This window comes from Planococcus sp. ISL-109, from assembly GCF_018613655.1.
GTDB lineage: Bacteria > Bacillota > Bacilli > Bacillales_A > Planococcaceae > Planococcus.
On record NZ_JAGGPW010000015.1, the window covers coordinates 57672 to 113842 of the forward strand.

The following is a 56171-nucleotide window of genomic DNA, read 5'->3' on the forward strand; positions in this document are numbered from 1 at the left end:
ATGGCTGATGAACCTTGTCGCCTGCAATAATTGCGGTGTGAATATCAGCGCCAAAAGAGCCGTCCCGATATTGAACAGCACATGCGTCAGACCTGCCCGTTTCGCGGCAGTGCCCGCTCCGATAGCAGCAAGAATGGCGGTGAGTGTGGTCCCGATATTTTGCCCGATGACCAAATAAGCCGCTTGTTCGAATTCAATCACGCCGGAAAATAGCGCCGTCAAGGTCGTCGCCACTGCGGCACTCGATGATTGCATAATAATCGTCATGATAGCACCGATAAAAACGAGAAGAAAAATATTGGTTAACCCTGCGAAAGAAACGGCGTGCTGCAATTCTGCCATCCCTTCCTGCAAGACGCCGAGTCCAAGAAACAGAAGCCCGAAACCGGCAAGAACTGAACCGTAAGCAGCGATGCGCTCCGGTAAAAATGTTTTCAACAATACGCCGAACCCGACAATCGGCAGCGCCCATCCTTGCAGATCCACTTTAAATCCGATGAGCGAGACAAGCCACCCAGTACTCGTACTACCGATATTCGCTCCCATAATGACGCCGACGGATTGCGCGAAACTGAGCAATCCGGCACTGACAAAACCGATTGTCAATAGCGTAACCGCGGTGGACGATTGGATGATAGCGGTAATAAACGCCCCGGAGAAAATAGCGCGCCCCGTGCCTCCCGCGAAGCGGTTCATCCAACCTTTAATGAATTCGCCGGTCAACTCTTTCAAGGATCCGGTCATAGTTTGCATGCCTAAAAGGAACAAGCCGATTCCACCAAGTATCGCCAAAAGCATCGCCATCCCGTCCACCTCCTTTTTTACAGTGTAAACGAAAAAGTGGCGTTTTATCGAAAAAAATTCAAACTATTCTTTACCTTGATGCGATTCACGCATTCAGTTTTTCACAGAATGAAACCAATAAAAAAAGCCTTCTGCGTGAAGGCTTTTTCCGTTACTTCAAATCATGGGCGAATTTGATTTCCTCGCCGCCCCGGTAGCTGATCTCCAATTCAAAATCTTCCACTTCCGATGCGTCGATTGATAATGCTTTGAGCACTTCCGCTTTCATGTCGTCGATTGACCGGTCCATCGTGATGGAAATCTGGCCAAGCAGTTGTTCCATTTCCTCTACAGCTTGACCGTTTTCGCTTTCAGAGCCGTCGCGGCGCTCGATTTCCGCTTCCCGCTCATCGCTTTCGTACTCATAGCTCGCTTCTCCGCCTCCGACAAACTCAAGATCCACCGAGAACTCGTCCACTTCTCCCGAGGTTGCGCCATTTTCTGTGTCATGATCGATTTCGATTTCTTCACCCGAATCGAATTTCACGTCCAGTTCGAATTCACGGGCGCCTGCTTGTTCTGCCCCGACTGCCTCCAGCACTTCTCGCTTGATTTCTTCAAGCGGACGGTCTGTTGAAAACCGGACTGCTTGGAACAACCGTGCAAACTCATCATGAGCTGCTTGGCCGGAGAGATTCTCGTCGCCGTCACGTTCAATGCCCGCTTTGCCGTCATCATCGTAATCGAACTCCCAATCGCGGTCATCTGTAAATTCTAAATCCAGATCGAATTCGCGGATAACACCCGTTTGGGCGCTTGATTCTGAAGCCGAGCTGTCATTTTCAACCGTTTCTTCTGAATCCGCATCGTCGGCTGAATCGTCTTCTACTGTATCATCATCACCGTTCACCGCATCAGTCGTCACTTGCTGCTCGGCACCGCTTTCTGTCGCAGTCCCTGTCGTTTCTGTAGCTTCGTCTCCAGCACCGCATGCTGACAGAAATAATACTGCAGCCATTCCCAATGTCATTTTCTTCATTGTCTAACACCCTTTCACGTTTTCTGTTCTAGTATTATCGTACCCGCACAAGCTGAACACAAGCTGAGAAGAACATTAGAATTCGATGAGAACAAAAATTCACTAGAGCTATGGGCTCCAGTGAATTTTTCACAAAACGGCTGTTTCTTGATTGCGCCAAAACCAAATGACTACCGGCACCAGCAATAATGATAACACCCCACCGGCCAGCGACAGAAACGCAAAACTGGTCCCGGTAACGACCAACCCAGACATGCCGCCGCCCGTCGCTCCGGCAAGTGCGATCAATACGTCCACCGTCCCTTGCGTCTTCGCCCGCGCTTTCGGCTTTGTCGAATCGACAATCAAAGCGGTGCCGCTGATTAAACCAAAATTCCATCCAAGCCCCAGCAGCGCCAGCGCAATGATCAACACGAAGAGCGAATCACCAGGTGCAAATGCCGAGACAAGACCGGCCGCAAGCAAAGTCACCCCTGCCGCGACGACCATGGCGACGCGCCCGACTTTATCGACTAAGACGCCGGTAACAAGAGAAGGCAGATACATCGCCGCCACATGGATGCCGATAACCATGCCTATTGCATTCAAGCTATGGCCGTGATGCCCCATGTGAACCGGCGTCATCGTCATGATTGCAACCATGACGATTTGAGTGATGACCATGACGGTCGCACCGAGAAAAACACCCCGGCTATTGATTGCAGGTCCTGACGCTTCTTCTTGCCCCGCTGCTGTTTGATCAAGCTGGAGCTTTTCGCTGATCAAGCGGGAAACCATGAGGGGATCTGGACGCAATAATGCAAACAATACAATCCCCGCCACCACATATGCTACACCCGCCAAGATGAACGGTCCGGCAAGTGCCGGCACCCCGATCGATTCTGCGAAACTGCCCATGACACCGACCAAATTCGGCCCAGCAAATGCGCCGAACGTCGTCGCCACCATCGCGACGCTGATAGCTGTACCGCGCTGTTTGGCCGACGCGAGATCAGTTCCTGCGTAACGTGCCTGCAGATTGGTCGCAGTTCCTGCTCCGTAAATGAGCAACGACACAAACAACAGAAAGACATTGCCTGATATCGCAGCAAAAACGACGCCGAACGAGCCGATACCGCCCGCCAAAAAGCCGGAAGCTAAGCCTGTGCGGCGGCCGAAGCGCTGGGATAAACGCCCGACGACAAGCGCAGCTCCTGCTGACCCGAGCGTAAAGAGAAAGACCGGAAGTCCAGCATAGCTGTCCGTTCCGAGCATATCGCGCGCGAGCAATGCGCCTACCGTGATCCCGGCAGCTAAACCTGCCCCGCCGAATATTTGCGATAACATGACAATCCATAAAGTCCGTTTATATAATCCCTGTAATTTTTCTGGGGACTCGATATAGCTTTCAAGCGCTTCACCTGCCGCTTGCCCTCTTTCGCTAGCCATCATTCGGCCTCCATTCGTGATTATATTAGCAGATTCATTATAGCGTGTTTCGTTTCACTTTGGAGACGGAAATTTCAACATAAAAAAAAGAACCCCTGTCGGCTCTCTTTCATCAAACAGCTTGTTCGCTGCTGTCTTCATATTCGCGGCGCCACTTTCTGAGCGCACGGCGTTTTCTTGAATCACGCGCTGTAAAACAGTTCGCGCGGCTCAATAACTCCATGCGCTCCGCTTCATGGACCGGATCGACTTGCCCGAGATGCGTCGCCAGAAAATAATCCAAAAAACGGATTGCTTCGAGATGCTCTGTTGAGGAAGCTGGTGTTAATCTGTTCAAATTCCGTTTCATGCGCTGCATGTCGGTTGCTTCCGGTTCGTGGACAACTGAAAACCGTTTGTAGTAGGCCATCATATCAAAGTATAAACCTCGCGTTTCTTTTCGAAGATTGCTTCGGGTGTTAAGCGTGAGCATGATAATCCCCCCTCTTGTCGTTTCGTACGGATGTGCAAGTGTCCCGCATATATGCCGGTGCTAAGCAGTTATAGTTTTGTACCCTGTTTAGCGTTTTGCTACACCTGAAAAGGGAAAGTCCGAAAAGAAAAAACACCCGGCATGAAGCCGGATGTTGGAATATCTTATACGAGCAGGAACCATAACAGCATCGTGAAGATGATCGTCGTGACTCCTTGAAGTAAAGTCGCCACTGTCTGCGCTTTATATGCATCCGTAATGGTCATACCGCTGAATTCTTTGACGACCCAGAAAAAACTATCATTGACATGGCTGACCGTCATCGCGCCAGCGCCGATTGCCATGACGACGAGCGCCAGTGGAACCGCGCCTTCAATGCCCAGAGTCGGAAGCAGTGGCGCAATCAATGTCGACGTGATGACCAGTGCGGCTGTCGATGAGCCTTGTGCCGTTTTCAGTGCTGCGGCAATGAGGAACGGAATGAGCAGGAACAATGAACCGGTCGCAAAATCGCCGAAGTCCATCGCTGTAATCAGTTCCGCCACTCCAGAATTGGCGATGACGCGCCCAAACGCACCACCAGCACCTGTAATGAGAAGAATCGGCGCTGCTGCGACCAGCCCTTCACCGATCCAGCCCGACAAAGTTTTTTCGCTATAGTCCGGAAGCAACAGCAAGGCAGCCAATACACCTGCAAGCAGAGCCACGGTCGGCGCCCCTAAAAAGGCCAGGAAGCTGGCGACACTTCCTCCGTCTCCGGCAAGATTGGCGATCGAACCGGCAGCGATCAAAACAATCGGCAGCAAAATTGGAAGGAACGCATTGAAAGTGGAAGGCATTTTGCCAAACGACGCGACGATTTCTTCATAATCCAGTCCGCCTTCTTCGGTATCTTCAGGCACTTGGATTTTCGATGCAAACTTAACTGCCCACAAGTATCCGACCGCGACAGCCGGAACCGCTACGACAAAACCGATTAAAATGATGGTGCCTAAATACGCTTCCGCGCCGATGTTTCCGGCAGCGGCGATCGGGCCTGGCGTTGGCGGCACTAAAGTGTGCGTCGCGTATAAGCCGGTCGCAAGTGCTACCGACATGGAAGCGATCGCCACTTTCGCGCGTTTTGCCAGCGCTTTTTTCAAGCTCGACAAAATGACAAATCCGGAATCACAAAAAACCGGGATCGATACGATAAAGCCGATGATCGACATCGCCAGCTGCGGGCGCTTTTCACCGATAAACCTTAGCACGACTTCCGCCATCCGGTAAGCCGCACCGGATTTTTCTAGGATGACACCGATGATCGTCCCGAATACAATGACCAGGCCAATGCCGGCCATCAAGCCGCCAAAGCCCTCATTGACGCTGGCGACGACATCTGCAAGCGGCATGCCGGATGCGATGCCGATAAAGAACGCACCGAACAACAGCGAGAGAAACGGATGGACTTTTAATATGGCCGTCAATAAGACGACGAGGACAACACTTAACGCAATAATGAAAAATAACATACACTTACACCCCTTTAGTTTATTTTCTGATAAGCAGCAATAACTTGTTTCGTTTTCTGGCGAAGATATTTTTCAGGATGCAAGAACGACTGCTTTTGGCTAACGGACTCCCCGACAACCGCATGCACTTCTGTAAAATGTTCCTCTAGCGCGTACCGGCTATCCGAGGCGATCATGCCCGAAACGAGAAGCACAGGCTTTTTGTATCGCGCCGCAAGCTCCGCTACTCCATAAGGCGTTTTACCGGACAAAGTCTGCAAATCCGATTTCCCTTCCCCTGTTAAAACCAAATCGCAGTTTTCCACATGTTCCAAAAATCCGGAAGCTTCCAGCACAACATCGATTCCGCGGCGCATCTGTGCCGGGAAAAACGCCAAAAACGCGCCTCCCGCACCGCCTGCCGCTCCTGCCCCCGGATAATCGTGCAGCGCGATACCGGCAACTCTTTCGACTGCATCAGCATAATGGCGCAGGTTATCATCCAAACGCTCGACCATTTCTTCCGTCGCCCCTTTTTGCGGACCGAAGACATTCGATGCGCCATTTGGGCCGACCAGTGGATTGTCCACATCGCTCGCGATCAAGAACCGGCATTCTTGGATGCGCGCGTCAAACTCTGACGCATCAATCTCCGCCAGTCGGCGCAGATCGCCGCCTCCCGGTTTCACCGGCGCGCCTTGTGCATCCAAAAACTTCATGCCGAGCGCGCGCAGCATGCCGGTGCCCCCGTCATTCGTCGCACTGCCGCCGAGGCCGATGATGAATTCACGCATTCCGGCATCAAGCGCATGACGGATCAATTCGCCCGTTCCTTCTGTCGAAGCGATTTCCGGGTTGCGGTCAATCGATCGAATGAGCGGAAGCCCTGAAGCTTCTGCAATTTCAATGACGCACGTCTTTCCGTCGCCGAGAATTCCGTAGCCGGCTTTAACGGATCTTCCGAGCGGTCCGGTAACTTGTTGGTGAGTGATATGGCCACCCGTAGCTGCGACCAGGTTATTCGTCGTGCCTTCGCCCCCATCAGCGAGCGGCAGCTCCACCACTTGCGCGTCCGGCAACACGTCCAAAATTCCAGACTTCATCGCACGTGCCGCCGCTTGTGCGGAGATGCTGCCTTTGAATGAATCCGGTGCTGCAATGATTTTCATCAAGCTCCCTCCTTTTACGTAAACGCTTACAAAAAATTATAATGCTGCAGGATCGCACTTGCATTATACTGAATGTACATATTCCTACTGAAAATAATCAGAATTTTTATACAAGGAGGCGAAAAGATGATCAGCAAACAAGTGGCCGAAGAAATTGTCGCGCAAACGTCCAAACGCTTGAACCGTAATTTGAACGTCATGGATACGAACGGGCTCATCTTGGCTTCCGGCGAGAAAGAGCGCATCGACCGCATCCACGAAGGCGCTGCCCGCGTCGCGGCTACCGGACACGCACTCGCCATCCAGGATCACGAATCGGAGGCGTTCGGCGGAGCAAAGCCTGGAATCAATTTGCCGATCATGTTCCAAGACGAACTGGTCGGAGTCATCGGCATTACCGGAAACCCCGATGAGCTTGCTGAAATCGCCGAACTCGTCCAATTGACGACCGAGATGATGGTCCATCAATCGCTGATTACTAGCCATACCGAATGGATGCGCAAAACAAATGAGCTCGTTTACGAAGAACTCGCAAGCGGACAGCCGCTTTCTCGTTTCGCAAAAGAACGCCTCGCCTTACTCGGAATGGACAATAAGGCGCCGTACACCGTATTGTTAATCGACCTTGGCGAGATGCCGTCACCGGATATCCGGCTTATCGAGCGGCTCGAGGATTATTTCCAACAAGAACGCGCCTTGCTCGGTTATTCCGGGCTGAACGAATTGTTCGTCTTGTTGACCGGCATCGATGATTTGCGAAAAGACAGCCTTATGCTCGAATTGTTCCGGATTCTACAGCGCCCTGCTGCCCGCATCGGTGTCGGATTGCCGGCACAAACGATTTCAACAATCGTCCGCTCAGCCGCGACAGCTTCGAGTGCTTTGACTTTCGGGCGGACGGCGCATCACTTGGTGTATTATGAAGATGTCGAACTGATCGCGTTATTGAAAAATAATCCGCAAGCTGAACTGGACCGCTTTCATAGCCGCACACTCGATTCGCTATCTGAAGAATTGTGCCGGACGTTGAACGCTTTTTTCGAATCTAATTGCTCCGCTTCAGAAGCTGCAGAACAACTCGGTATCCATCGTCATACGCTCAGTTACCGCCTAAAAAAAATCGAAGAAAAAACAGGGCTGAACCCCGCCAATTTCCAAGAAGCTGTTCATTTATATCTCGCTTTATTATTAAAAAATGTTTAAACATAGCAGAAACGTGGTAACAGTTAAAAAGAAGCAATGTACTGAGCTTCCCCTTCACCCCCGAATTTTTGACGGCCCGAAGCAGGCAACTGTTTTGGGCCCTTTCTTTTGCCATAGAACAGAAACAAGCCCCGCAGCATTATGCTGCGGGGCTTGTTGAATTCAAATAATGCCTTGCCAACGCAATATCACTTCGGCGATAAGTGCAGAACCGAGAAACGTGCCGAGGAAAACCGCGATGGCGACAATAAAGCTGCGGAAGCCGAGTTTGCGGAAATCCGCCCAGTTCGAACCGACTGAGATGCCGGCATACGCAAGGATCGGTGTCGCCAGTGCCAATATGCCAATCTCGCTCGTCCAAGCGACGACATAATCAGATCCCGGAAACCACGGCAAGGAAATGACAATTGCAAGCACGCCGATATAGCCTACTGCCGGCATGCGAAACGGCAAGACCTTCTCCAAAATCAACCCGACAAGACTCACTGCGATCAACACGAGCATGCCCGGCAGCGCTTGCCATGGCAATACATCCATGCCGAACCAATTGCCGATCAATGCAGCGGCACCGAAAATGGCCAATACCCACGTCCATTCCATAATACTCTTAATCATTCGGGCCACCTCCTTTCGCAGCTTTCCGTTCTGTTCTGCGGATCATGATGCTGTACAGTTTCTCCGTTAACGGCAAGCCGATGAAGATGCTGAAGTAAAGTCCGGTAGAGAGCGACAGCAAATTGCTCGCCCCGGCAAATGCCACGATCTGCTCTTCGAGTTCCGGATACGCGCCGATCAAGGAGCCGCTCGCCGCGGCCATCATCGATCCCGACCCGACGCCTGATGCCATCGCGAATGATAAGGGATGAAGCGGCGTCGCTGTTGCGAGTAGTCCTGCGATCAAACCAAGAAAGACCGCCCCGAACACCGTCCCGAAAATATAGATTGCCATGACCCCACGGCCTTCCGGAGAAGAAAAACCGAATTTATTGACGATCAAGCCGACATTCGGCTCACGCGCAATCGAATGTGTCATGCCGATGCTCTCGCGCCGGAATCCGAGCAGGACCGCTAGCGGCAGCGCTATAAAAATCGTCCCTAAGTTGCCAAGCTCCTGCAAAAGAAGTGCAGGCCCTGCCTCAATGATCGCCTCGATTTGCGGGCCGATCGTGACACCGATTTTTGCAATGAGCAAAGTAACCCCTAAAATGATCAGCGGTTCTGCGTGCTTGGCGTTCTTTTCAGAAATGACCGGTGTGAAATATAGGATAAGCCCAAGAAAGAATGCATATAACATCGGCAACAATAAAATAACGCCTGGACCTACTGTAATGCTGAACAGGCCGATTGCTTCTGTAATGGCCACCAAGATAAAAGCGACCGCATGCAAGCGCCAATCCTTGATGACATGTTTCAACTCTGTTTTTTCCATCTGTTCTCCCCCGCCTTCTTCGGAAATGACAGCAATCAAATGCAATATTGCTAATCCATAAACCCAGTCTACTCTTTTTCGCGGACGATTCAATAGATTATTTCAATTTCGTTCGTTTTTTCCGATTGAAATCTCATCAATAACATAAGTGGGAAATACTTCAAATCGAATAAAAAAAGCCGAATGGGCATTGTGTGCGATTGCTTCTTCCCGGCGGTTGAGCATGTATACCCCGCTTTTTTTGTTTAGCCATTTTGTCCGCAAATCTATTAGTGCATGCCCATTTTGGGTAAACTAAAAGAAAAGCACCACCCACTTGGCATGAAGGAGGTCCATAACTTGTCACGGCAATCCTATCGGAAAGAAAAAAACCAGCTCATCTATACCCAGCAGCATTTGGCGAACGAGCGCACGTATCTTGCCTGGATACGCACGGCAATCTCCATTGTCGGCGTCGGCTTTCTCGCGACGAGCCTGCATTTCACGATGGGCGTCGTCCGCAATCAGTTCGTCGATTTGTTTACGATCCTGCTGGGCATCTTTGCCTGCATCTTCGGACTCGTCATCATCTTCACAGCTACGCGGACGTACCGGGAAAAGCGCCAGCAAATCATCCAGGAAACCTTCTACTCATCGAATCTCCGCATCAGCATGATTTCAACGATGCTGTCGATCCTGATTATTATGGTCATCATTTATTTCTTCATCATTATGTAATAGATACTGTTCCACTTCATACAGGCTATATCTCATAGGTAATTGAAAAAAAGATAGTGATTTCCTCACAGCTATAGTATTCTAAATATAATTACACAAAGAATATGACAAGCGGATATGTCCATGCTTGTTGCCTGAAAGGAATCGATTCGGATGAACCGGAAACTGTGTTTGTTTTTTGGTGCAGCTGCCCTTAGCCTATTGACCGCCTGTACACCGGTGGAATCCGAGGCGGAAACTTTGCCGCCCGCGGAATTTACAGCACGCAGCACGATAGCCGCCATCACCCCCGAGCGCATCATTCGAAAGCAGCAGGCCACTTTATCGGCAGTCGGGGACGTGCTCATCCACGGTACTGTTTACGATGACGCCAGAACGGATACCGGCTATGATTTTTATCCGATGTTCCAGCCGGTCGAAGGCTATCTTTCGGAAGCGGATATCACCTTTGCGAATTCCGAAAGCATCATCGGAGGCTCAGAAATCGGGGTTTCGACCTACCCTTCCTTCAACAGTCCGTTCGAAGTCGGTGATGCGATGAAACAAGTCGGTATCGATACCGTTTCGATGGCGAACAACCATACACTCGACCGCGGTGTCCGCGCGATTGAAAACGCATACGCCCACTGGAAATCACTCGACATCATTACGTCCGGCTCTTACCTGTCTGAAGAGCAGCGCTTGGCGGTATCGACGATTGAACGCAACGGCATCACGTTTTCCTTCCTGTCCTATACGTACGCAACGAACGGCGTCCCGACACCGAGCGGCCGCCCGTATCTCGTCAACCGGATTGACCGCGAACAGATCAAAAATGATTTGGCACGGGCAAAAGCACAGTCCGACGTCGCGGTCATCAGCTTGCATTTCGGCAACGAATACGAAGAAATGCCTTCAACCGAACAAATCGAACTGGCCCATTTTGCGGCAGAAAACGGTGCGGACATCATTCTCGGCCACCACACACATGTCCTGCAGCCTCCTGCCTGGATTGAGACGAGCGACGGGCGCCGTAGCTTCGTGTTTTATTCACTCGGCAATTTCCTGTCCGGCCAGCAAGGCTTCGAGCGGCAAATCGGCGGCATTGTCCACCTTGAGGCGGAGCTCACCGAAACCGTGGAAGGATCCACTGTCACGATTGCCCAGCCGCGCTTTACACCGACTTTCACTTATAGTGCCGGCTACCGGGATTTTAAAGTCGTGTTGTTAAAAGACGTCAACGAGAAATGGAACGACAATACGAAAACCCATCTGAAGACGTGGATGCCTGAACTGGAATTCCACGAATAAGGGAGAGTTGACGATGCATGACTGGAAAAAAGATGAGCAGAAATTATACGTCCCGCCTGTATCACCCCACGTGATTCATGTACCGAAGCAGTTGTATTTTGTGATTGACGGTGGAGCAACCCAAGAACCGAACGATGTCACAGAGCGGATCCATACGCTCATAGCTTTGTCTGATGCGGTCAAGCATATGCCGGACTCGGGCTATTCGCCGCCTGGGTTCACCGATTACACCATTTACCCGTTAGAGCGGCTCATCCATTCAGACGCAGAGGCACCCGGTTCTGCCTGCAACTGTTCTTTGATGATTCGCCAACCCGATTTTATCGACAACGAAACGATCGACCGCGCATTTACGCTGGTCCATCGCGAACAAAACTTGCCCCATCTCCCGGAAGTCGCTTTTGAAGAATTTGAAGATGCGCTTTCCGTTCAGATGCGCATGCAAAACGAGCGCACCGAGCGGCAAGCGGGACTAGAAGCAATCGACCGCTTTTTGCTGGAGAATGACTGGAAGCGGCGAACGGGCGTTCACAGGGAAATCTATTGCGGCTCGAGCCTTCAAGCGAGCGATGAAATTATTTACCGGGTGTTTGTGGAAGAAGTTCAGTAAAAAAACCGTCCCGAAACGCATCAGCGTTTCGGGACGGTTTTCTTTGTTACATCGGATTTTTCTTATAATTATCGTCTCGCCGGAAATTCCCGACGACTTCCATCGTTTCGGTGATGCTGACGAAAGCATTCGGATCGATTTCCTTGATTAAAGGACGGACAAACGCCAGTTCATAGCGTGTGATGACGCTATGCAGCACTTTCACTTTCGTGCCAGAATATGCGCCTTCCCCATCGACGACCGTAATGCCGCGATACAAATTCGCCAAAAGTTTTTTCTTTACTTCATCGCCATTTGCCGTAACGACCATCAAGCTCAATTTAATGTGGCGTGTGTGGATCCGGTCCACAACGATTCCCGTAATGTAAATCGATGCCATCGTATACATCGCCAGTTCCCACGAGAAAATGAATCCCGAGATAAAAACGACGCCACTGTTCAGCACAAAGACCAAAAAGCCAAGCGGAATATCGCGCTTCATCGTCAACAACAAACCGACGACATCAAAGCCCCCGGTTGAACCGTAAAAGCGGATAATGATGCCGACCGCCGCCCCGATGATGACACCACCGAAAACAGAGGACAATAAAGCATCTGCTGTCACTTGGACAATCGGGATATAAAGCATCGAAATGGACGTGACGGCTACCGAGAAGATACTGTTGGCGATAAAGGTTTTGCCGAGCTTCATCCAACCGATAATTAAAATCGGCAAGTTCAATAAAATCAGCCAAACCCCTGAGTTGATCGGCGTAAGCAAGCCGAAAATCATCGCGATTCCGGTAATGCCGCCTGACAGGATTTCATGAGGCAGTAGAAACATATTAAAAGCAACACCCATAATAATAGAAGCGACAAAAATCGCTACGAGGCGGTAAAGTTTGTCCATTTGAAAGTTCTCCATTCGTTTTAACTTCTCACGCATTGTTTCATGTGTAAAGATAACAAAACAAGGCAGCGCTTTACATTATAGGGGATGCCTACCTTAGAAAGCAAGAAGCTCTGACTGACTTTTTCACTTTCACCCATTCACGGAATATTCCCCGCTTTCCAACGAAATTCTCAAGCAAAGTTTGTATGCTGAAAACATTAAGACTAAAATGGAAGAAGACAGCGCACGGCAAGGAGAGATAAAATGGATCCGTTAGATATCATCGATAATATGGATAAGGTAATGCCGGTTTTTCAACCGATCGTCAGCGCCGTAAGTCACGAGGTCATTGGCTATGAACTCCTCGGCCGCTACGAAGAGCAAGGGGATATCAAATCGCTCGGCAGTTTCTTCAACGATCCGGAAGTCCCGGATGAATTCAAAACAGAAGTCGATCAACGACTATTGGAGATGGCGCTCGACCGGTTGCTCGCAAAAAACAGCAGCTGCTTGTTGTTCATCAACCGCAATGCCCGCCAATTGATGGCCGGAGACGGCGAGGATTTCCTGAAGACCTTGCTGGAGTACCGTAAACGCGGATTTCCGCTCGAGCGCATCGTTCTGGAAATTACAGAACATGACTTTAATGACGATTTCGACACACTCAACCATTTGCTGTTGTATTTCAAAACCTACGGCATCCAAATCGCCGTTGATCATGTCGGCGCCAAAAGCTCGAACATCGACCGCATCCGACAATTGCGGCCGCATATCCTGAAAATTGATATGAGCAACAGCCGCCAACAGCCCGATGCATTCCAGGACATCATTCATTCCTTATCGATGCTCGCCCACCGTATCGGGGCAAAGCTCTTGTATGAGTACATTGAAGACAACCATCAATTGTATTTCGCCTGGAAGCACGGCGGCCATTATTACCAAGGGTATTATTTGGCGCATCCGGATCCCGACTTATTGTCGACTGATTCTTTATCCATCCATATCGGCGAAAAAGTGAAAGACTTCGTCCACCGCGAAAAAGCGATGGTCAGCGGGCGGCTGGCGTATACGGCCCGCTCTGAAGAAAAGCTCAAACGCCTGATGAACAAATGGCATAGCCCGAACGAGGCGGACCGCTTTATCAGTAACTTGCTGGAGCCGTTCGACGGTGAAAGCTTCCGCATCTATATTTGCAATAGCGACGGCGAACAAGTATCGTCCAATTTCCGCAAAACAGCGGGACACTGGCTTTCAGAACCTGATCAAATCGGCTCGCACTGGGCGTTCCGGCCATATTTCCTGGAGAACATGATGCTCATGAAAGCATCGCATAAAGGCCGACTTTCCGATATCTATGCGGATATCGAAACAGGAGAAATGATCCGCACATTTAGCTATCCGCTGTCAGATGAGTGTTTCCTATTTATCGACTTGAGTTATGAATTCATCTCGGAAAATGATTTTCTGCTGTTCCAATAACCTTTACAATTTAAAGAAACCCCAGCAAGCGCCCGAATGGCACTTGCTGGGGTTTCGTCATTCCGCAATCCACTGTTCAAACTCATTGAGTTGGCGATAGCCGATTTCATCACTAGTCGCTCAACTTGTAGTCTCCGAGCAAATCGTGGACACAGGTGGCGATGACTTCTTCGTAATGCAAACGGTTCAATATGCCGATCTGCCCGCGCTCCGGTGGGCCTTCCCCTCATTTTACGGCATTTTCAAACTCTCAGATTTCAGGAAAAAAGTTTAAGCATAGCTTTCGCTACAAAACAAAGCTTTCTTGACTCCCGTAAGGGCATTCAAGAAAGCTTTGTTGAATTTTATTCGTAAGCGATGGATCCGTCTGCTTTTTGCTCGAAGGTGATATTTTCCTGCTCCATAAGCGCGATTAAAATCGCGGCTTTATCGTCCGCCTTTTCTTTTTGGCGGTCGAGGATTTCATCCAATTTCTGATGCGCTTCCTCCATATGATCTTGTTGCAAGATTTCGGTCATTTCTCGCGTCAGCTCAATTTGCGCAAAATGATAGGATTCCAATTCTGCAAGGCGCGGATCATCTGTATCCAATTGCTGCAAAAGTTTTTCCAAATTCGCTATCATTTCTTCAATGTGATTATCGGTCAATGAATTATGGTCATAGAGACGGATGAGCGAATTGCTTGCTTCGTTCAAGGCCTCTTCACTTTTTTCGCTTTGGAAAATATATTGTTGTATTTCATCATGTTCGGCACTAACAGTCGAACTTTCCTCACTCCACGGAGCGACATAACTCGCAAATGAATACACACTCCATAGAAGGAACAACAACAAAACACCGCCCCCGAGTTTCATCCAGAGCTTGCGGCGCTTTCGATTTGGTTTATGGAACTGAGAATTCGACGGTTCAGCACCCATTTCACTGCTTTTTTCCGTCTCGATCCGCTTGGATTCATCCAGCCGATTGCTGTTTGAAAACTGATTGTAATTAGTCATGTTACCCTCCGGACATCTTTTCGTAACACGATTGTAACAAAAAAAGAGGCAAATAACATCATTTTTTTCATTAAACTCTCATATCTCAACAATATTCGACAATTACATGGCAAGGTTCCCGGTTGTCCGGCCGCATTGAAGCCTCGAGTGAATTGTTGGAAAGCGTTTAGCCACTTCATTTTTCCGGGTAAACAAATAATAATACGATTGAAAACCCCTGCCTTCGGATTTTTCTTTTATCCCACTTTAACGGCCATTAAGACTGCCACTTCTAAAAGGGGCAAATACGACTTTTACGGAAAGTCGGTCACATGGGCGTCGCCTCACGATGCGGCGCTCTTAACCTATGTTCCGCTTTTTAGAGTGAACCATTCCGCAGCGCTCGGAAAGAAAGGTGGAGTTCATATGCGCATTTCTTGTATGGGCAGTTTGCTCATTTCAATTATTTTATCGATTGTGCTGACGATTCTGTTGAATTTATTATTTTTCTAGCCACTTTCCTCTCTCGGTTTTCCCGCCTCTTTTCACGGAATATGCGTTGCTGCAAAAGGAGGAGTTTTTGATGACGAGAAAATTTGTGATTTTGCTGATTGTCACGGGGCTGTTGTTTCTCGGGTTCTATTTTGTCATTACGTTCTACAATAGCTTTGTCGGAGGCGTCGAAGCCGATAGCTTCAAAGTTTTTGCGACTGCTATTATTGCCGACCACTTCCACTCCGCCTCCGGGCCTTAAAGTTGTACACAGCCATAACAAAACCCACCGCAAATTACGGTGGGTTTTGTTATGGCTGTGACGGCTCGCCTTTTCGGTAGTCAAACTGCCACTGGACGCCGTATTTGTCTTGAACGACGCCGTATGCATCGCTCCAATAGCTCTCCCCGAATTCATAGATCACTTTTCCGCTTTCCGACAGTTTGTGAAAATCCTCTTTCATCCGCCCCAAATCGCCTGAACGGATGGCGATGTGGAAATTGCTGCCGAACGTTGCCGGTTTTCCAGGCATGGCATCCGACAACAACAAATAACTGTTGTATAGCGGAATCGTTGCTTCCAAAATCAATTCCTTCAAGTCTTCCTCAAGTTTGGAGCCAGGATTGTCCCCGTAATGGATAATCGAGCTATGTTCCACGTCGAACACGCCTTCGTAATAAGACAATACTTCCTGGCAATTGCCATTGAAAACAATTTGCGGATGAATCTCCACATTAATCCCCCCTTACATTGTCCAGTACATTTCAGGTTTTTACAGCCACTTGAAAGCAACCCTTCGATTTATTTCCAAGCAGGCATTTTTTTGATGAAAGAGTAAACAATCGGACCCACAAATACTGCTGCCAAAAAGAGATAAAATGATCCAGAAGCGATTAATACAGTGAAGATGCCGCTGCCTAACGCAGCAATCAAATACAAGATGAACAAAAGGCCAGTCCAAACAATACTAATGCGCAACGCTGCATTTTTCATTCTGACCCTTCTGAGCCACGCCAAGCCTAAAGACAGCAAAAAGGCCGGTATCGCCATCCATAAAAGCGTACGTGCCGCCATTTCGCCGCGCACTTCATCGTTTAATAAAAGATTATCCGAACTTCCTCCAAACACCATCGATACCAAAAGCCCAACCAGCGTAATCAATGCATACAACCCAAGCCCGAATAAGAAATCTTTGACTAGTTCAATCGCCTTCCAATTTTCCAATGTCTTTCCCCCTTTTATTGAGTCAGCACATCTGACAATTTTCATTATGGCTTACCCACAAAAACTTCATATGTTCCGAACAGTTCGCCGCTCACCATCCAATTCCCTGCCAATGATGTGAAATGAATTTATTCCAGCTTGCATAGTGTTCCGGATTTTGATATTTCAATAGCTTAACGATCACTTGTTCACTGATGTTCTACTTTAAGATTTCCCATAAAGGAGATCAACACTTTTCACGAACAAGGTCCTTCAAATTTTGTGCTAATGTGTTTCATGCCCTAAAATAAATAGATAAGTATGATCTTTAAGGAGTGACGAATAGATGAAAGAGGCAATTCGCCCGCTGACCGGCGAAGACTTCCAGGCGCTGCAAGAAATGCAAACCGGCATCGACGACGATTACGTAATCCGTGTGTTCGACCACATCTCCAACGGCCATAACCGATTGTTCGGTTTGTTCCAAGACGGCCATTTAGCAAGTATCGGCGGGTATACGATTTTTGCCGGCAGCTACGTGATGCTCGGCCGCATGCGGAGCGACCTCCGCTTTAGGGGACTCAATTTGTCGACACGCTTAATGGCGCATGTCCGCAATGCTGCTCTTGAACACAAAGGCATCTGCTTTGTCGGCGCCAATACAGAAGAAAGCAATATTCCTGCACAGCGCGTGCTGGAGAATATCGGACTCGCCAAACAATCGGTGCTAGTGGCAGCAACTGCTGCAGATGTGCGCGGACTGGAATCCGGCGCAATACCGTGGCGCAAAGTGGAAAGCTTGGAGGAGAAAATGCGCTGGCTGCAGGCCGTCTATATTCGTCCAGGCCGGATTTTTCCGTTTGAATGTTATTACCCATTCCCGGCAACGGCCGATCTGTTTTCAAAAAATCAGCTGACCCACTGGGATTTCTTCGAGAACCCGGCACAGGACCGGGTAGTGATCGCCAAGCACGATGTAAAAAAATACGACTACCTCCACACACTTTATCCATGGAACGACCTGCTCGAACAACCGGGCCTATGGGAAACTTTACGTGCACCCTTGGAAGCAATTCGCAAAGACTCTCAAGAAGGGGCATTCATCTGGATTGATTTGACTCACGAACAAGTGCACAAACTGCCGGATGGCCATCCATTCGACCTGTCTTCCCCGTGGTTTTTATACGGCACGCAACTCAACTGAGCTTTTTCTCTTTGTGTTGTTGGAGGGCTTGCTTGAAAATGGTTTGATTGGAAACGCCGGGACTCGTTCCTGGCGATTTATTTTCCCTTGGATGTTTCCGCTGGCTCTTTTACAGGTAGTGAATAGAAAGGCCACGGCTCAACGTACTAAAGGAGAACTTACATGAAAACAATCGATTACTGGGTGTGCTTGGCCTTTTCAGCAAACAAATTATACTGATTCAGTTTCTACATGGACACTCCGTTCAGCTGCGTGGACGTATAATCGGCTGCTGTCCATTTCGTCCAGCAATTCATTTTCCAACTGTTTGAGCTTAGCGGGCTTGCGTCCGGTGATGGTAATGCTTGCCCCCATCTACGCAATGGTTTTAGCAGTTTCCCAGCCGATTCCACCCGTTGCGCCCATGATCAGGACGTGCTTACCGGCTAAGCAATCTTTTGCGAAAATACTCAATAGGCACTCCTCCTTTGTGTGCTGTCATTCCCTTTTGCAGACAGCCACAAAACATTGGTTTTAAAAGAAGCGTTGAAATCGTTTATAGTATATACTATAAAAATATGCTTTTGCTCGATTCTTTGTTGCTATGCGTATATGCCTTATCCTACTATGCCACACTGCCATATGAACTAGATGAACAGAGCGACTAATCATCTTCAGGGAGGAACAAGATGAACCAAGAAATGATCAATTTCACTGAAAGCCTGCGCCGAGCTGAAGGCGCACACATTTTTTACCTCACTGAACAAACGGATCTTTACATAGCAAATGCAGTATCTTATATTGCCGATGGCGTCCGACAAGGCGACCGTGTGCTAATGGTTGAAAACCCCAGGATTTATCCCCGCATCCAAAAAGAGCTGCAACAGGTTTTAAGTGCAGACGAATTGGACTTGATCCATTACGTCAACAACTTCGACTTTTATTGGCGGAAGGGAAATTTCCATCCCGAAGCCATTTTGGAATACTTCGAAAAAATCGTTGGATCTTTTACTGCCGACGGCCGTTACTGCCGCACGTGGGGCCATATTGAATGGGGCACCCAAGAAAATATCGAAGAGAAAATCATCATTTATGAATCAGAAATCGACCGCTCCATTCCGAAAGCTCAAGTCATTTCTGTCTGCGCTTACGACTCGCTTCGCGTGTCCGACCAATTGCGCGAGCGGCTCATGCATTGCCACGGCTATTTCATGAAAGACAACAGCATAGCGGCCTTAACATTTTACGATGACTCAAAAGCCCGGAAATAATTTCCAGGCTTTTTTCTTGTGTGTAACTGAGTCTGCTCAATATATGCATACTTCTCAGCCAGTCAGGGAATACTTAAAGCAACTGCTCGCAACTTGCAGGAATGTTTATCTATAATAAGTTGAACTAATAAATTTCCACTGTAGATATTCCGCAAAACCACTCCGAGAAAAGCTTTGCTCAGCTTCCCTTCGCTTATTCATTTCCTGCGGGTGAGCGCCAAAGCCTCCTCAGTCGCTGCGAAAACCGTGTGCTCCCACATCTGCACGGCAGATGCGCCGCACTGTGGGAGCAGTACGGTTTTCTCCGTAGTTTTGCTCCATATCTGTTTGTTTGTTCGCAAATTGTTAGTGTTCAAGTATTAGTGGTAATTCACTGATGTTTCTTTAGTTCAACATATATAGATGGAAGCGGAGGACAAGGCAATGAAAAAAGAAATCAAAGTCGGCGCAGCTGAATTGAAGTGGGATTTGGAAACAGGACAAGTGCTTTTTGATGGAGGCGACGTCGTGTTTTTTTGGGTATCCGCCATGGAAACCTTTTTCGACACCATCCGGGAAATCACCGGGACGGAAGCCACACAATTAGTGCTCGAGACGACAGGCTTCAGGCAAGGCATTGTCGTCGGCGAAGGATTCCGGGATTTGAAAAGCATCGACGCCAACAATATCGTCGAATGGATTTCCAATACGTATGCATCGGCCGGCTGGGGCAAAGTCGCGATTGTCCAGATGGATACTGAACAATACACGTTCACGATGCACATCCAGGATGACTGGGAGTTCAAGATGAATCAGTTGAACCATAAAGGCACCAAAGGGATTTTCGTTCCATCACATTATGCCGGGGTATTAACGGGTTTGTTCGGACGGAACTTCTGGTACCGGACGCTCCGCTACCAAAATGACGAAGAGCCTTACAGCATCGTCGAATATTACCCATCGGATGTAACGGTCCAGCAAAACATCCGTGAACTTGCGAGAAGGCGAGAAGACAAGCAAATTCGCCGGCTTGAAGAAATGGTCGATGAGAAAACGAAAATGCTGCAAACACTTGTGCGCGAGCTTTCCTCCCCGATGATTCCGGTACTCGAAGGCATCATCGTCGTGCCGATGATCGGAAGCTACGATGAGGACCGCACGGAAGATTTGATCACCAACACATTAATTGAGTTGCCGAAACACCAAGCAGAGTTTCTGCTGCTTGATTTGACTGGTTTAAACCGGAACATTTCAGAACATACTGCTCAGTTGATCGATAAACTCGCTGCCGCAGCACGTTTGCTCGGGACGGAAACGATTCTTGTCGGCGTCTCTCCCGAACTTGCCATAATCATCACCAGCACGAGGCAGGACTTATCGAAATTCGAAGCTTTACAAAGTCTGCAGCACGGAATTTATTATGCGCTAGGACGCAGCGGACGAGTGATCAGTGAAAAAAACAAGTGAAGCAATGGGGATTTCCCTATCGTTTCACTTTTTTTTGATTTTCTTTTGTTCAGCATGCCCTTGTTCTTTGCGGAAACGTCCGCCTGTATTCATATAGATCAGCGCAAATCCGGTAAAACCGAGAAACAGCGCGACGCCGATATAGAACATCCAGCTTTTCTCAAGTAGCATGCCCGCAAACCAAAACAGCATGCTGAATGCCAAAGCAAACAATAATTTTCCGACAAACCGAGCCATGGCGGGCCCATCATATTTCGCTTTTTCTTTTTTGGGCATCGTATTATAGCCGGCGATCAAAAATGCGCCTTTTCCCTGCAGCATGTAAAGTCCGAGCAGCACCAATAAAAGTGCCACCCCGCCGATTATAAAAGCCCCTGACTTCATTTCATCCATCCAATCTCCCGCCCTACCATCCAAATTCTTTCTCTTAATTATTTTCATTCGGCAAAGACAGGGAAATCCCTTTTTCCGCACAAGAAAATCCCGCACCCGTCTTACCTGTGCGGGACTCCTTGAAAGCTCATTTCACGCTTTTCGTTAATGTGTCCAATTCTTGAATGAGAATACCATCCCGATGATGACAACAGCAATTCCACCGAAAACAAGCATTGGTAACAACCCGACGATGCCGCTCATCTCAAGGACACCTCCTTTTTCTTTGATCATACGCCCCTATTATTCAAAACACCAGAAAATCGTTAGATTTTTCAGATATTAATTCTTGCACTTGCAGAAAAACAAAACTAAGATGAAAATAAGCACTACTAGTAGGGCAATCCACACAATTAAGCTGATCGGAATCCCTGCATTCATTAGCGCCGGACATTCCTTCTTCAATAAAATAAGGCAGTTCATCGTTTCCCCATTTCTAAAAAGCTGCCGGCATAACCGGCAGCTTGATTACTCAAAACTTATTCAGGACAGCCCGGTAAACTGGCGCCAATACTTTTCGTAACGCTTCTACCGGCGGAACCGGGCTGCGCTGCTGCCACTGTATCCATTCAAGCGCTATCAGGCTCAAGACGAGCCAAATCGTTCCGGCGATATAACCCGCTAATACATCACTAGGGAAATGGGCGCCGAGATATATCCGGCTGATGCCGATCAGCACGATCAGCAAGCCGAGTCCGAAAACTGATACCCATTGCAGCCACGGCTTTTGTTGCGTACGGATGACCAAATACATCAAAAATCCATAGAAAATAAGCGAGCCCATCGAATGGCCACTTGGAAAACTATAGCCGACCGCATCGATTGCTTCATTGATTCCCGGGCGTTCACGGCTAAAGAGATGCTTCAATAATATCGTCAACAGCGATCCGCCGCCAATTGCGACAAAAAAGAACAAGACGCCCCATTTGTCCTGCATCCTTACAGCCAATATCCACAATACGCCGATCGACATCAACACTAGAAACCAGACAGATCCGAGTTCAGTGATGATGAACATGAACATATCCATTCCGCTGCTCCCGATTACTCCCAACAGTTGGATAATGACAGCATCAAAAAGGCCCAGTTCCTGCTCAAGCATCTCGTCCGCCAGTTCTGCAAATAATACAATAAATAATGCCGCAAGCCCAATCCCTATGAGCAATACAATAAAGGCAAAGCCTGACAATTTCGTTTCTCTGTCCATTAAACCGCTCCCACATTTCGTCGATGCTATACGTGTACCCGTCTTTGCACCCAATTATTCCATCTACAGCACCAGTTACAGGATTCAAGAGGACCTATTTAGGGAATATCTCGAATAGCTAGCAATTCATGCAAGAAAATGCCGCTTTCCTTACCTTTTCTCCGGAAGGATGATCACCATGAAACAACTATACCGATTGCTCCTTCTTGCGATTCTCCTGATCCCGCTCGATGCAGGAGGCGGTGTATATGTACCATTTGAAATGGACGGCTATCCAAGCTTTGTGTAGATTGGATCCGACAGCCGACTCACCGAAAAACGCACCGGTCATGTGACCAACTCTGAAGTCCTCGAATTGATGAACTTGATTCGCTAGAAAGGCGGAACAGTCAATGAAGAACGTTTTTTTACCCTTACTTATGCTTTTGCTGCTGATGGGCTGTTCAAGTCCAGCCATTACCGACTCACCTTCCAGCTCTTCTACGGAATCGCGCTTTCCTGACAATCCGAATGAAGAATTGGCATTCGATACGGAAAACTTGGAAGACATCTGGTTTGCCGGCGGCTGTTTCTGGGGCGTCGAAGCCTATATGGCACGCATTTACGGCGTCTATGATGTGACGTCCGGCTATGCTGGGGGAACAACAGAAAATCCTACGTATGAAGAAGTGCTGACAGGCGATACCGGCTATGCCGAAACGGTTCACCTGCGCTACGATCCAGAGCGCGTGACTTTAGAAGAGCTGCTCGACCGTTATTTCCTCATCATCGACCCGACGATTCTGAACCGCCAAGGAAACGACCGCGGCACGCAATATAGGACCGCTATTTTCTATGATGACCCTGCAGCCATAAGTGCCATTCATGGCGTCATTGCCGAGCAGCAAAAAAAATACGATAAACCGATTGTCACCGAAGTGGAGCCGCTCACCCATTATTATTTGGCGGAAACTTACCACCAGGATTACTTGGAGAAAAACCCGGACGGTTATTGCCACGTAGACTTCAGTAGTCTTGAAGAGCAGGAAATCCCACTGGCAATCGACCCGCTCGATTATCCAAAACCGGATGAAGCGGAACTGCGGGCAATGCTGACAGACGAGCAGTACCGCATCACCCAGGAAGACGGCACGGAGCCAGCTTTCGATAATGAGTATGACGCCCATTACGAACCCGGAATTTATGTCGATGTCGTAACGGGCGAGCCGCTGTTCTCCTCTACAGACAAATACGATTCCAAAACCGGCTGGCCGAGTTTCACCAAACCGATCGATCCTGCTGTCGTCACTGAACACGAAGACCGCTCCCTATTTTCAGTTCGGACCGAAGTGAGGAGCCGCGCAGGCGATAGCCATTTAGGACATGTCTTCGCCGACGGGCCGGAAGACGCTGGCGGACTCCGCTATTGCATGAACAGTGCCGCATTGCGTTTCGTTCCAGTAGATGAGTTGGAAGCACAAGGCTACGGCGACCTGTTGGATGCCGTAAAATAAAGAGCATGCGAAAAACCGGAAATCATTCAACTTCGAATGATTTCCGGTTTTTTTGAATATAGATTTTAAGGGGTTATTGGATTTCAGCTTGCTTTTTCAGACGCCGCTCGAGAGTGCTTTCGACGATCACGAAATTTTCGTAACATTTCGGCCGGTAATGCCCTTTGGCGATTCCTTCGATCGTCAACAGGCTGACGCCGTATTTAGTCCCCAAATACGCGGCAGGAAATTCTTCAATATGATAGAAATACAAGATGGTGTAAACGGCTTCATCACTGAGCTTTCTCAACTCGTGGGCTGTTGTCATAGCGCTCACCCTCCTCATCAGGATGCTGCCTGCAATCGGCTTTGTATTCGCGGTACCCTTTGATATATCGCTCATAGCTCCCAGCAAAACTTGCGCTGATCGTTGTCACCTCTTCGTTTTCCCCCATATTGAACACTCCCTTTCAAAATACTTTGCGCTTAATGTGTCTCGACTAAGTATTTTTCAATTTGGTTGAACCCTTTATAGCAATCTTTCCGCACATGTCCATCGAGCAAGTCATCCAGCGATTCGCGGCTAATGCTAAACTGCTGCATCAATTCTGGCGAGCTATAGCCTTTGACTTTCCACAAGTACAGGATCAGGTAAACGTCTTCATCACCCAATTTAATCAGGTCACTCCGATTATCCATTTTAATCTACCGCCTTCCACCTGAGTTCAAAATTTAAGCTGTTTGCTCGAAACAGCCCAGTGCAGCAAACAGCCTTGCCATAAACACTTTCGGCGATTCATGTGAGCGGATCTGCACGCGAAAGCCGTTGTCTTGATGTTCGGCCGTCTGTAAATAATCCGTCGGCAATGGCATAGGGTAGGTAACGAGGGCATCGATAAACAGTGGCAGCTGCTCTGACGTCAGCCAGATGTCCGCTTGGTTAACGGCGCGTCCTTCTCTGTCGTATCCAAGGAAACGAATCGTCCTTGCGATCTTTCCCTCGTCCACACTTAAGCAAGTTTGTTTTAGTACTGACTCTTGCCAAGCGTCCCCCAACTGCTTAACAAACTGTCCGCTTTCATTCATCGCGGTCACTCCCTTTACCTGCGCGTTTAAAAAAAAGCACCGAAAAGACTCCTCAACATTCAGAGGAACTCTCCCGGCGCTGTGCACAGCACTATAGTCTGTCACATTCAACCAATATTTAAGTTCCCAACTGCGTAGAACTCTTGCTTTGCAAGTCTATCGCCCGCCCGGAAATCACCATTCAATTGGCATCTTGCCGTCACTCCCGAAAATGCTAACCCGTTCGGAAATTTCAATTTTGTATAAGATGATGTGATAGTATCAGCCTACAATAGTTAACATTCCCTGTAAACCCTAAATGCCTGAATATTTAAAATAATATTTTCTTATCAATTAACTGTTTATTTTTGATAAAAATAAATTCTTTTAGTATGCCAATCTGACTGGGAGCAATGTAATTTCACACCTACTCAAAAAACTGCCTTGCCCGCTCGAAAAAAACCTAAACAGGCAAAACAGCTTTCAGATCAACAAATTGAACAACAACGAATCGTTATTTATATCCTTATATGGGAATCCGTTTTGCTCCATGCGCTGGACAAGAGGTTCATAATCGGCCGGATCTTTCAACTCGATACCCACAAGGACAGGGCCATGCTCACGGTTATTGCGTTTTGTGTATTCAAAATGGGTGATATCGTCCTGTTCGCCGAGCACATCGTCCATAAATTTCCGCAGAGCGCCTGCACGCTGAGGGAATGTCACGATGAAATAATGCTTCAACCCTTCATAGATCAAGGATTTCTCTTTGATTTCCTGCATCCGCTCAATATCGTTATTGCCGCCGCTGACGACGCAGACGACATTCTTCCCGCGGATTTCATCGCGGTAAAAATCGAGTGCCGCGACTGACAAAGCGCCTGCAGGTTCTGCGACGATGGCGTTTTCATTGTACAGCTCGAGAATTGTCGTACACACTTTCCCTTCTGGAACCGATACAATATCAGCGAGCACCTCCTGGCAGATTGCCATCGACAAATCGCCGACTTGCTTGACTGCTGCACCGTCCACAAAGGTATCAATCGTATCGAGCCGCGTCACTCGCCCTTCCTTCAATGACGCTTTCATGCTTGCTGCGCCCTCAGGTTCCACACCGATCAGTTTTGTCTGTGGGCTGATGCCCTTCAAATACGTTCCAACGCCAGAAGCCAACCCGCCTCCGCCAATCGCACAAAACATGTAATCGACGGGTTCTTGCATATCGTTGAGCACTTCAACCGCGACCGTCCCTTGTCCCGCGATCACCGCGCCGTTATTAAATGGATGCACGAAGGTCTTGCCTTCTGCTGAACAAACGTCCATCGCAGCCGCAAACGCATCGTCAAAACTATCGCCGATTAAAATGACGTCCACATACTCAGCGCCGAAGCGCTTAACCTGCGAAACTTTTTGGCTTGGTGTGGTGAGCGGCATGAAGATCTTCCCTTCGATGCCGAGCGCCTGGCAAGAATACGCCACGCCTTGTGCGTGATTGCCAGCACTCGCACAAACGACACCTTTTGCGCGCTCTTCTTCGGTCATGCTGCGGATGAAATTATACGCACCTCGCAGTTTAAACGACCGGACGACTTGCTGATCTTCCCGTTTCAAATAGACGTTGCAGCCGAAGCGTGCGGATAAAATCGCATTGCGCTGCAAGGGTGTCCGAATGATGACATCCTTCAGCGCCTGATTGGCGACCATAATATCTGCAACCGTCACCTCGTTAGCAACAACTTCTCTTTCCAGCTCTGTGATGTTTTTTGCCATCCCTTTCACCCTCTCGAATTTGATTATTGCACTACTTTAACACATTGAAACGCTTTGTTGTGTAAAAATTTAGACAATTCAATGCCCTTTTCACAAGATTTTTCGGTTTTTCATAATGTATGCGGTTTCATTCTTTAAATGGGGTAGACTGAAGATTAAGAGAAACTTCAATCAGCGGAATTTTCTTCATCTCCACTGATCGTTAGTTGATCCAATCGGACTTTAACGGTCCGTAAGACTCCCACTTCTGCAAGTCGGAGTCTTACGGACCGTTAAAGCGGAACAAATGCTATCAGGGGAGATGATTTTTTGCAGCACATCCACCACAGAATGGCCATCATCACAGGAGGCAATAGCGGCATCGGCTGGGAAGCGGCCAATATGCTCGCCGGCCGGGGATTCTCGATCCTTCTCGCAGTCCGTGATTTGGTCAAAGGCGAAACCGCCAAACGGGAAATCCTCGACTTCCATCCGGAGGCGACGGTTGCTGTATTGAAGCTCGATCTGGCCGATCTCGGGAGCGTCCGCCATTTCGCCGACAATTACAAAAAGCATTTCCATTCACTCGATCTCCTAATCAACAACGCCGGCATCATGATGCCGCCTTATGGCAAAACGAAAGACGGCTTTGAGCTGCAGTTCGGCAGCAACTACCTCGGCCATTTTGCACTGACCGCCCACCTGTTGCCGCTGCTCGCGAAGACGCCGCATTCGCGCATCATCACACTCGGCAGCCTGGCTCATAACCGCGGGGCAATCGACTTTGATAATCTGGACGGCTCGAAAGGCTACCGTGCGAAGAAATTCTACAACCAAAGCAAGCTCGCCAATATGCTGTTTGCGATAGAACTCGACCGGCGACTGAAACAGGGCGGCATCCAAACGATCAGCGTCGCTTGCCATCCGGGCGTATCGGCGACCAATATTTTTAAGATCGGCAAGTACGACGCGCCGCTCGTCATGCGCGATTTCGCGAACCGCTTTCTTCAGCCGCCGGACATGGGTGCACTCGCAACTGTCCACGCAGCAACTGAACCCGGTCTCACAGGCGGCGAGTATATCGGCCCTGCCGGCAAAGGCCGTCGCAAAGGCTACCCGGCACTCGACACTCCTCACCCTTCTGCAGTAGATGAGGCGATTGCGAAGAAATTATGGAGCGTGTCCGAACAATTGACAGGCGTCAGCTTCGACTTTGAAGCAGCAAAAACCGCCAGCCGCCCTGCTGATAAGTAAGCTGCGCAATTATTCTGTAATCCTTTTTGATGAAAAATCCGATTATTGGTACACTTAGCAATGAAAGGCCAAAAGAGTCAAAATTTCTTATTCTAAGGAGCTGAGACAATGAATACCAAACAGTTTGAGGTAATCAAAAACGGCAAAGGCTTTATCGCTGCGCTAGACCAAAGCGGCGGCAGTACTCCGAAAACATTGAAGCTTTACGGCGTTAACGAAGATGCTTATTCAAATGAAGACGAAATGTACGACCTGATCCACGAAATGAGAACGCGCGTCATGACCGCTCCTTCTTTCACGTCGGATCATGTCATTGGTGCCATCCTTTTTGAACAGACGATGGACCGCCAAGTTGAAGGCAAATATACGAGTGATTATCTATGGGATGAAAAAGGCGTTGTGCCTTTCCTGAAAATCGACAAAGGCTTAGCCGATGAACAGAACGGCGTTCAATTGATGAAGCCGAATGCGAATTTGGGCGAATTGTTGAAGCGCGCGGTCGAACGCAATGTGTTCGGCACGAAGATGCGTTCACTCATCAAAGAAGCGAACCCGGAAGGCATCAAGCAAGTGGCCGATCAGCAGTTTGAAGTGGCGAAAGAAATTATTGCAGCCGGCCTTGTGCCGATCATCGAGCCGGAAGTGGATATCCATAGCGCGGACAAAGAGCGCATCGAGAGCTTGCTGAACGATGAAATCCTCAGCCACCTTGATAAGCTTGACGAAAATGAACACGTCATGCTGAAGCTGACGATTCCGACGCTGACGAATTTCTATAAAGAACTGATTGACCATCCGAAAGTTGTGCGTGTAGTGGCGTTGTCCGGCGGGTATTCGCGCGAAGAAGCGAACCAGAAACTCGCGGAGAACACAGGCCTAGTTGCCAGTTTCTCACGTGCACTATCTGAAGGCTTAAATGCAGATCAGTCGGAAGAACAGTTCAATACATCGCTCGAGAAAGCGATCAAAGAAATCTACGAAGCGTCCATTACATGATAGATAGAAAAGCGTTCCCTTTGTGGGGCGCTTTTTTTCTAATTAATCGGATTTATGATGTGGGTGGAGGCGAATAAAAAGTAGTTCAGGGTTTTATGAAGTGGTTGTGGTTGAGATTGCGCTGCAAGGGGCACGCTTGCCGAGGGGCGGGCGTTGAGCCAATGTACCGCAAAGGGCGCGCCACATTTGTCTCGCCTGTCCCGCGCAGTCCCTCCGGCGTCGGCCCCTTTCCGCTTCATCTCCAGTTTTAGAAGGGAAGTATATTTCATCATGCACTGAAACCGGCATGAGCAACTTTGTTCAGCTACTTAAAATGAAATGGAACAGCTTATGAAGCGTCGCCACCACTATCATGTACCACTAAGATTCAACACCCAGCCGACGAAATGGTTCGACAGAGATGCTGCATCATGCAAAAGTTCCAATGGAATCTAATCTAAAAGCCGCACCGCGCACACGAGCTAGCCGAAGCCATGAGACAAGCGTCCTTCTTGGCTCATGGCAAGAGGCATGCCCTAAGCGGAAGACGGCTGTTTGACGAAGAATCATTTAATGAACACCTCATCTCACTAACTTGTCCAACCATCCCTCGCCAAGCGGTGCTGCGGATTTTGGGCTGATATTAACTCCCAGTCGATTCATTTTTAATACTAAACTTAAATCTAGCTAAACACTTCCCTTAAACATCAAACTAACAAAAGGAGTGATTGCATGTGGTATTTCCTGGTTCCGATCGGTTTCGTGGTGGGGCTTGGGTTTGCGATTGACCGGAAACGCCGGGCTTCTATGTATCATAACAAGCCGATGCATCCGGATACGAAGCCCGGGGACAGTTCGAATTATTTGATGGGCGATAACCGCTACACGAGTGGCGGCGAATAATAAATCAAAAGCCGCGGCACCCCTTAATGGGATGCCGCGGCTTTTCATTATGGCCGGTAATTGAGTGTGATGCCTTTTAAGAGGTTGCGCATGAGCTGATCGCCGAGCTCTTTGTAGTTTTTGTGGCCTTCTTTTCGCAGGAATGCGCCGAGTTCACCTTTAGAGACGTTGATGCCCGCCTTTTTCCATAGGTCGAGCACGTCTTCGCTCGTCAGTTCGAGAGCGATGCGCAATTTTTTCAGCACCAAGTTGTTGATGTGCTCCCCTGATACTTCCGGCGGTCCGGAGACACCCGGTTTCGGGCCACGGTTAAAGGTAATCAGGCCATTCAAAAAGCGTTCCAATTGGTCGTTCGTGAGCGGCATGTTTTCTTCGTGCGTTTCTTCGGCGTCGGCGTCTGGGGTTTTCGTCAAGATCAGTGGCACTTCGACCGCTTTCACCTGTTCTCCGCCGAGTGCGAAGATTTCTTTTACGTCGCTATTTTTCAAGTCCAGTGCGTAGCGCAGCCGGATCAAAATGTCGTTATTGTCCATGTTAATATCCTCCTGGCATGTTCAATTCGGGTTCTGTTCCATCATAACACAGGAAAATGGCGCCCCGCAGATAGGGGCGCCATTTTTCAGCGTTCGACGAACGTATAACGGAACCATGTATATTCGCTGATATGCAGTTCCCGCAGTTGGTATTTCAAGATCTTTCCGGAGGCATTGCGTGGCAGTTCCTCCGCGAACCTGAATTTCTTCGGTGCTTTATGCTTCGGCAAATGCTCGAGCAGGTATTCAGAAAGTGAGGCTTCATCAATTGGCGCTTCGCCTTTTGGCACAATGACGACTCCGACGATTTCACCCCACTCTTCTTCCGGTATGCCGACCGTCGCCACTTCTTGGACTTGTGGATGGCGTTTCAGCACTTGCTCGATTTCAATCGAATAAATATTATTGCCCGCCGAAATGATACGGTCGGATTTCCGGTCGACGAGCGTAATATAGCCGTCTTCATCGATCGTCGCCAAGTCGCCGGTCAACAACCAGCCGTCGCGGAACGCTTCTGCGGTTTCCTCCGGCATATTGTAATACGATTTCATGATCGTCTCACCGCGCATGATAAATTCGCCGACTTGTCCCATTGCGACGTCGTTCATTTCTTCATCGACGACGCGGACATGGGTCATGTACATCGACTTTCCGCCGGCTCCTTCTTTATGGGCGTGCTCACTCGGAAGCAGATAAACCCCGCCCGGACCGCCTTCAGTCAAAAAGCATAGATTGTAAAACTGCTGATGGCCGAAAAATTCCATGGCACGTGCCACGAGCCCAGGCGGCATCGGTTCTGCTCCATACATGCATTTCCGGATGGAGCTAAGATTATAGGTTCCGCTTTCAGGTTTTTCGAGAAGCGCGTGGTACATATCCGGCATACCGAAAAACACAGTGCAGCCGTCTCGCTCGATTGCCTCCAGCACCCCTTTCTCACTGAAATCACGCACAATCGTTTGCGGCACGCCGAGCATGACGCCTGTTACGAGAAATAGATTAAGCTGAGATGGGTGGAAAAACGGCGCAGCATGAAGCAAACGGTCATCATGGTTGACACCGGTTCCGAGAATAAAAGACGTACTGACATTGACGATGCGCTGATGGTCAAAAAGCGCTCCTTTTGGCGGTCCGGTCGTCCCGGATGTATAGAGAATTTCCGCGTCGTCCTCTGGTGAGATTTCAACTTCCGGTTCTGAATCGGTATCTTCGAGCATTTCATTCCAGCCCAGATGAGCTTCTTCTGCCGCTTCTGGATAGACGATCACTTGGTGCAATAAATCATCCAATTCTTTCGCTTCTGACACGAGTGTTTCGAATTCGCTGTCGCAAAACACATAAACTGCATCCGATTGGCCGAACAGATAACCCGCTTCTTCGGCGTTCAGCCGATAATTGACCGGCACGACGACACCACCTGCTTTTAATACCGCAAAAAAAGCGATGGCGTAAGCGTCCGAGTTCTTCATGAATAAGGCAACTTTCTCTCCCTTAGCAAGCCCTTCCCTTACCAAACCATTCGCTAAACGGTTCACTTCTGCATTCAATTCCCGGTACGTGTAGGATCGTCCTTCAAACTCTAGTGCTGGCAGATTCGGCTGCCGTGTTGCGTTCATCGTCAAAGACGTCGTAATATTCATCTGTAACCCTCCTTAGTTTGCTCATGAATCTCTCCTTCTAACTGTCGGTAGTCATTTGATTTTATAATATTCTGAAAAAATAGTCAATGTACCAGTAAATGGAAAAGGAAAAAGGCCCTTTCCAGAGCCTCAACAGTTTCCCTTAAGTTATGATTAAATAGATGATGTATAGCGGGATGAGCACGATCGCCATATATTTGGCCAGAACAAGGGAACTGGTCCCGAGGCATCTCATTTTCGACGTCAGCGCTTCGCGGAAATCACCTGAAAATCCTTGCATTACAACGCCCTCCTTCAGGGTATAGTGCTAGTATAGTGTACCAAGCGGACCAGAGAACAGCAGAACGCATTCAGTTCTGTAACTTTTTTCCGCCTCTTGCGGTCTACTGTTTAGAAGAGCAAAGGGGGAGATTCTGATGATGAAAAAGACTGCACTCGGCTGGCTTCTTTTGTTACTGGCTGCACTGGTGCTCGCCGGATGTGGCACAAGCAGCGATGACTTGCCGGAAGATCCCGATACCGATTCAGGGGGTGAGCAAATCGAAGGTGAAATCACATCTATAGTAGAAGATATCGGCGACGGCACGTACCGTTATGTCGTGAAAAACGATACCGATGAAGCCGTCACATTCAACTTCACGAGTGGACAGCGCTATGATTTTACGCTGACTGACGAACAAGGAAACGAAGCATTCCGCATGTCTTCCATCAGTATGTACACTCAGGCGCTAGGTGAAGAAATCGTCCGCCAAGGCGAGGAGCTTCAATACGATTTCCAGATTCCTGAAGCGAATCTCAGCGATGGCACCTATACACTGGAAGTTTGGCTGACGCCGACAGAAGGCACGAACTATCCGGCACAGACCGAACATACGATCGAATAGAAAACACCCGAACCGTACTCGCCGGTTCGGGTGTTTTCGGCTATTTAACTCCCGGCGTTTGCCGGCACTTTTTCCGCCAGCAACCTGAGCAATGAATCCAGCTCCGGCACCGCATGTTTCGGCACGATAAGCGCTGACATCGCGCCATTGTATAGATACACATTGCTCTCGTCCTGACCGTATTTTTCGATGCCCGACCAGCGCACGTGTGTCTCCCCGTTTTTCGTCACTTCCCGCACACCCTCCGCATCGATGAACAGTTCATGGTACCCGAGCAGTCCTTCATTCTTGCCTGCATTGACCATTTTGCTGCTCGTCCGCTTAATGATTCTATAGAAATAAGCCGGGAAAAACACAATCCACAAGGCCGCAAATATCACAAACGGAATCATCAGCCCCCACACAGACCAATCAAAAATCGGCGCCATTATAAATGGCATCGCCAGATAAATAGCCGGTATGAGAAAGCGCTGAACCGTGAGCGAGCGCTTCACCGCCTTTGAATGCTTGGCGTGGTAGAGATTAAAATCAACAAACTGTTGCTCAGTCAACTCATAAGAAAACTCTTGCATCGCGCAGCTCCTTTTGGCATGAGGATTCTACTATTGCCATTTTCTTCTATTATAACGATAGTGTGGTGCGGAATATATTATATTTTTTTGATACGATAGCAATTCATACATGAAGTTAATTGAAAGGAGCGTTCTCTTGGAACTGACACCGATTCCCGATCACTTGAAACCCAATCTCGACATCCTATTCGTCGGCTTCAACCCGAGCATCCGCTCGAGCGAAACCGGCTATCATTACGCCAACCCGAACAACCGCTTCTGGAAAATCCTCTTTGAAGCGGGATTGACGCCGAGAAAATACGCGCCTGAGGAAAATCACGACCTTCTTGAACTCGGCTACGGCTTGACGAACATCGTCGCCCGCCCGACAAAAGCTGCGGCTGACATCACAAAAGACGAATACAAAGAAGGCGCTGCGCAGTTAAAGCAAAAAATCGAGCACTATCAGCCGAAAGCGGTATGCTTTGTCGGCAAAGGCGTCTACCTGCAGTTCAGCAGCAAAAAATCCGCCGACTGGGGCAAACAGCCAGATGCGGTCATCCCCGGCGTCATCGAATACGTCGCCCCTTCCTCCAGTGGCCTCGTGCGCATGAAGCAGCCGGAAATCGTGGAAATTTACGAAGGACTCAATCACTTGATTCAGAATTAACCATTGCCCAAAGAGCATCTACTGCAGGTGAATGAACGGATGCTGGAAATGCAAAAGAAGAAATGAAAGTTAGTCCCATCATGCGCATCTCGCTGCACCACAAGTCCAAATCATGAGGAAAACCCGTCAAGTTGCGGACAACTCTCCCAACATATTTCGTCACGAAATGGACACTTACGAATCGCTCTCTTCTATTGCTATAGTGTTGGAATGGCTGCCGAATCTACGGCATTCATCCAGTCTCTGCTCCGCGGAACAATACATTAGAAACGAAGAAAACCATCCATGCACTTAGACAAACGACTGCCGCATAACAGCAAAGAAGGCCTGCTCTACGGCTCCCTTATATTAACAATGACCGTGCTGCTGATGACCAGCTACAGTGTCCTGCTTTATACGGACCACTTTACGACGGAAACGATGTGGATTCATTCCGATCATGTGTATCATCGCCATGGTCCTAGAAGGGGCTGTCTTCGGGAGAATCGCCGAAGCTTTGACCGGCAAACTGACGACGCATTCCACATCTTTTCATAAGAAAATCCTTTTGCGCATCATTTTCACGGTCATCGGCATGTCGGTTGCGATGACTTTTATCGGCGATGTGGTCGTCAACGTTTTTTCATGGGGCAGTTTTCAGCAACTGGCTCACCAACTGGCCGCGCAACTTCATCATCGTGCTGCTCGCTGAAAGCTTGCTCATCCAACCGCGCACGCGCCTCGCGATGGTCAAGCTGCACGAGTCAAAAGACTGGAAAGCAGCAATCACGCAATAAGCTTCCGCAGCCTTCTTCCGTCCGATTTCCCTCTCCGCAATGCGTGAAGTGGCAAATACTTGCTGGAAATGAAGAAAAGCGTAGAAGCGGGTATCCCGTAATAGTACAGTATTTTAACGTTGACTTCATCCGCATCGGCGACGGCTGCACAAGAACGAAAGAAAAAGGGTTTCGGGAAAATTCCCGAAACCCTTTTTCGTTTCATCCGATGCCTGCGCCGCCGCATACTTTCAATACTTCTCCTGTAACGTATCCCGCCGCAGGTGATGCCAAGTAGGCGACCGCTTCGCCGATGTCTTCTGGCTGTCCCGGGCGTTTGATCGACTGAAGCTCCAGCGGGTATTTGACGCCTTTCGTGATTGCTGTCTCCACTGGACCGGGAGCGACGCTATTGACTGTGATGCCGAACCCCCCGACTTCTTTTGCGACCCATTTTGTGAAGGCAATGATGCCGCCTTTGGACGCTGCATAGGCAGGGCCCGAGCGTCCTTGGCGTTCGCCGTCTTCCCCGTAAGAAATGGCGCCGCCCATCATGCCGGAAATCGAACTGATGTTGATGATGCGCCCGCTTTGTTGGTTGATCATATGGGGATAGATGGCCACTTGCGTGAACAGGAACGTGCCGCGCAAGTTCGTATCGAGGTCACGACTCCAATCATCATCGGTCATATCTTTCAAGCTGAGGCGTGACACGGTGCCTGCGTTATTGACGATGATGTCGATCCGGCCAAACTGTTCAACAGTTTTCCCGATCGCTTCTTCGACTTGTGATCTGTCGCGCACATCGACTTGCTGAGCCAAGACATGGATGCCTGGAAATTCTGTTTCGAGCTGCTGTTTCGCCTCGCTGCAGTCCAAGATGTCGATCAAGACGATTGAAGCGCCCCGTTTCGCGAGTGATCTCGCACAGGCAAAGCCGATACCCCGCGCACTTCCTGTAATTAGTGCTACATGATTATTTAGTACGTTCTCCATTTAACGTCTCCCTTTCCATCTGCACATTCGATTACTGTAATTTCTTTAATTCTATTTCCTTCAACTTATGCTTTTGGATTTTCCCGACAGACGTGCGAGGGAAGTCTTTTACAAATTCGACTGCAGACGGCACTTTGAACTTGGCGAGCTGCTCTTTGCAATAATCGATTATGTCCTGCTCCGTAGCATTTTGCCCCTCTTTTAGAATAACGAATGCTTTCAACGCCTCGTCGTGCATCGCATCCGGAATTCCGATAACGATCGCTTCGTACACGGCCGGGTGCTCCATGATGACATTTTCCACTTCACTCGCAGCCACGTTTTCGCCGGCGCGCTTGATCATGTCTTTTTGACGGTCGACAAAATAATAAAACCCATTGTCCGATTTGCGTGCTTTGTCTCCAGTATGAAGCCAGCCATTTTGCAAGGCTTGGTTGGTCGCTTCCGGATTATTGAAATAGCCTTTCATGACCGTACGGCCCGGTATGCCTGCCAGGAGAATCTCCCCGCTCTGTCCCGGCTCGACTTCGTTTCCTTCTTCGTCGATCAGTTTGACCCGCGATCCTTCGATCGGTTTACCGACGCTCGTATTGTCCTTATCGCCTTGGAACGGGTTCATGAGCGGCGGTGCAATCGTTTCGGTCATGCCGTAGATCTGGTAAAGTTGGGTGTTATAACGCTGTTCAAACGTCTCCAATTCTTCAGCCGTCACGGACTGGGCGAAAATGACGGCGCGCAGTTTATTATTGCGCTCATCTTCCTCATATTTCTGAGCGAGGATCATACGAATCGGTGCCGCAAACAGCGAACCGAGCGTAGCCCCTAAGCGCTGCACTTGACGCCCGTATTGGCTGGCACTGAAACGTTCGGTGATCGCGACGCTGCCGCCGGCAATCAAACTCGGCATGATCAAATAATATTGGCCATTGCCATGGAACATCGGCAGCACGACGAGTGCCCGGTCTTCTTCTGTAAAGCCCATATGCCTAGCCACCGCTTGTCCGGTATAAAGATAGTTGGCGTTCGTAATGAGGCAGCCTTTTGGTTTGGAGGTAGTCCCGGATGTATACAAAATTGCCGCCACGTCTTCCGCTTCGACTTCCACAGTTGGAACATCGCCCGAGAACTGCTCGATCAGATTGGTAACGCTTTCAAATTCACCCGCATCTGTTGTCCGCGTTAGCAGAATGTCCTTCAGCTTCGGTAAATTGCTGCGGATTTCTTTGAATTTTTCCGTATATTCCGCTTCCGTAATGAGCATGACCGATTCCGAATGGCCTATCAAGTATTCCATTTCCGCTCCGGTCGATAATATATTCGTTGGCACCATGATGGCTCCGAGCTTAGCGAGCGCAAACCAGCATACGATAAATTCTGCAGAATTCGGCAAATGCAACGTCACTTTGTCGCCTTTTTGAATGCCGCGTTCGGCCAACACACCGCTGAACCGCTCGACACGCTCCAAAAATTCGCCATAGCTGTATTCCGTCACCTGCTTATCGTTATCTTCAAAAACGAGAAATGGCTTGTCGCTGCTTTTTTGGCACCGTTGTTCTAGTATGTCCAACAAAGTCGCATTTTCGGTAACTTCCATAACCATCCTCCTCAGCTCTAGCATTTTCATAGACCGCAGTCTATAATCTATAGACTATAGTCTAGTCAATCCAGTATCACTTTGTCAATTGTTTTCAAATAATTCAGTCGAATCTTGCATCCATGATATTGGCTTCTCGACTACAGAAAGGAAGGTCGCCATGGTTACCAAAACACTGCGGCAACAAAAGGCACTCGAAACAAAACAACGGATTCTCCGGACGGCTTTAGCGTTATTCAGCGCCAAAGGCTTCGACCACGTATCGGTCGATGAAATCGTCCGGGAAAGCGCAACGTCGAAAGGCGCATTCTATGGCCATTTCGCATCGAAATACGACATCTTCCTCGAAAAGTTCAAAGAAATCGACCAGTTTTACAGCGAGTTCCAACAAAACTTGCCCGATGAGTTGCCTGCAGAAGACAAGATCCGCAAGCTGGCGATCGCCCAAATGATGTATTTACGCGAAGAACTGGGCCGTGACGGCACGCGCGCGCTGTACGCATATGCACTGACTCCATCAGTCGACAATTACCTATCCGATACCGAACGCCCGCTTTATGCGGTTCTCGAAAGTTTCATTTCGGCAGGGCAAAAAAGCGGCGAATTGGCGAGCACGGCATCTGCTAAACGCCTGACAATGCTCCTATCCCGCAGCATGCGCGGAACCCTCTACGACTGGGCGATATTCGATGGCGACTTTGACCTGGCTGCGGAAATCGATGAATGGCTGGAACTGCTGTTCACTGGGCTGCGGGTTTAAAAAACGACAAAAAGGAAGAGAGCGATTGCTCTCTTCCTTTTTGTCATGCTAGTTACTCGACCAGCTTTTGCCCACAGTTCGGACAGAATTTTGCGCCGGTGGTTTTCTCGCCGCAATTCGGACAGAAGTTCGGCCCTTTCTGGTCTCCTCCGCCCGTTGCTTGGCGCGAAGAGTTGTCGTTGCTTGCACTCGATGACTCTTTTTGGTCGTCCATCATTTCTTTTGCGATATTCATTCCCATCATCATGCCAGCCATATCGGATGCGGTATTCGATCCGGAAGATTTGCCCATCGCATCGGCAACGGACATCTGTTGGTATTTCGAAACGTCGCCGACCATGCCGTGCGACGCACTTTTGTTGATCATGTCCTGGATTTCTTTCGGATAGTTAAAGCTCATCACTTGGAAAGCAGTCACTTTCATGCCATCATCCATGATTTCCATGTTCAAGTCGTCCTGGATGCCGCGGCCGATTTCGTGTGAATTCGACTGCAAATTGAACATGTCCTTGCCTTCACGGGTGATCCATTTCATCAGCAATTGATCGAGCCTTGCCGTAATGCGCAGCTGTACATCTTCGACGAGATAGCTGTCGCGCACACCGGCCACTTTATCAATTAAGTTGACGTAATCGTTCACTTTGAAATGGAACGTACCGTTCGCACGGATCGGCATGCCGCCTGGAAGTTGCGGTGCGGGAATATTGATTGGGCTTTTCGTGCCCCACTTGACGGTGAACTCTTTCGTATTGACGAATAGCACCTCGACCCGCATGCCGCTATTAAAGCCGAAACGGAAGCCTTTTAAGGTCGACAGGAATGGCACGATTTCGGAGACGATATCGTACTCGCCTTCTTTCTCGAAAATCCCTTCCACTTTCCCGTTGTTGAGAAAAATCGCGTCCTGGCCTGGCCGGATAATCAAGCGGCTGCCTTTTTTGACTTCTTTATTCGTCCATTTCCAAAAAATCATATCGTCGCGGAATTCTTCCCATTCCACGACATCTGCAAATTGATTGCCGAAAAACACCATTTTCTTCAGTCCTTCCTTCGCTCGATTGCCTAGAATTTGCGGCCGCCGCCGCTGAACGAACGACCGCCGCCGGTCATTCCACCGCCGCCGAAGCCGCCTCCACCCCCGCCTTTGTTTTGCGGAACTTTGCTGCGCGTCACGGTTTTATTGCGGAAACGGTCGTCCTGGCTGCGGACGCGCGTATGGTCGCGGTCGATATACGTACCCGGTGTCGTGGTCACTTTGCCGCCGACATTATAGAGCATGGCTCCGACAATGCCCCCTGCCAATAGCAAAGCGATTGTTACGTGAAACCAAGTTTTCAGGAAAATGCTTTCCGGATTGACGCCAGGCCGGTATTCCATATAATGGCTGGATGTCACGACCGTATCACGGAACGCACCGCCGTAATCGTCTCTTTGCATTTCCGGCATGATGCGGTCGAGCACCAAATCAATGCGCTCTGCGTCAAGCGTCCGCTCGGCTGTCCCGAACCCCGCAAGATACACTTCACGTGAACCGATGTCGATCGTCAATAACACGGCGGCTTCCTGTCCCGTGCTATCTGCGCGTTCGTCAAAGAAATCACCCATATAGCGCTCAATCGACTGGCCTTCTGTACTGTTCGTCGTCAAAAACAGAAATTCGACGTTTTGCTCTTCGCCATAGTCTTTCGCAAGTGCTTCGAGTTCCTGGGCTTCCGCTTCGGTGAGCAATCCGGCCTCGTCATAAATCAATTCGCCGGTTTGCGCTGATGCGGAAAATCCGCCGATCACTAGCAGCATTAAAAAGAGCGAGGCGATGAAGATTCTTTTCGCTGGATTCCTCACCAAAACACACCTCCCACTGCAAAGGAAATGGCCTTCATGACCGCAAAGCTCGATGCGGCGATACCGGTGAACCATAACGCGACTTTCCCTGCGCTAATCGGCGGCTTCCCGACCACTTTGCCGGTTTGGCCATTCATCGCGAATGTGTGCTCTTTGTTTTCAAAATCGTAATAGACCATCCACACCGGAAAAAGCGTGTAATAGACTTTCTTTTTGCGCGCGTCGATCTGCTTGTTCGTGTAGCTGACCGAGGCATAGCCGGAAATGGTCGTGCTGATATACGAGTCGATATACGGCACGATTTTCGACTCGACGCGGGAAAACAATTGATCGTTGTCGTAATCGTATTTCTCCGCCAAATAGCCCGCCAAATATGGCATGCGGAAATCTTTCATTTCACTGTAATCGTAAGGTTCGAGCTTATCCATCAGCTCATCGTCCATTTTCTCGGACGCATCGGCCGGCACTTTCAAATAGCTTAAATCGATTTCTCGGAACACATCGTAAAAATCGGTTTCCGTGTAGATCGTATCGCCGCGCTGATACGTATGGATGCGCGTGCCGATCGCTTTGATGTGCGCTTCGCCTTCAATATCGTAGAGCCAAAACGGCACATACATGCCGGTCATTTTCTTGATGCGGTCTCCGCTCATAAACCCGCGCGGTGTCAAGCGCCCGCCGCGTGTCCATTTGCGGAACGCCGCGACCGCTTCGTCTTTTGTGATGGTGAACGGAATAACTTTGGCAGGCGCCAGATCTCCCGTCAGGCGGTCGGCCAGAACGACCGCCGCCCCGCAAAAGCTGCAATGCGTCGCGGTTGTTTCCGCTTCAGTCAAAATGATGGCTCCACAGTTTTCGCAATGATATTCTTTCGCTTCGCCTTCATCAAACTTCCGCTCGATGTTCTCTTCTGGAAACGTCTCTATGTTTTGCTCATGCCCGCAGCTCGGACAGGATAAATGCCCCGAGTCAGCGTCGAACGCCATGTCTGCCCCGCAATTCGGGCATTTATAGTGGATGACCAAACGAGCTCCCTCCCCTCATGCGACAGGATTTTGTCTGCAGTCCGGCCATTACTCGCTCTTTTTAACTTGGCTTTTCAAAGCTTCGAGCTCATCATCTACATTGATGCCGTTTTTCAAAGAATCGAGCTCATCGTCGACATTCGCGCCGCCGCCGTATTTCTTCGTCAAATCTTGAATGTTTGTCTCTGAGCTTTTGTTTAGTTCGGCCATCGCCGCTGATTCATCGAGCTGCTGGTTGATTTTCTTTTCCATCGCATCGAATGCAGAAATACGCTCGCCCGCTCCGCCGACACTCGATACGAAATCGTTCATGCGCTGCTGCGTTTTCGCGACGGCCGCTTTGCCTTTCAGTTCCTGGCGACGCGATTCGAGCTCGCTGATATCGCTCTCGAGTTTATCGTGCATTTGGCGCATCTGCTGTGTATTGGTAGCCGCAAGTTCCACTGCTGTCTGCTTGTCGGTGTGTTTTTCTGTAAGCTCCGCTTTGCGCTGAAGGAATTTCCGTGCATCGTCTTCATTGCCTGCTTCAAGCGCTTTGACCGCATAGCGCTGCATATCGCCTTGCTCTTTCTGCAATTCGTCGAGTTCCCGGCGCTCGCGCTTTTCTGCCGCCATGATCGCCGCGGTTTCGGATTTCACTTTGCCGAGGTCGCTGTTCAAATCCCGCAAGTATTGATCGATCATTTTCTCCGGGTCCTCCGCCTTGTCCAGCATTGCGTGGATATTGCTCGTCATAATGTCTCTAAAACGTTTTAGGATTTCCATGATCATTCTCCTCTTCCGTAATTTATTAGGCTGCCCAGCAAACCTTCTTATCTGTCAGATTACCCGCTCGGCTTGCCGCTTAACCCTGCCCACCGCATTTGTCCGGAATAGTATACATATGCAGCGAGCAGCGTTATGGTTTCATCCGATGCTCTTTTCATTAAAAAAATCCGGCGCAATTGCCGGATTTCTGTTCAATCAGTTTGTATTTTAGATTTCCATTCTATTAATAGGGTAGATCGGTTTCTGATTTTTTATCCCCGCGCTTTGATGAGGTCACTGACCGCCATCTTCAGGGTGGAGTAGATACGGTCAACGCGCACAGTCGTTCCGCTGTGGACAAGTTTTTGGGAAAGGGCCGGCGTCACGCCTGTCAAAATGGTTTTAATCCCCAATAATTTAAAAGACCGATAGACTTTTTCGAGCGCATCTTCGCTATGGGATAGAATTGCGGTTACACCGGAAAAATCCATGATGACCGTATTGACCCCTGGCATGCTATGGACTTGCAAGATGACATGTTGTTGGATGTGTCGGGCTTTAGCGAGCGTCAATTGCCCAGTCACCGGAACAATCACGGCATCGTCGAGAAGCGGAACGACGGGCATCGATATTCCCAACAAGGCATCTTCTTGATCCGACAATTGCTGCTGCAAAACTACTTCTTTTGAAATGTCCGTTGCAATGCCGACGACAATATCCCGCTCTTCTAAATAATGCAGCTTGCGCCAAACTCCACTCGGTAGTTAATGCTGCCTTGTTCAAATGCTAAACGGTGATGTGTCGTGTTCATTCCGTTTGCTTGTTCATGATGGAACTCCTGCACGTTTTTGCCGATTAGATCTTGCTTCGACAAGTTCCAGTCTTTCAACTTCTCTCCATCAATATCCAAATAGCGCAGTTCTTTATCCACGGCCCAAAGAATGCCGGGAATGTATGGAATATAGTCTATTTGCTCAATCATCAGTTCATTCCCATTGCCTTCATTTACTGTTGCTGCATCCCCGCTTTTCATTTTCCTCACCTCATAATAATTAATCAAGTCAAAATACAAACTCTTTTCTTATATACCCTTTTTCGCTCTCTCTAAGCCTAATGTCACCCAATCCAGTAACACAACCCTAATTCTTTAGTCGCAAACCCAATAAGAATAGCATCAAAATAACAGGGTTAAATTCCTATTTTCGACATTATTCTATCATTCGGTTTTTCATATTTTTTGCCTTCGAAGCAGAGCGACCCGAGCATTCAAATACAATCTATTTTATTTCGGTGAATAAGTTTACAGAAACTTCCGAAAAGGAATTAGAAGAAAGTGATTAACTTTAACTACTAGGAGGAACTCAAGTGGGACATTATATTGAAGTTGAAAATAATGTAAAGATTTATGTGGAAGATATCGGTTCCGGACAACCGGTAGTGTTTTTGCATGGCTGGCCGTTGAACCATAAAGCTTTCGAATACCAGACGAGCTTGCTTGCGAAAAACGATTTCCGCTTTATCGGCATCGATTTGCGCGGTTATGGAAAATCCGATAAGCCGTGGTCAGGGTATGATTACGACACCGCTGCCAAGGACATCAATGCAGTCGTCGAACAGCTTAGCTTGGACCGGTTTGTACTCGCTGGCTTTTCCATGGGCGGACCGATCGCCATCCGTTACCTGTCCAAATTCGGACAAGACAAAGTCGATAAATTATTATTGATGGGCGCAGCTGCACCGCTCTTCACTCAGCGCGACGATTTCAAGGTCGGCTTAAAGCCTGAGGACGTAGACGGCATTATCGCAGAGATTGAAAAAGACCGCCCCGCATTCCTCGCTGGTTTTGCGGAACAATTTTTCGAACAGAAGCATTCCCCTCAATTTCTGACTTGGTTCCAATCGCTCGGCTTAGAAGCAGGCGCGCATTCCACACTCAACTCAGCCGCCTCGCTGCGCGATGAAGATCTGCGCGATGAGCTGTCGTCCATCACTGTCCCGACAGCCATCTTCCATGGGAAAAAAGATCAAATCTGCCCGTACGAACTCGCAGAAATCCTGAAAAAAGAAATTACGAACTCCGTACTTGTCCCGTTTAAAGACAGCGGCCATGGCATAAACGCCGATGAGCCGGAGCGCTTTAACGGCGAATTGCTGAGCTTCCTGAAAAGTTCTGATGTGAAATCTTAACTTATTAAAAAGCGAAACCAGCTTCCCAAAATTTTGGGAGGTTGGTTTTTTCGTTGTTCAATTCTTAGAAGAGTTGGGATTATCTAAATGGACTTACGTAGGTAAAATTTCATCAATGCCTCCGCCAACCGAATCGATGGCGGCCAACCGGATAAATGCTGATCATCCAAACAGCCCGGAACAAAACCGTACTGTTTTTCATTTGCCCTTCAAGTCGCTAGGCATGCATTTGTCCATCAAATCACAGATAATAAGAAAGGTATTTACATAGAGGACGGCTTTTGCGTCCCAAACTGAAGGAGTGTGGAACGATGCAATCAATCAATGGAAAAACCGCTATCATTACCGGCGCCGGACGCGGTATTGGACGCGCAACAGCTATCGCCCTCGCAAACGAAGGCGTCAATGTCGGCTTGATCGGCTTGAACCAGGAAAACCTGGATAAAGTAGCAGCAGAACTTAAAGACGCAGGCGTCAAAGTGGCGACTGCATCTGCGGACGTCTCGGACCTTGCAGCAGTCGAACAGGCAGCCGAAAAACTTAAAAACGAGCTCGGCGCCATCGACATTCTCATCAACAACGCCGGCATCGGGAAATTCGGCGGCTTTATGGACTTGTCTCCGGAAGAATGGAAAAACATCGTGGACGTCAACTTGATGGGAGTCTACAACGCGACGCGCGCTGTGCTTCCCGGCATGATCGAGCAAAGTTCGGGCGATATCATCAACATTTCTTCCACTGCCGGACAAAAAGGCGCACCGGTCACAAGCGCCTACAGTGCTTCAAAATTCGCCGTCATGGGCTTGACCGAATCATTGGCACTCGAAGTACGCAAGCACAATATCCGCGTGACGGCTTTAACGCCAAGTACCGTCGTCACCGACCTCGCGCACGATTCCAACCTGATCACGGGTGATGCCGAGAAAGTCATGCATCCGGAAGATTTGGCTGACCTGATCATCGCGAGTTTAAAGCTGCATCCACGCGTCTTCGTCAAAAGCGCTGGACTGTGGTCGACGAACCCGTCTTAAACCAAAAAATGGAGCTTGAGGATTTTTCCTCAAGCTCCATTTTTTCATTTCGGTTGTTCAGGCACGTCGCGCTTATCGTTTTCTGACACGTGCTTCGAATATTCTTTGGCATCTTCCTGCTGGCCTTTGCCTTTTTCTTCTTCGTAATCCGCCTCATGAGTGTCTCTATCGAGTGCTTCTTTCGTTTTGTTGACAAGTTTATCAACTCCGGACTCGCGCGCACCGACTTGCTTTTCAGGCGTACGTCCCGCTGTTCCTTTTCTAGCCATAACGGTTCTCCTCCTTATCGTGCATTTTGTATATTGTACCCACTCACACAGAACTTACACCTTATTAGATCAAACAAGATGGTTACCCGAGACTATGGGAGTGAAATAAATCATTCATTTAAAACATTCCACTTTGATTGTTATTCCGCCCTGCTTCTCGCCTGGCATCTGCTTCGGCTAATTTCTGGTTTAAAGTCTTTTCCTTTTTATTTAAGCTATATTTTCGTCCAGTCAAAACATCCACAAGATAACTACCTAAAAATAAGACTGCAAAGAAGCCCCAAAAAATCCACATCATCCAATGCATGTATTCCTCTCCCTTTTCATTTCAGTCATCGCTTCCATCGTCCATTAACTCTCTATATTATAATACGATTCGAACTACAATGAGTTTCAATAATCAATATTTTCAGAATCAGAATTCATGTTTTATTCCTATTCGACATAGCCAACTTTAGATAAAATAAATATCAGTATTGTTAAACCGTTCAAGTATGCGTTTACGAACGCTTTTCGGAAATAACGAAAGAAAAAAGTCACGTTCGAAGTAGATTATGGAACAACTCAAATTTGGTTACATACAGCACTGGGAGCTTTTCAACTCCTCCCTTCCCAATATCTTGACCTGGCAAAACCCCAACGAATCATTCGCACTCAAGGGTTAGGCGAAACATTGAGACGGGCGCCCTTTCCGGATCATCGCAAGAGCCACACCCAAGCGGCCAGCGCCATAAATTCTCCTGCTTTTTACGGACCCCGATACCATTACAACTCGGTGCCAATCGCTGGGAGCATTCCAACTCTCTCCGTTTCACAATATCCAGAAAATAGTAAAACCTAGACACATCCACCATACACAACGAATTGCACCAGCTCCGGCGCAGTGTACCAAGCTTCTCTCCGAAACAAGCACATTTCCAAGCCCGCGCCACTCTGTCACTTTGGATGTTGGTTTGCACACGTTTGAATCTTATTTTTCGTATCACTTAAAAATCCTCGCAATCTCTTTTAATAAGGCTGCGAGGATTTGGTTTATTTAACTTCCGATAAGCCCTCATATGAAAACAAATGGACCGTACATTAGGAAACGTTGGATGGAAATATTCACCCAGAAGCCACGATTCATTCCGATCAAGGTTTCCACTATACCCTCCCCGAATTCCAACAGCGTGTGAAGGAACTGGGATTAACTCAGTCGATGTCCAGCCGGGGCAACTGTATCGATAATACCCCTATGGAATCTTTCTTTGGTCATTTTAAAGATGACGTGGAGTTTAAACAGGCAAGTAGTCTCGCCAAGTTGAAAGCAATAGTAGATGATTACATGGAGCAATATAACGGAACGCGTAAGCAACGGAATTTTAAAAAGATGACTCCGGGTACAATACCGAACTCATCTGATGGCAGCTTAGCTGCAGGGTACTTTTTTATAAACTGTCCATTAAATGGGGCTCAGTGCAGTATCAAACTTCTTCTCTTTTCTGTTTATTTGGACAAACACATTAGGAGAAATATTATCATGACCGAACATACTAGCCATGAACACAATCATGCAACTGCAGCCTTTATGGTCAATCATTTAATCGCCAATTAAAATGTCTTATTTGTGAAACTTCACCAATTCCATTGGTACTTGAAAGGACCAGAATTCTTCCTGTTACATGAGAAATTCAATAAACTTTATGAAGAAGCCAATGAATACTATGATGCTTTTGGAGAACGCTTGGTTGCCGTTGGCGAGAAACCCTATTCAATTCTGGGCGAGCACCTGGAACATGCCTTTATCAGTGAAGAATCTTATACCGAGCCGCTTTCTTCCAGAGATATGCTTGGCATATTAGTGAATGATTACCGGATCATTTGGGATGTCACAGTCAAAGCCATCCATCTTGCGGCGAAAGAGAAAGAAGATGTGACAGTGGATATGCTGACCGGGTACAAAGCCAGTCTTGATAACAACATTTGGATGCTGCAGGCTTACCTAAGAAAGGCTGCTTTAGAAGTGGAAGAAGACGAAGAATAGGAGAAAACAACACGCGTGGCAAAAGTATAGTTTCACCTAGTCATCAAACTATCAGACGATAGAGAAGCATTTGTTTCTGGTTTTATTAATAAATTTATTTGAAGCTCTGAACAAGAATCACCACCGTTTCACTCTGATTTCGGTTGGGTATGCAATGGTTGTGAGTATACTCCAGGAAAGGGTGGGTTTTATGGTAGAAAAAACAGCGGAAGAAAAACCGAAACGCAATTTAAGACCGCTTTATATTTTTTTGGCTTTTACCATTTTAATTATCATTGTTTTATTGCCAACGCCGGGAGATTTATCAGTCGTCGGGCAAAGAACGCTTGCCATTTTAGCATTTGCGGTCGTTTTATGGATGACAGAAGCGGTTCCGTATCCAGTCAGTGCCGCCATGATTATCGGGCTTATGGCTCTATTATTGGGTCTTTCGCCAAACCCTGAAAATCCAGGGGAATTGCTCGGAACGAGAGAGGCACTCAGTCTGGCATTGGCGGGTTTTAGTAATTCGGCAGTGGCGCTTGTCGCAGCAGCCTTGTTCTTGGCTGCTGCCATGCAAGCAACGAATTTGCATAAGCGTCTGGCGTTGTGGATTTTATCGAAAGTCGGTACAAAAACGGGAGCCATCGTCTTTGGTGCCATTATCGTTTCAATTGTACTTGCATTTTTTGTGCCGAGCGCAACAGCCCGTGCCGGCGCAGTCGTACCGATTCTGCTTGGCATGGTTGCGGCATTCGGGTTGCCTGTCAACAGCCGCCTCGCAGCACTATTGGTCATCACTGCGGTTCAATCGGTATCCATCTGGAATGTTGGCATCAAAACAGGTGCTGCACAGAACATGGTAGCGCTTGGTTTCATGGAAAGTGAGTTCGGAGAGACTGTGTCATGGAGCGCCTGGTTCCTTTACGCGGCTCCATGGTCCATCATCATGTCGGTTGTGTTGTATTTTGTCATGATGAAACTGATTAAGCCAGAGACGAAAGTCATAGAAGGCGGCACCGAGTTGATTCAAAAAGAGCTGAAGGAATTAGGGCATCTTAAGCCGGCTGAAATCCGGTTGATTGTCGTATCTATGACATTGCTACTTTTGTGGTCGACAGAAGAAATCTTGCATCCCTTTGACACGACAACGGTCACCATCGTAGCAATCGCTATTTTGCTGGCTCCAAAAGTGGGTGTCTTTGATTGGAAGACGGTAGAAAAAATGATCCCGTGGGGCACAATCATCGTATTCGCTGTCGGAATTGCCCTCGGTTCCACTTTATTGAGCACGGAAGCGGCCCAATGGTTGTCCGATAAATTGTTTGGGGCGATGGGATTGGAAAATATGCCGCTTCTTGCGACGATCGCCTTGCTGTCATTGTTCAATATTCTCATTCACCTTGGTTTTGCGAGTGCGACGAGCTTGTCATCTGCGTTGATTCCTATTTTTATCGCTTTGGCAATGACTTTGCAGCTCGACGGCAATGAAATCGGCTTTGTCTTGATTCAGCAATTTGTCATTTCATTCGGATTCTTGCTTCCGATCAGTGCGCCGCAAAACATGCTAGCCTACGGGACAGGAGCTTTTACAGTGAAGGACTTTTTGAAATCAGGTGTGGCATTGACCATCATCGGTTATCTGCTGATATTGCTTTTCAGCGCGACCTATTGGAAATGGATCGGATTAATATAAGAAAGAGAAAGAGGGTATTCCCCCAGTCNNACTGGGGGAATACCCTCTTTTATCTATACCTGTACTGATTTTCGAAATGTGGCCGGGAACCACCGTGACGTTGACGGTCGTGTCTGTGATTTTAAAGCCATGCGTGACATCGGCTGAAGCCAGTGTGAAATGGACCGTCGCACCTTCCGGAATTTCAAGATCGTCAGGCTGAAACGTAAACATTTCCGCAATGATGGCAATTTCATACTCATTTTCGTCAATTCCCTTCAGCTCAGCGTCCGTGAAAATTTCAGAGTTTATAGTTCCAAAAAAAATTTCCGAAAGATACAATCCATGTCAAAAAAATTGGAAATAGTGCTGCATTTTATATTTCTTAAAGCGATATTGCAATGTACGAAGCCAAAGAAGCTGGGCGCAGCACGTATCGCATCCACTATCTGTGAATGGCATTGCATGCTGACGTTCATCTGCGGTTAAAGTGCTACAGCTATAGTGCAAAGGTAAATCATACAGACTATTTTCAATAAAAAGCAAATACGCATCATACCAGAAGACAGAGAAATGAACACTCTCTGTCTTTAATTAAGGAATATTTTTCTCCAAGATAATTCCATTGCTGTTTTTACTAACCTCAGAGACCATAGAATACATTGTGTAAATTAAAAATCTAAATATAGATTTTCCTCAAAGTAAAAACGTTCATAAACGTGTTAAAACACTTTACGAACGTTCGCTGATTTTATGCATTCTCGAACACTATTATAGAAGGAACAACATCAAAATATATTATAATCTTTTGGAACAGAACCCACCACGCCTCTTTACAATGCGGACCACGGTGGGTCTTTTTGTGATTCTGCAGTGGTGGTTTTGTCATGGACATTAACAATGTTTAACGAAAATTCATCCGGACGATTATTAGTCGGACAAATAGATCGAGAAAAGATTAGTTATGAAAAGCCTTCCACTCTATTTCACAAGATGAAATCCTAATTATTGATCCGCTTAACAGTGAACCGCACCCGCGACGCCGCGTCCACAGGCTAGGCGAAGCAATAAGACAGATGCCCTCCCCGGCTCATTGCGAAAGCCATGCCCAAAGCGGCCGGAGCTGGCGAATCAACTTCCACTTCTTTACTCAATCAAATAATATTTTCACAAGCCCCTCCTAAAACTTAAACAGAAGTGCTAAACTAAAAACAAGTAAATAATCATGCAGGAAAAAGGTGCTGATTCGTCAGCGTAACAGGGAATCCGGTGAAAGTCCGGAGCTGTTTCCGCAACTGTAAGTGCGTATGAAATAAGGGATGCCACTGGGGAGACCCGGGAAGGCCTTAGAGTAAATCGATGCACAAGCCAGGAGACCTACCTTTTTCTGAACGTATTTTTGCTCTTCGGAAGATAAGAGGATCTACGGCAACTTTTCCTATGGACAGCTTTTTTGGCTGGATATTCGTAATCGTGCCACTCTCTTCGTTGAGAGTGGCTTTTTTTGTCTCTTTTTGAAGCGATGCGTGTGCTGATATTTACAGATTCTATTCAGGAGGTGAAACAATGAAAAAAGACATGCGCTATTTGTGTTATCCGTTTATGCGGGAAAGCGCGCCGACTGTCGATTTCGAGATCCGCACCGACTCTTTGACGACGCGAATCGGCGAAGCGATATCCGTCACCGACATCCCGCAAGTGATTGAAGACTTGCGCTACCTGCAGCCGATGGTCTATCACTTGAACGGTTCGGTGCGCGGAAAAGTCGCCATCACTGAACAAGACCTCATCGAGCTCAGTGACATTTATGACCGCTACGTATCTGAGGTCAAAGACGCAATCGACCATTTCGTCTTGCCGCAAGGAACGCACGCAGCTTGCATTCTCCACGTCTGCCGCAGCGAAGCGAAAAAATCGGTGCGTGCACTCTATCACGTCACGCTTGTACGCGAAGTGCCGGAACATTTGATGGATTACGCCAATCTGCTCGCCAATGTCTTTTTCGTCATGGCCGTCTACGTCAACAACCAACACGGCGTCGATGAAATCCCGTTCGTCAGCAAATCCTATCCAACTAAACCTATGAAGAAAAAGGAGACTCACTCGTGAAAATCAAACCATCTCTATTACTCAGCATTCCACTCGTCCTGACACTCGGGGCATGCCAAGACGATGCAGCCGAAGAACCAACAGAAGAAACGACCGAACAATCCGTACCCGAAACTGCGGATGACGCACCCTACAGCGTCACCGACGACCGCGGCGAAGAAATCGAATTCGAACAGGCGCCGGAAACGATTGTTTCACTCATTCCAAGCAACACTGAAATCGTCTTCGCACTCGATGCAGGCGATCAATTGGTCGGTGTCACGGATTTTGACAATTACCCGAAAGCAGCTCAATCAATCGAACGCGTCAGTGATTCGGTCGATTTCAACGCCGAGAAAATCATCCAGCTCGATCCCGACATTGTCCTCGCCTATTCGACCGGAGAAACACCACCTGCACTCGCACAGCTAGAAGATGCTGACATCCCGGTATTCGTCATCCAATCCGCCACATCCTTCGATGAAGTATACGGAGATATCGAACAAATCGCAGCTGTGCTCGCGGCAGAAGAAAAAGGCGTTGAAGTCATCGAAGGCATCAAAGCCCAAATCGAAGACGTGCAGGAGCGACTCGCGGCAGTCGAAGAACAAAAGCAAGTGTATATCGAAATCAGCCCATCACCTGAAATCTACACAACCGGAAATTCAACGTTCCAGCAAGAGATTTTGAACCATGCACAAGTAACGAATGTCTTCGAAGATCTGGAAGGCTGGCCGAACATTTCGGAAGAAGAAGTCATCACACGCAATCCGGAAGTCATCTTGACGACCGTCTCCTATGTGGAAGATGCGATCGGAGACATCGCAGCGCGCGACAGCTGGTCTGAAGTCGAAGCCATCCAAAATGGTGAGATCCATTTTATCGACTCTGATATCACCTCCCGCCCTGGGCCGCGCATCGGTGAAGCCGTTCAGCTCGTTGCTGAAACGGTGTATCCGGAATTGATGGAATAAGTTTATTCAGTGTAAGTTTACTGTAGATCTTCAGGCATGGAATGAATGAATAAATTATTCATTCCCTCAAAAAAGGCGTGGCCGAATTACTCGGCTACGCCTTTTCCTATTCACAATCCCGCTTCGTCGCGGATATCCTGTTCAGTGATGGCACCATTTTTCCCAGTACCTTTGACGTCTTCGAGTTTGGCGCCAAGCTCTTTCGCGAGTCTCCGCAGCCTCGGCGACACGCGGGTAAAGCTCGCCTCATCTTGTGCCGCACTGCCCTCTTCCGCCTGTTCGAGATGAACTTTTTCGGAAGATATGGACTGCTCGCTAGCTTGCCCTTTCGGATCAATGACTGCAAGCAACGTACCAGCTTTTGCGGAATCGCCGCGCTTCACGTGGATTCTTTTCACTGTTCCGCTCGCCTCAGCGCGGATTTCCGATACCGCTTTTTCGGTCTGCACTTCGCACAGCACGGTCCCTTCTTCGACGTAATCACCTTCTGATACAAACCATAAGACGACGAGACTCTCGTCGGTATCTTCGGACAGTTTCGGCAATGTTACATCATGCATCCTAACGCCTCCATTCAGGCTTCATCCATCATTTGTTTGACCGCCTCGACGATTTTGTCCGGCCCCGGCAAAACGAAATCTTCCAGCACGTGACTATACGGAATCGGCACATCCGGAATCGCTAAGCGTTTGATCGGCGCTTCGAGTTCGTAAAGCGCTTCCTCAGAGACGATAGCCGCGACTTCCGCGGTCATGCCGTATGACCGGTAATCTTCATCGACGACGACCAGGCGATGCGTTTTCTTCACCGACTTGATGATTGTGTCTTTGTCGATCGGCGCCAAGGAACGAAGGTCGATGACTTCCGCTTCGATGCCATCTGCAGCTAGGCGCTCGGCCGCTTCCATCGCGTAATGCGTCATCATCTGGATGCCGACGATGGTCACGTCTTTTCCTTCCCGCATGACGTTCGCTTTATCGAGCGGCACGGTATACGATTCTTCCGGCACATGCCCGACCGCATAATCCAGCTGGTCCATCCAACCGAGTCCTTGCAAGGATTTATGGAACATGAAGACGACCGGGTTGTCATCTCTTATGGCAGACGTCATCATGCCTTTCAAATCATACGGCGTACTTGGTGCGACTACTTTCATCCCAGGCATATGCGCAAACGTCGCGTACAAAGTTTGCGAGTGCTGCGCGGCGTCGCTATAGCCGCCCCCGACTGCTGTCATGAGCACCATCGGCAAACGCACATTGCCGCCGGACATATACGGAATCTTCGCCATGTGGTTGTAGATCTGGTCCATACAGACGCCGAAGAAATCGACGAACATCAATTCAGCAATCGGCCGCATGCCTTCTGCCGCTGACCCGATTGCCGCTCCAATGAAAGCCGTCTCGGAAATCGGCGTATCAAGCACGCGCTCCGGTCCGAACTTTTCTATCAAGCCTTGCGTCGAACCGAAAATTCCGCCGTATTTCCCAATATCTTCACCGAGCACGAATACGTTTTGATCATTCTCCATCTCCTGGGCAATCGCTTCCGCCATCGCTTTATTGCCCGTCAGCATTCTTTTTTTCGCTGTCTCCATTTCGGATAAGCTCCTTTCTGGATTTAAGATGTAAAGACGTCGTTAAGCGCTGCTTCAGGTTTTGGATAGTCGCTGTCACGTGCGAACTGATAGGCTTCGTCCACTTCTTTTTTCGCGCGGGTTTCAATTTCTTCGAGTTCCTGTTCACTCATTTTCTCCGCGTCCGCTAGCTGCTGGCGCAGTTTCATGATCGGGTCGCGCGCACGAAGGCCCGGCACTTCATCTTTGTCCCGGTACAATTCCGGGTCTCCTTGGAAATGGCCGAGAAAGCGGTAAGTCTGGATTTCGATAATCGTCGGGCCTTGTCCGTTGCGCGCCCGGTTGACTGCTTCTTCTGACGCCTTGTACATCGCGATAGGGTCGTTATCTTTTACGTAAGCCCCCGCCACGCCATACGCTGATGCACGCAGATCGTTCGATTCGACCGAAGTCGACGCCGTTTTCGGCACTGAAATGCCATACGAATTGTCTTCGACGACGACAATGAGCGGCAAATTCCATAGCGCAGCCAAGTTAAGCGATTCATGAAACGCACCTGCATTTGCTGCCCCTTCTCCGATGAACGCGACTGCGACCCAGTCTTTTCCTTTCATCTTATTCGCCATCGCCGCGCCGACCGCATGCGGAATCCCCGCTGCCACAATGCCGCCGCACGAAAACTTTACTTCCGGATCGAACAAATGCATATGGCCGCCTTTGCCTTTTCCGAGCCCAGATTCCTTGCCGAAAATCTCCGCCGTCATTTTCTTCAGATCGACGCCTTTTGCAATGGCGTGGTGGTGCGGCCGGTGAGGTGCGGTCACCGTATCGTCTTTCGTCAAATGCACCATCATGCCTGCGGCGGCCGGTTCCTGACCCGTCGCGAGATGCATCTCACCTGGCACCGGGCCTTCACCGATATTGAACACCGGCGACTTGCCTTCCGTATACGCCTCCACCATCTGGTCTTCGTAATAGCGGATCTTGACCATCTGCTCGTACATCCACGTTAGTTTGTCGACAGACACTGCAGGTTGCTTTTCCTCGAACATAGTCACTGCTACTCCTCCTTTTTGACTCGATCAATTCGGATGGCGTGCGACAAATTTCATAGACCTAAACACTCTCAGTGTACTGCGTTTCATTAAATATTTCAATATTCTGATAATTATTAACTTGATAATTTACAATTGGCTTCGATATTCCGCATTAGTTAAGCCTTTTAACCGTTCTGAATGAGGAGCTTTGTCAGTGAAACCTATAGAAAAAAGCTCAAGACTTATCTAAGCCTTGAGCTTTTATTTAAATCTTACTTATTTCCAGCATCCGCTTGATGATCCGGATTTGGCCCCGGTGGCTGATTTCATCTTCCAGCATATGAAACCAAAGGTAGTAATTATTATGGGCCACCCCATTGTCCCATTTCCTCTCTCGGTAAAGCCATTCATCCTCCGCGTCCTTCATCAGCGTCAAGGTCTTCCTCCTAACCGCGGCCAATTCCTCAAGATAATACTCAAGCGGTTGGTCCCGGATCACTTTTCTTGCCATGCCCCCTAATTCCAAAGGCACCTTCCACTGTGAAAACTCCTCCTCAGTAAGATCTCGGTTTTCAAATGAAATGATTTGATTCACAAATTCAACTGATGCCATATGCAAAAGCAAAGCACCTATTGTATTCGAACTGCCATCCGCTAAATAGTCGAGGCCCTGCACCGTCAGCTCCTCCAGCTCTTCTAGCGTGACTAACCGTGTATATTCCAGCATCGACACCAACTCACCGATATTCGGCGAAAAACCTACTGTTTCTTTAATTCGGTAATCCATTCTTTAGCCTCCTTCTATATTAAGTTCGGATAAAGCACTAAAGAAAAGGGGCAGATTGTCCGGACTCTTTTCTAGATATTCGGTTACTTTTTCATTTACCCGTCAAGCCAAATTGAACTTCTTCTTGATCCGATTCACGATATCCCCTTCTTTACTTTGGATGAATTCGTTGGCGATTTGTTTCACCATTCACTTTGAGGTTGAGCTCACCCTTGTCAGTCTCGAAGTTGCTATAAGTTGCTCTTTCGATTTTTAAATGGTCCGCTACGACCTGCATCGATAATTTATTTTGAACTTTGAGGGCCTTAAGATTTCCGGTTAGTTTCGACATCGTTTTGCTCCTTCGAAAGCGTCATATTTGGTAGTTCAATAAATAGTATTACTGAACTTCTCAATTCAATACAGAAATATCTTTGAAAGCTAAATATGGAAAATTAGATGACATCTAAGAAGTAAGACCCCTATTTTATAATTAAATAGTAACACATTTCCGATTCAGTTATAATGACAATATCACAGATTTTTGGAAATAGACTTTAGGAGGAACTCTTGCTCATGTTGAAAAAAATACTTAATAAACTACTATCCACTCCTGCTAAAGCGGCTCTAGTTGAAGTGCCTGCCGCTCCGGCATCAAAAGTATATTTGTATGAACCGAACCAGGCGGAATTAAAAAAAGTGATGGAGTCTCCCGAAATTCCCGGAGAAGCGCCGGGCTATGTCTATTTTGTCCAAGAGCATATGAACGGCTCCTTCAAAATCGGCAAAACCAAACATGTGGAGCGCTACATGAATCTTTTTGTCGTCAAACTGCCGTTTGAAAACAAGCTGATCCATTTGATCAAATCCGGCAACCACCACCAGACGAAAGCCGCATTTCACAAGCAGTTTACCGGCAAGCGCCTCGAAGGTGAATGGTTTGCGTTGAATCAGGACGACCT

63 protein-coding genes, 1 pseudogene and 1 riboswitch (2 of these 65 cut by a window edge) are annotated in these 56171 nt (G+C 48.4%); of the genes and pseudogenes, 25 read left to right on the top strand and 39 right to left on the bottom strand.

Going from position 1 to position 56171, the window contains the following annotated elements; translation table 11 throughout:
* The 6 genes from J7E21_RS11610 to J7E21_RS11635 form a co-directional block, all read right to left on the bottom strand.
* Positions 1-804 carry the 5' portion of a Na/Pi cotransporter family protein gene (locus J7E21_RS11610; RefSeq protein ID WP_215107837.1) on the bottom strand. The gene continues 744 nt to the left of window position 1, outside the view, so the window shows 804 of its 1548 coding nt (coding positions 1-804); its start codon is at positions 802-804; the stop codon falls past the left edge of the window.
* A gap of 151 nt (positions 805-955) precedes the next feature.
* The gene (locus tag J7E21_RS11615) at positions 956-1822 is read right to left on the bottom strand and encodes a YusW family protein (protein WP_215107839.1); all 867 of its coding nucleotides are present in this window, start codon (positions 1820-1822) and stop codon (positions 956-958) included.
* Positions 1823-1951: 129 nt separating this feature from the next.
* A complete protein-coding gene (locus tag J7E21_RS11620) occupies positions 1952-3250 on the bottom strand; it encodes an MFS transporter (protein ID WP_251047967.1) in 1299 nt (432 codons plus the stop codon).
* Between the two features lie 112 nt (positions 3251-3362).
* Positions 3363-3722 carry a hypothetical protein gene (locus J7E21_RS11625; RefSeq protein WP_215107843.1) on the bottom strand — a complete coding sequence of 120 codons (360 nt, stop codon included), beginning with the start codon at positions 3720-3722 and terminating at the stop codon, positions 3363-3365.
* A 164-nt stretch (positions 3723-3886) separates the two neighbouring features.
* Positions 3887-5233 (bottom strand): GntP family permease, encoded by a 1347-nt coding sequence (locus J7E21_RS11630; protein ID WP_215107845.1) that lies wholly within the window; start codon positions 5231-5233, stop codon positions 3887-3889.
* Between the two features lie 14 nt (positions 5234-5247).
* The gene (locus J7E21_RS11635) at positions 5248-6381 is read right to left on the bottom strand and encodes a glycerate kinase (RefSeq protein ID WP_215107847.1); all 1134 of its coding nucleotides are present in this window, start codon (positions 6379-6381) and stop codon (positions 5248-5250) included.
* Between the two features lie 126 nt (positions 6382-6507).
* Between J7E21_RS11635 and J7E21_RS11640 the strand changes: the two genes are divergently transcribed.
* Entirely contained in the window at positions 6508-7584 is a 1077-nt protein-coding gene (locus tag J7E21_RS11640; protein WP_215107849.1) for a CdaR family transcriptional regulator, read from the top strand.
* 162 nt (positions 7585-7746) lie between these two features.
* Here the strand turns inward: J7E21_RS11640 and J7E21_RS11645 are convergent, their stop codons facing one another.
* Positions 7747-8199, bottom strand: a complete 453-nt coding sequence (locus J7E21_RS11645) for a hypothetical protein (protein ID WP_215107851.1) — start codon at positions 8197-8199, stop codon at positions 7747-7749.
* A complete protein-coding gene (locus tag J7E21_RS11650) occupies positions 8192-9013 on the bottom strand; it encodes a DUF3100 domain-containing protein (protein ID WP_215107853.1) in 822 nt (273 codons plus the stop codon). The genes J7E21_RS11645 and J7E21_RS11650 overlap by 8 nt, the downstream gene beginning before the upstream one ends.
* A gap of 339 nt (positions 9014-9352) precedes the next feature.
* Here J7E21_RS11650 and J7E21_RS11655 point away from each other — a divergent pair, with 339 nt between their 5' ends.
* From J7E21_RS11655 to J7E21_RS11665, 3 genes are all read left to right on the top strand, one after another.
* The gene (locus J7E21_RS11655; protein ID WP_215107855.1) at positions 9353-9730 is read left to right on the top strand and encodes a YidH family protein; all 378 of its coding nucleotides are present in this window, start codon (positions 9353-9355) and stop codon (positions 9728-9730) included.
* 153 nt (positions 9731-9883) lie between these two features.
* Positions 9884-11020, top strand: a complete 1137-nt coding sequence (locus tag J7E21_RS11660) for a CapA family protein (RefSeq protein ID WP_215107857.1) — start codon at positions 9884-9886, stop codon at positions 11018-11020.
* Positions 11021-11033: 13 nt separating this feature from the next.
* Entirely contained in the window at positions 11034-11630 is a 597-nt protein-coding gene (locus J7E21_RS11665; protein ID WP_215107859.1) for a hypothetical protein, read from the top strand.
* Positions 11631-11676: 46 nt separating this feature from the next.
* On the opposite strand, the gene J7E21_RS11670 is transcribed toward J7E21_RS11665, so the two are convergent.
* Positions 11677-12519, bottom strand: coding sequence for a YitT family protein (locus J7E21_RS11670; protein ID WP_215108021.1), 843 nt, complete (start codon positions 12517-12519; stop codon positions 11677-11679).
* A gap of 246 nt (positions 12520-12765) precedes the next feature.
* On the opposite strand from J7E21_RS11670, the gene J7E21_RS11675 reads away from it, so the two are divergent.
* The gene (locus tag J7E21_RS11675; protein ID WP_215107861.1) at positions 12766-13980 is read left to right on the top strand and encodes an EAL domain-containing protein; all 1215 of its coding nucleotides are present in this window, start codon (positions 12766-12768) and stop codon (positions 13978-13980) included.
* 344 nt (positions 13981-14324) lie between these two features.
* On the opposite strand, the gene J7E21_RS11680 is transcribed toward J7E21_RS11675, so the two are convergent.
* The gene (locus J7E21_RS11680) at positions 14325-14975 is read right to left on the bottom strand and encodes a hypothetical protein (RefSeq protein WP_215107862.1); all 651 of its coding nucleotides are present in this window, start codon (positions 14973-14975) and stop codon (positions 14325-14327) included.
* 562 nt (positions 14976-15537) lie between these two features.
* Between J7E21_RS11680 and J7E21_RS11685 the strand changes: the two genes are divergently transcribed.
* Positions 15538-15708, top strand: a complete 171-nt coding sequence (locus tag J7E21_RS11685; RefSeq protein ID WP_215107864.1) for a hypothetical protein — start codon at positions 15538-15540, stop codon at positions 15706-15708.
* Positions 15709-15757: 49 nt separating this feature from the next.
* On the opposite strand, the gene J7E21_RS11690 is transcribed toward J7E21_RS11685, so the two are convergent.
* Positions 15758-16180 (bottom strand): VOC family protein, encoded by a 423-nt coding sequence (locus tag J7E21_RS11690; RefSeq protein WP_215107866.1) that lies wholly within the window; start codon positions 16178-16180, stop codon positions 15758-15760.
* A 68-nt stretch (positions 16181-16248) separates the two neighbouring features.
* Positions 16249-16671, bottom strand: coding sequence for a hypothetical protein (locus tag J7E21_RS11695; RefSeq protein WP_215107869.1), 423 nt, complete (start codon positions 16669-16671; stop codon positions 16249-16251).
* 325 nt (positions 16672-16996) lie between these two features.
* On the opposite strand from J7E21_RS11695, the gene J7E21_RS11700 reads away from it, so the two are divergent.
* The 3 genes from J7E21_RS11700 (at position 16997) to J7E21_RS11710 (ending at position 20550) form a co-directional block, all read left to right on the top strand.
* A complete protein-coding gene (locus J7E21_RS11700; RefSeq protein WP_215107871.1) occupies positions 16997-17854 on the top strand; it encodes a GNAT family N-acetyltransferase in 858 nt (285 codons plus the stop codon).
* A 668-nt stretch (positions 17855-18522) separates the two neighbouring features.
* Positions 18523-19104, top strand: coding sequence for an MEDS domain-containing protein (locus tag J7E21_RS11705; RefSeq protein ID WP_215107873.1), 582 nt, complete (start codon positions 18523-18525; stop codon positions 19102-19104).
* 423 nt (positions 19105-19527) lie between these two features.
* Positions 19528-20550 carry an STAS domain-containing protein gene (locus tag J7E21_RS11710; RefSeq protein ID WP_215107875.1) on the top strand — a complete coding sequence of 341 codons (1023 nt, stop codon included), beginning with the start codon at positions 19528-19530 and terminating at the stop codon, positions 20548-20550.
* 24 nt (positions 20551-20574) lie between these two features.
* Here the strand turns inward: J7E21_RS11710 and J7E21_RS11715 are convergent, their stop codons facing one another.
* The 3 genes from J7E21_RS11715 to J7E21_RS11720 form a co-directional block, all read right to left on the bottom strand.
* Positions 20575-20943 (bottom strand): DUF3784 domain-containing protein, encoded by a 369-nt coding sequence (locus J7E21_RS11715; protein WP_251047968.1) that lies wholly within the window; start codon positions 20941-20943, stop codon positions 20575-20577.
* 144 nt (positions 20944-21087) lie between these two features.
* Positions 21088-21216, bottom strand: coding sequence for a hypothetical protein (locus J7E21_RS16440; protein ID WP_285228749.1), 129 nt, complete (start codon positions 21214-21216; stop codon positions 21088-21090).
* A 238-nt stretch (positions 21217-21454) separates the two neighbouring features.
* Positions 21455-22189 (bottom strand): phosphatase PAP2 family protein, encoded by a 735-nt coding sequence (locus tag J7E21_RS11720; protein WP_215107877.1) that lies wholly within the window; start codon positions 22187-22189, stop codon positions 21455-21457.
* Positions 22190-22581: 392 nt separating this feature from the next.
* Here J7E21_RS11720 and msrB point away from each other — a divergent pair, with 392 nt between their 5' ends.
* Positions 22582-23682, top strand: coding sequence for a peptide-methionine (R)-S-oxide reductase MsrB (msrB, locus tag J7E21_RS11725; RefSeq protein WP_215107898.1), 1101 nt, complete (start codon positions 22582-22584; stop codon positions 23680-23682).
* Between the two features lie 73 nt (positions 23683-23755).
* On the opposite strand, the gene J7E21_RS11730 is transcribed toward msrB, so the two are convergent.
* The 4 genes from J7E21_RS11730 to ilvA all read right to left on the bottom strand — a co-directional run bounded on the left by J7E21_RS11730 (position 23756) and on the right by ilvA (position 26496).
* Positions 23756-23989 (bottom strand): hypothetical protein, encoded by a 234-nt coding sequence (locus tag J7E21_RS11730; RefSeq protein ID WP_215107901.1) that lies wholly within the window; start codon positions 23987-23989, stop codon positions 23756-23758.
* 158 nt (positions 23990-24147) lie between these two features.
* On the bottom strand, positions 24148-24360 hold the full coding sequence (locus J7E21_RS11735) for a hypothetical protein (protein ID WP_215107903.1): 213 nt from the start codon (positions 24358-24360) through the stop codon (positions 24148-24150).
* Positions 24361-24393: 33 nt separating this feature from the next.
* Positions 24394-24747 carry a hypothetical protein gene (locus J7E21_RS11740; RefSeq protein WP_215107905.1) on the bottom strand — a complete coding sequence of 118 codons (354 nt, stop codon included), beginning with the start codon at positions 24745-24747 and terminating at the stop codon, positions 24394-24396.
* A 462-nt stretch (positions 24748-25209) separates the two neighbouring features.
* On the bottom strand, positions 25210-26496 hold the full coding sequence (gene ilvA / locus J7E21_RS11745) for a threonine ammonia-lyase IlvA (RefSeq protein ID WP_215107907.1): 1287 nt from the start codon (positions 26494-26496) through the stop codon (positions 25210-25212).
* 330 nt (positions 26497-26826) lie between these two features.
* Between ilvA and J7E21_RS11750 the strand changes: the two genes are divergently transcribed.
* The 3 genes from J7E21_RS11750 (at position 26827) to J7E21_RS11760 (ending at position 29607) form a co-directional block, all read left to right on the top strand.
* Positions 26827-27729 carry an oxidoreductase gene (locus tag J7E21_RS11750; protein WP_215108024.1) on the top strand — a complete coding sequence of 301 codons (903 nt, stop codon included), beginning with the start codon at positions 26827-26829 and terminating at the stop codon, positions 27727-27729.
* A gap of 108 nt (positions 27730-27837) precedes the next feature.
* Positions 27838-28725: a fructose bisphosphate aldolase gene (locus tag J7E21_RS11755; protein WP_215107908.1), complete on the top strand. Its 888-nt coding sequence runs from the start codon at positions 27838-27840 to the stop codon at positions 28723-28725.
* Between the two features lie 711 nt (positions 28726-29436).
* Positions 29437-29607, top strand: coding sequence for a hypothetical protein (locus J7E21_RS11760; protein WP_215107910.1), 171 nt, complete (start codon positions 29437-29439; stop codon positions 29605-29607).
* Positions 29608-29654: 47 nt separating this feature from the next.
* On the opposite strand, the gene J7E21_RS11765 is transcribed toward J7E21_RS11760, so the two are convergent.
* From J7E21_RS11765 to J7E21_RS11775, 3 genes are all read right to left on the bottom strand, one after another.
* Positions 29655-30140 carry a YehS family protein gene (locus J7E21_RS11765; protein ID WP_215107912.1) on the bottom strand — a complete coding sequence of 162 codons (486 nt, stop codon included), beginning with the start codon at positions 30138-30140 and terminating at the stop codon, positions 29655-29657.
* Between the two features lie 86 nt (positions 30141-30226).
* A complete protein-coding gene (locus J7E21_RS11770; protein WP_215107914.1) occupies positions 30227-31780 on the bottom strand; it encodes a class I adenylate-forming enzyme family protein in 1554 nt (517 codons plus the stop codon).
* Positions 31781-31922: 142 nt separating this feature from the next.
* Positions 31923-32060, bottom strand: coding sequence for a hypothetical protein (locus tag J7E21_RS11775; protein ID WP_215107916.1), 138 nt, complete (start codon positions 32058-32060; stop codon positions 31923-31925).
* Positions 32061-32196: 136 nt separating this feature from the next.
* Here J7E21_RS11775 and J7E21_RS11780 point away from each other — a divergent pair, with 136 nt between their 5' ends.
* Positions 32197-32664, top strand: coding sequence for a BsuPI-related putative proteinase inhibitor (locus J7E21_RS11780; protein ID WP_215107918.1), 468 nt, complete (start codon positions 32197-32199; stop codon positions 32662-32664).
* 44 nt (positions 32665-32708) lie between these two features.
* On the opposite strand, the gene J7E21_RS11785 is transcribed toward J7E21_RS11780, so the two are convergent.
* Entirely contained in the window at positions 32709-33236 is a 528-nt protein-coding gene (locus tag J7E21_RS11785; RefSeq protein WP_215107920.1) for a YcxB family protein, read from the bottom strand.
* A 142-nt stretch (positions 33237-33378) separates the two neighbouring features.
* On the opposite strand from J7E21_RS11785, the gene mug reads away from it, so the two are divergent.
* On the top strand, positions 33379-33885 hold the full coding sequence (mug, locus tag J7E21_RS11790; protein ID WP_215108026.1) for a G/U mismatch-specific DNA glycosylase: 507 nt from the start codon (positions 33379-33381) through the stop codon (positions 33883-33885).
* 439 nt (positions 33886-34324) lie between these two features.
* Positions 34325-34576, top strand: coding sequence for a hypothetical protein (locus tag J7E21_RS11795; RefSeq protein WP_215107922.1), 252 nt, complete (start codon positions 34325-34327; stop codon positions 34574-34576).
* Positions 34577-34862: 286 nt separating this feature from the next.
* On the opposite strand, the gene J7E21_RS11800 is transcribed toward J7E21_RS11795, so the two are convergent.
* Both J7E21_RS11800 and J7E21_RS11805 read right to left on the bottom strand, forming a co-directional pair.
* Complete coding sequence (locus J7E21_RS11800; protein WP_215107924.1) at positions 34863-35636, bottom strand: SDR family NAD(P)-dependent oxidoreductase; 774 nt, start codon at positions 35634-35636, stop codon at positions 34863-34865.
* A gap of 31 nt (positions 35637-35667) precedes the next feature.
* The gene (locus tag J7E21_RS11805) at positions 35668-37230 is read right to left on the bottom strand and encodes an AMP-binding protein (protein WP_215107926.1); all 1563 of its coding nucleotides are present in this window, start codon (positions 37228-37230) and stop codon (positions 35668-35670) included.
* 160 nt (positions 37231-37390) lie between these two features.
* Here J7E21_RS11805 and J7E21_RS11810 point away from each other — a divergent pair, with 160 nt between their 5' ends.
* On the top strand, positions 37391-37990 hold the full coding sequence (locus J7E21_RS11810; RefSeq protein WP_215107928.1) for a TetR/AcrR family transcriptional regulator: 600 nt from the start codon (positions 37391-37393) through the stop codon (positions 37988-37990).
* 52 nt (positions 37991-38042) lie between these two features.
* Here the strand turns inward: J7E21_RS11810 and J7E21_RS11815 are convergent, their stop codons facing one another.
* The 6 genes from J7E21_RS11815 to J7E21_RS11840 form a co-directional block, all read right to left on the bottom strand.
* Positions 38043-39023 carry an SPFH domain-containing protein gene (locus J7E21_RS11815; protein WP_215107937.1) on the bottom strand — a complete coding sequence of 327 codons (981 nt, stop codon included), beginning with the start codon at positions 39021-39023 and terminating at the stop codon, positions 38043-38045.
* Positions 39024-39052: 29 nt separating this feature from the next.
* Entirely contained in the window at positions 39053-39832 is a 780-nt protein-coding gene (locus J7E21_RS11820; RefSeq protein WP_353047786.1) for a TPM domain-containing protein, read from the bottom strand.
* Entirely contained in the window at positions 39829-40857 is a 1029-nt protein-coding gene (locus J7E21_RS11825; protein ID WP_215107939.1) for a TFIIB-type zinc ribbon-containing protein, read from the bottom strand. The genes J7E21_RS11820 and J7E21_RS11825 overlap by 4 nt, the downstream gene beginning before the upstream one ends.
* Before the next feature lie 48 nt (positions 40858-40905).
* Positions 40906-41622: a PspA/IM30 family protein gene (locus J7E21_RS11830; RefSeq protein WP_215107941.1), complete on the bottom strand. Its 717-nt coding sequence runs from the start codon at positions 41620-41622 to the stop codon at positions 40906-40908.
* Positions 41623-41876: 254 nt separating this feature from the next.
* The gene (locus tag J7E21_RS11835; RefSeq protein ID WP_215107942.1) at positions 41877-42278 is read right to left on the bottom strand and encodes an STAS domain-containing protein; all 402 of its coding nucleotides are present in this window, start codon (positions 42276-42278) and stop codon (positions 41877-41879) included.
* A gap of 53 nt (positions 42279-42331) precedes the next feature.
* Positions 42332-42637, bottom strand: a complete 306-nt coding sequence (locus tag J7E21_RS11840; RefSeq protein ID WP_215107944.1) for a hypothetical protein — start codon at positions 42635-42637, stop codon at positions 42332-42334.
* Between the two features lie 332 nt (positions 42638-42969).
* On the opposite strand from J7E21_RS11840, the gene J7E21_RS11845 reads away from it, so the two are divergent.
* Positions 42970-43791: an alpha/beta fold hydrolase gene (locus J7E21_RS11845; protein WP_215107946.1), complete on the top strand. Its 822-nt coding sequence runs from the start codon at positions 42970-42972 to the stop codon at positions 43789-43791.
* Between the two features lie 311 nt (positions 43792-44102).
* Complete coding sequence (locus J7E21_RS11850; protein ID WP_215107948.1) at positions 44103-44822, top strand: 3-ketoacyl-ACP reductase; 720 nt, start codon at positions 44103-44105, stop codon at positions 44820-44822.
* Between the two features lie 44 nt (positions 44823-44866).
* Here J7E21_RS11850 and J7E21_RS11855 read toward each other — a convergent pair whose 3' ends face one another.
* The gene (locus J7E21_RS11855; RefSeq protein ID WP_215107950.1) at positions 44867-45091 is read right to left on the bottom strand and encodes a hypothetical protein; all 225 of its coding nucleotides are present in this window, start codon (positions 45089-45091) and stop codon (positions 44867-44869) included.
* A 118-nt stretch (positions 45092-45209) separates the two neighbouring features.
* The gene (locus tag J7E21_RS11860; protein WP_215107952.1) at positions 45210-45398 is read right to left on the bottom strand and encodes a hypothetical protein; all 189 of its coding nucleotides are present in this window, start codon (positions 45396-45398) and stop codon (positions 45210-45212) included.
* Positions 45399-46190: 792 nt separating this feature from the next.
* Between J7E21_RS11860 and J7E21_RS16325 the strand changes: the two are divergent.
* The 3 genes and pseudogenes from J7E21_RS16325 to J7E21_RS11875 form a co-directional block, all read left to right on the top strand.
* Positions 46191-46503 (top strand): annotated as a pseudogene (locus tag J7E21_RS16325) (transposase); the annotation flags it as partial.
* Between the two features lie 194 nt (positions 46504-46697).
* Positions 46698-47114 carry a Dps family protein gene (locus tag J7E21_RS11870; RefSeq protein ID WP_215107956.1) on the top strand — a complete coding sequence of 139 codons (417 nt, stop codon included), beginning with the start codon at positions 46698-46700 and terminating at the stop codon, positions 47112-47114.
* Positions 47115-47304: 190 nt separating this feature from the next.
* Entirely contained in the window at positions 47305-48789 is a 1485-nt protein-coding gene (locus J7E21_RS11875) for a DASS family sodium-coupled anion symporter (protein ID WP_215107958.1), read from the top strand.
* Here the strand turns inward: J7E21_RS11875 and J7E21_RS16605 are convergent.
* Positions 48781-49002, bottom strand: a complete 222-nt coding sequence (locus J7E21_RS16605; RefSeq protein ID WP_353047789.1) for a cupredoxin domain-containing protein — start codon at positions 49000-49002, stop codon at positions 48781-48783. The two genes, J7E21_RS11875 and J7E21_RS16605, sit on opposite strands and share 9 nt — an antisense overlap.
* A gap of 985 nt (positions 49003-49987) precedes the next feature.
* Positions 49988-50167, top strand: a riboswitch (cobalamin riboswitch).
* A gap of 167 nt (positions 50168-50334) precedes the next feature.
* Here J7E21_RS16605 and J7E21_RS11885 point away from each other — a divergent pair.
* Both J7E21_RS11885 and J7E21_RS11890 read left to right on the top strand, forming a co-directional pair.
* Positions 50335-50877: a hypothetical protein gene (locus J7E21_RS11885; RefSeq protein ID WP_215107962.1), complete on the top strand. Its 543-nt coding sequence runs from the start codon at positions 50335-50337 to the stop codon at positions 50875-50877.
* A gap of 2 nt (positions 50878-50879) precedes the next feature.
* Positions 50880-51830, top strand: coding sequence for an ABC transporter substrate-binding protein (locus J7E21_RS11890; protein WP_215108030.1), 951 nt, complete (start codon positions 50880-50882; stop codon positions 51828-51830).
* Positions 51831-51940: 110 nt separating this feature from the next.
* Here the strand turns inward: J7E21_RS11890 and J7E21_RS11895 are convergent, their stop codons facing one another.
* From J7E21_RS11895 to J7E21_RS11915, 5 genes are all read right to left on the bottom strand, one after another.
* Positions 51941-52390: a biotin/lipoyl-containing protein gene (locus tag J7E21_RS11895; protein WP_215107964.1), complete on the bottom strand. Its 450-nt coding sequence runs from the start codon at positions 52388-52390 to the stop codon at positions 51941-51943.
* A gap of 14 nt (positions 52391-52404) precedes the next feature.
* Entirely contained in the window at positions 52405-53427 is a 1023-nt protein-coding gene (locus J7E21_RS11900; RefSeq protein ID WP_215107966.1) for an alpha-ketoacid dehydrogenase subunit beta, read from the bottom strand.
* A 23-nt stretch (positions 53428-53450) separates the two neighbouring features.
* Positions 53451-54458, bottom strand: coding sequence for a thiamine pyrophosphate-dependent dehydrogenase E1 component subunit alpha (locus J7E21_RS11905; protein WP_215108032.1), 1008 nt, complete (start codon positions 54456-54458; stop codon positions 53451-53453).
* Positions 54459-54708: 250 nt separating this feature from the next.
* The gene (locus J7E21_RS11910) at positions 54709-55230 is read right to left on the bottom strand and encodes a DinB family protein (RefSeq protein ID WP_215107968.1); all 522 of its coding nucleotides are present in this window, start codon (positions 55228-55230) and stop codon (positions 54709-54711) included.
* A 151-nt stretch (positions 55231-55381) separates the two neighbouring features.
* A complete protein-coding gene (locus J7E21_RS11915; RefSeq protein WP_251047970.1) occupies positions 55382-55561 on the bottom strand; it encodes a helix-turn-helix domain-containing protein in 180 nt (59 codons plus the stop codon).
* A 224-nt stretch (positions 55562-55785) separates the two neighbouring features.
* On the opposite strand from J7E21_RS11915, the gene J7E21_RS11920 reads away from it, so the two are divergent.
* A protein-coding gene (locus J7E21_RS11920) for a GIY-YIG nuclease family protein (RefSeq protein WP_215107970.1) crosses the window boundary here: on the top strand, positions 55786-56171 show its 5' portion. 286 nt of this gene lie beyond the right edge of the window; 386 of the gene's 672 nt are visible here — the first part of the coding sequence; its start codon is at positions 55786-55788; its stop codon lies off the right edge, out of view.

Excerpts from the sequence above, each read along its gene's own strand:
- J7E21_RS11615 (WP_215107839.1), bottom strand. The coding sequence starts at position 1,822 with ATGAAGAAAATGACATTGGGAATGGCTGCAGTATTATTTCTGTCAGCA.
- J7E21_RS11620 (WP_251047967.1), bottom strand. The coding sequence starts at position 3,250 with ATGGCTAGCGAAAGAGGGCAAGCGGCAGGTGAAGCGCTTGAAAGCTAT.
- J7E21_RS11625 (WP_215107843.1), bottom strand. The coding sequence starts at position 3,722 with ATGCTCACGCTTAACACCCGAAGCAATCTTCGAAAAGAAACGCGAGGT.
- J7E21_RS11630 (WP_215107845.1), bottom strand. The coding sequence starts at position 5,233 with ATGTTATTTTTCATTATTGCGTTAAGTGTTGTCCTCGTCGTCTTATTG.
- J7E21_RS11635 (WP_215107847.1), bottom strand. The coding sequence starts at position 6,381 with ATGAAAATCATTGCAGCACCGGATTCATTCAAAGGCAGCATCTCCGCA.
- J7E21_RS11640 (WP_215107849.1), top strand. The coding sequence starts at position 6,508 with ATGATCAGCAAACAAGTGGCCGAAGAAATTGTCGCGCAAACGTCCAAA.
- J7E21_RS11645 (WP_215107851.1), bottom strand. The coding sequence starts at position 8,199 with ATGATTAAGAGTATTATGGAATGGACGTGGGTATTGGCCATTTTCGGT.
- J7E21_RS11650 (WP_215107853.1), bottom strand. The coding sequence starts at position 9,013 with ATGGAAAAAACAGAGTTGAAACATGTCATCAAGGATTGGCGCTTGCAT.
- J7E21_RS11660 (WP_215107857.1), top strand. The coding sequence starts at position 9,884 with ATGAACCGGAAACTGTGTTTGTTTTTTGGTGCAGCTGCCCTTAGCCTA.
- J7E21_RS11665 (WP_215107859.1), top strand. The coding sequence starts at position 11,034 with ATGCATGACTGGAAAAAAGATGAGCAGAAATTATACGTCCCGCCTGTA.
- J7E21_RS11670 (WP_215108021.1), bottom strand. The coding sequence starts at position 12,519 with ATGGACAAACTTTACCGCCTCGTAGCGATTTTTGTCGCTTCTATTATT.
- J7E21_RS11675 (WP_215107861.1), top strand. The coding sequence starts at position 12,766 with ATGGATCCGTTAGATATCATCGATAATATGGATAAGGTAATGCCGGTT.
- J7E21_RS11680 (WP_215107862.1), bottom strand. The coding sequence starts at position 14,975 with ATGACTAATTACAATCAGTTTTCAAACAGCAATCGGCTGGATGAATCC.
- J7E21_RS11685 (WP_215107864.1), top strand. The coding sequence starts at position 15,538 with ATGACGAGAAAATTTGTGATTTTGCTGATTGTCACGGGGCTGTTGTTT.
- J7E21_RS11700 (WP_215107871.1), top strand. The coding sequence starts at position 16,997 with ATGAAAGAGGCAATTCGCCCGCTGACCGGCGAAGACTTCCAGGCGCTG.
- J7E21_RS11705 (WP_215107873.1), top strand. The coding sequence starts at position 18,523 with ATGAACCAAGAAATGATCAATTTCACTGAAAGCCTGCGCCGAGCTGAA.
- J7E21_RS11710 (WP_215107875.1), top strand. The coding sequence starts at position 19,528 with ATGAAAAAAGAAATCAAAGTCGGCGCAGCTGAATTGAAGTGGGATTTG.
- J7E21_RS11715 (WP_251047968.1), bottom strand. The coding sequence starts at position 20,943 with ATGGATGAAATGAAGTCAGGGGCTTTTATAATCGGCGGGGTGGCACTT.
- J7E21_RS16440 (WP_285228749.1), bottom strand. The coding sequence starts at position 21,216 with ATGATCAAAGAAAAAGGAGGTGTCCTTGAGATGAGCGGCATCGTCGGG.
- J7E21_RS11720 (WP_215107877.1), bottom strand. The coding sequence starts at position 22,189 with ATGGACAGAGAAACGAAATTGTCAGGCTTTGCCTTTATTGTATTGCTC.
- msrB (WP_215107898.1), top strand. The coding sequence starts at position 22,582 with ATGAAGAACGTTTTTTTACCCTTACTTATGCTTTTGCTGCTGATGGGC.
- J7E21_RS11730 (WP_215107901.1), bottom strand. The coding sequence starts at position 23,989 with ATGACAACAGCCCACGAGTTGAGAAAGCTCAGTGATGAAGCCGTTTAC.
- J7E21_RS11735 (WP_215107903.1), bottom strand. The coding sequence starts at position 24,360 with ATGGATAATCGGAGTGACCTGATTAAATTGGGTGATGAAGACGTTTAC.
- J7E21_RS11740 (WP_215107905.1), bottom strand. The coding sequence starts at position 24,747 with ATGAATGAAAGCGGACAGTTTGTTAAGCAGTTGGGGGACGCTTGGCAA.
- ilvA (WP_215107907.1), bottom strand. The coding sequence starts at position 26,496 with ATGGCAAAAAACATCACAGAGCTGGAAAGAGAAGTTGTTGCTAACGAG.
- J7E21_RS11750 (WP_215108024.1), top strand. The coding sequence starts at position 26,827 with ATGGCCATCATCACAGGAGGCAATAGCGGCATCGGCTGGGAAGCGGCC.
- J7E21_RS11755 (WP_215107908.1), top strand. The coding sequence starts at position 27,838 with ATGAATACCAAACAGTTTGAGGTAATCAAAAACGGCAAAGGCTTTATC.
- J7E21_RS11760 (WP_215107910.1), top strand. The coding sequence starts at position 29,437 with ATGTGGTATTTCCTGGTTCCGATCGGTTTCGTGGTGGGGCTTGGGTTT.
- J7E21_RS11765 (WP_215107912.1), bottom strand. The coding sequence starts at position 30,140 with ATGGACAATAACGACATTTTGATCCGGCTGCGCTACGCACTGGACTTG.
- J7E21_RS11770 (WP_215107914.1), bottom strand. The coding sequence starts at position 31,780 with ATGAATATTACGACGTCTTTGACGATGAACGCAACACGGCAGCCGAAT.
- J7E21_RS11775 (WP_215107916.1), bottom strand. The coding sequence starts at position 32,060 with ATGCAAGGATTTTCAGGTGATTTCCGCGAAGCGCTGACGTCGAAAATG.
- J7E21_RS11780 (WP_215107918.1), top strand. The coding sequence starts at position 32,197 with ATGATGAAAAAGACTGCACTCGGCTGGCTTCTTTTGTTACTGGCTGCA.
- J7E21_RS11785 (WP_215107920.1), bottom strand. The coding sequence starts at position 33,236 with ATGCAAGAGTTTTCTTATGAGTTGACTGAGCAACAGTTTGTTGATTTT.
- J7E21_RS11795 (WP_215107922.1), top strand. The coding sequence starts at position 34,325 with ATGTGTATCATCGCCATGGTCCTAGAAGGGGCTGTCTTCGGGAGAATC.
- J7E21_RS11800 (WP_215107924.1), bottom strand. The coding sequence starts at position 35,636 with ATGGAGAACGTACTAAATAATCATGTAGCACTAATTACAGGAAGTGCG.
- J7E21_RS11805 (WP_215107926.1), bottom strand. The coding sequence starts at position 37,230 with ATGGAAGTTACCGAAAATGCGACTTTGTTGGACATACTAGAACAACGG.
- J7E21_RS11810 (WP_215107928.1), top strand. The coding sequence starts at position 37,391 with ATGGTTACCAAAACACTGCGGCAACAAAAGGCACTCGAAACAAAACAA.
- J7E21_RS11815 (WP_215107937.1), bottom strand. The coding sequence starts at position 39,023 with ATGGTGTTTTTCGGCAATCAATTTGCAGATGTCGTGGAATGGGAAGAA.
- J7E21_RS11830 (WP_215107941.1), bottom strand. The coding sequence starts at position 41,622 with ATGGAAATCCTAAAACGTTTTAGAGACATTATGACGAGCAATATCCAC.
- J7E21_RS11840 (WP_215107944.1), bottom strand. The coding sequence starts at position 42,637 with ATGAAAAGCGGGGATGCAGCAACAGTAAATGAAGGCAATGGGAATGAA.
- J7E21_RS11850 (WP_215107948.1), top strand. The coding sequence starts at position 44,103 with ATGCAATCAATCAATGGAAAAACCGCTATCATTACCGGCGCCGGACGC.
- J7E21_RS11855 (WP_215107950.1), bottom strand. The coding sequence starts at position 45,091 with ATGGCTAGAAAAGGAACAGCGGGACGTACGCCTGAAAAGCAAGTCGGT.
- J7E21_RS11860 (WP_215107952.1), bottom strand. The coding sequence starts at position 45,398 with ATGCATTGGATGATGTGGATTTTTTGGGGCTTCTTTGCAGTCTTATTT.
- J7E21_RS11875 (WP_215107958.1), top strand. The coding sequence starts at position 47,305 with ATGGTAGAAAAAACAGCGGAAGAAAAACCGAAACGCAATTTAAGACCG.
- J7E21_RS11885 (WP_215107962.1), top strand. The coding sequence starts at position 50,335 with ATGAAAAAAGACATGCGCTATTTGTGTTATCCGTTTATGCGGGAAAGC.
- J7E21_RS11895 (WP_215107964.1), bottom strand. The coding sequence starts at position 52,390 with ATGCATGATGTAACATTGCCGAAACTGTCCGAAGATACCGACGAGAGT.
- J7E21_RS11900 (WP_215107966.1), bottom strand. The coding sequence starts at position 53,427 with ATGGAGACAGCGAAAAAAAGAATGCTGACGGGCAATAAAGCGATGGCG.
- J7E21_RS11905 (WP_215108032.1), bottom strand. The coding sequence starts at position 54,458 with ATGTTCGAGGAAAAGCAACCTGCAGTGTCTGTCGACAAACTAACGTGG.
- J7E21_RS11910 (WP_215107968.1), bottom strand. The coding sequence starts at position 55,230 with ATGGATTACCGAATTAAAGAAACAGTAGGTTTTTCGCCGAATATCGGT.
- J7E21_RS11915 (WP_251047970.1), bottom strand. The coding sequence starts at position 55,561 with ATGTCGAAACTAACCGGAAATCTTAAGGCCCTCAAAGTTCAAAATAAA.